The organism is Slackia exigua ATCC 700122, from assembly GCF_000162875.1.
GTDB lineage: Bacteria > Actinomycetota > Coriobacteriia > Coriobacteriales > Eggerthellaceae > Slackia > Slackia exigua.
The window spans coordinates 20657-78327 of the sequence record NZ_GG700630.1 but is presented as its reverse complement, the minus strand read 5'-3'; the positions used below and the strand labels follow the sequence as shown (position 1 = coordinate 78327).

The window sequence follows — 57671 nt, the reverse complement described above, 5'->3', positions numbered from 1 at the left end:
TCAAAGGATCGGTCTCGGGATCCTTGGCCTTCACGAGCATGCGGGTCTCTTCGTCGACCAGAAACGGCAAAGACGTATGCTGCCTCATGAAGTCTTCATCGTAGAGCTTCTTGTCGAGAATGTGGCTGACCATGCCGAGGAACAGCGCAGGGTCGGTACCGGGTTCGATAGGAATCCATTCATCGGACTTGCATGCGGTGGTCGAGTAGTGCGGATCGATGGTCACGATGCGCGCACCCGCTTCTTTCGCTTCGAACAGCAGCCGAGAGGTCGTAAGGCTCGATTCGCAGAAGTTCGTGCCCGTATGGATGACGAGACGAGAGTCGACCCAGTCGCGCGCCTCAGGGTTGGTCATCGCATATCCCCAGCCCATTCCGAGCGCCGGATCGAGTCCGTTGCCGGTGCCGGTATCGATGCCCGCATTGAAGCCCTGTCCGCATGCACCGAGCAGAGGCGCGAGGAATCCCACGTCGGCTTCGGCGCCGTTGGTGACCATGACGGCATCCTTGCCGTGCGCCTCTTGAATATCCTTGATCCGAGCGACGATATCGTCAAGCGCTTCTTCCCATGTCGTCTGCATGAAGTCGTTTTCCCCACGCTCGCCCACGCGTTTCAGAGGCGTTTGGATCCTTCCTGCGCCATAGACGTGCTGGATTTCCGATATACCCTTAAGGCAGATGGTCTGGTAACGCTTTTCCGCCATCTTGTCGTTCGGCTGGATGAGCGCGAGGCGGCCATCGCGCACGGTGCACTTCAAAGAGCACATGCTTCCGCAATGGCTCTGATGGTACGTGCATGCTGTGCGCTCATCGAGGGTTTCGGACGCATCGGCAGGCTTAAGCCACCCGTCGGCCGACGTCATCCCCGTTGCGCCAACAACGCCAACCGCACCTGCGGTCATACCTGCACCCTTGAGAAAGCTTCGACGCGTGAGCCCATGATTCGAGCGATCCGTCATAGACGTTTCTCCTCCTTGCACATGGAGAGGCGTAATGCGATGCGCGCGATATGCGTACCGTCGCGACAAAGTGACGCCTTCTTCCGCTTACACAATGTCGTTAGAATCGGCCGATTCCCCCTGCGCATGAAAGTAACAAATAATCCTATGACAATCAATTGATTGTCATAGGATTATTTACCGATAATTATTCTATTTATAGATAAAGAGTGTGTGCTTCGATGCGCCCTACTTCCCCAAATCCTTTAGAACCGTCTTCGCATCAGGCAGGATATCTCTGAAACCCTCGCTGAACGAACTTGGGAGAACCACAGTCCCTCCGGTTTCGCGCACGCTTTCATACAGCAGATGCATCGCACGCAGGCGCATAGCCTCGTCGTTCCCTGCATACCCCCCACCTGCGTCCTCAAGCATGTCAGCGATATCGCGTTCGGCCTCGGCCAAAATGATGCGCGCTTTCTTGCGCTGCTCGGCCTGCGCTTCGACCGACATGATGTCCTGCAGTTCCTGCGGCAGGATGATGTCGCGCACCTCCACCGAAAGGATGGTGACGCCCCAATCCCCTACCTTTTCCTCGAGCGCGCTCTTGAGTTCGCGGTCGAGCTGTTCACGGCGAATGGCGACCTCGGCCACTCCGCCGCGTCCGATCGCATCGCGCAAGGCGGTCTGCGCCGCCATCTCCACGGCACGCGTGAAATCGCTCACTTCGGTGCATGCCGCCTCGGCGTTCCACACCATCCAGAACAGCACCGCATCCACATGCAGCGGCACCAGATCGGACGTCAAGGTCTCTTCCGCCCCGAATGTGGTCACGCGCACACGCGAATCGATGCGCATCGCACTGCTTTCGATCACAGGAATCGTGAAGAACACCCCGGGCCCCGCAACGCGATTCAGGCGGCCGAGTCGCAGAACGACGACCTTTTCCCACTGCTGCGCGATATGCACGGACATAGTGACTGCGCAAGCGAAGACGAGTGCTGCGACGAAGGCCGCAAGCCCCATGCCGTTTAGGGCGGCATCCAGGCAAAACAACGATGTACCGAAAACCACAGCGAACACCACGACCGAAAACAGGATGACGCCTGCATTCGAAGCACGCTCCCCCATGATTTCGGTTTCCGCCTCGGGAACGACCGCCATGCGGTATCCAGCGGACATTGCGACCTGCGCGCGTTTCCTGTGGCCTCCGAAGTCTTCTTCAACGCCCGCAGCGCGATGTCCGCGCACCTTCATAGTCTTAGACATTCCTTCCACGCCCCTCCTCTTGTTTGAACTGGCGAACCATGCGGATCATACGCAGCTGGATATCATCGAGCGACATGCCCATGGCCCGGCATGCGTTTATGCAATCCTGCATCACCGCGTCCGCCTCGTGCGAAAGCGAGCCGTCCGCATCCGCAGCCGATGCGCGCACGAACGCGCCGCGCCCGCGCGTCGACTCTACGTATCCATCGCTTTTGAGCGCCAGATAGGCCTTGTTCACGGTGTTGTAGTTGATGGAAATGTCCGATGCAAGCGCACGCACGGTCGGCAACTGCTCGCCCGGAACGTAATAGCCCGAATTGATGAGATAGACGATGCGATTGCGCAGCTGCGCCCATAGGGGGATATCGCTCGATTCGTCCATGGAAAACGAAAACGTTTTCGGAGTCGCCGCGGCCATCAGAGAGCTCCCAAGAACGGATGAGCGCCGGCCATGACAAGCGAATAGCGCAGCGCAAAGCCACCGACCAGCACGAATGCACCCGTGACGACAATGCGCGCCTGGCGATTCCCCTGAACGAGCATGCCGCCCGCATCAAGCGCGAGAGGGACAACAACGCCACACAGAACGAATCCTCCAATGAACACAGCAGCATCAGGACCGCCGACCAGGCTCTTCGCTCCCTGGCGTGCAACGTCGTATTCGCTCAGGAACGCACTGGCCAGAAGGGCGGCAGCTGCAAGAGCCTCAAACATGATGACGACGGCGTCGCTGACAAGAAGCCGATGCAACGTCGTCGCGAACACATCGAACACCTCGGCCATGCACGCATGGATGACGAGAAGCGCAAGACCGCAGGAAAGTGAGGAAAGCACGAAGAGCACCGGAAGCCATATCGACGACCAGAGCGGCACTGCTGCGAGGCTTCCAAGCAGAAGCCCCGTGTACAAGGCGATCGAAAGCCCGCAGACGATACCGGCGACGCCGAGCGCACGCACGAGGCGAAAACGCCATAGCGCCGACGAAACGCCCCAGGCGCAAGCGAGCAGGAGTGCCATCAGCGTTCCCGCCGCGAGCGCATATGTTCCGAAATTCAGAAGCGTCAAGCGATGCGAAACGAAAAGCATCGTCGCGAGAACGGGTCGGCCCAGGTCGGTCAAAAGCGCCAACGAACCGATGAACAGACAGGCCAGAGCGATTCCGAACCCACCGCCGAGCAGGAGCCGATAACTTTGAGGGACAAGCATCACCAACGTGACGGTGCGGCCGTTTGGAGCAAGACGTCGAGCGGACACGGCGCTTCGGGGCGTCAGGAGCGAAAGCAAGCTGCAAACGACGAGCGCTCCACCGCCCGTACCGCCGAGGAACAGATATGCGATCGAAAGGTCGGTCAGCACCGAGGCCCTCCTTTCGCGTCCAATTCGTGCATGCCGTACAAGCTAATCATATGACAAGTTGCCACGATTGAAGCGTGAGATAGATTGGTTGTCTAATCAAAGACGAAAGGCCTTCCCGTAGCCCTCGTTAATCTTGAAGGAACCGTTATCGGATTTGTCCGACAGCCCGAGAGAACGGCACCACTTCAAGATTTCCATCCACAAGCTCGCCTAGGAAGACTTGTTTCATCGAGGTATATCCCTGCGTTTTGATCTGCTCCATCACCCACGCCTCATCCTTGCCCGCAAGCTTCAGACCATCCTGCACCAGATGGCCGTCGCTCGCCAACGGCAACAGCAAACCATCGCTTTGCGTGCCGCCCGCGCGGATCGTAAGCCTGCCGTCGGTTTTCATGACGGCCGCTTCCACATCCTTAAGAGCGGAAATGCTGTTCTCGCGCAGGCTTCTGCAAAGCTGCTCGGCCGTAAGGCCGACTTTGGCGCAGCGCGAGACGTCCACCTCTCCATCGCAGACGATAAGCTCAGGACGGCAGGCGACGACCCGCCTGAACGTCTTGCTGCTCCCGAAAAGGAACTTCGCCGCCACAACGACGAGCGACCAGATGAGAAGAACTATCAGGAACCGGAGCACCGTGACCGACGGATTGTAGATCACTCCTCCTATGATGCCGCCCAAAACGTAATTCTGGACTTGAGGGAGCGGAGTATTGAGGGAGAAGTCATGCTTTCCGAGAATGTTGATCTGGAGGATCATCACGAGCATGCCCAGCGAGAACTTGATGGCCGTCAGCGTATAGAAGTCCATGTCGGCGCTCCCCGTTCACGTAGACGTTATGGTCGATGATGTGCGTTCGCTCAAGCGTGTAGGAGTTATTGTCGTCATTGAGATGAACGAGGTAGTCCTCTTCATTGAAGCGCACGATGATGCCGTCTTTCAGAGATGTGGAATTCACCAGCACCTCGTTTTCCGAGACATGTTGGTCCTCAGCGACTCCCTCGACGAATTTCACAAGCAGCTGGAACTGGGATATCCGGTTGCTTGCCTGGCAATATTGCTCGGTTTGCACACCCGCCAGCACCAACAGGAGAACGATGGCGCCCACCCCCGCGTCTCGCCAGCGGGTCCGTATTCTATCGCGTAGGTAGAGCACGGTGAAGACGATGCCCGCCAAGAGCAAGGCGAGCATCATGCCCACGCGCAGGACCGAATCGGCGGATTGGTGCGAGATGATGTAGTCAAGGGCATAGAAGTTCATGCGTCACTCAACCTCGGTTCCGATGCGCCCCGTATCTAACGGCAAGATCCTAGTATCCGTCTGCATCGCGTGCGTTCAAACGATCTCTCTCGAGAGTGCAACCTCCGATGCACCGGCTACGGGGCAGTAAGCGCAGCGAGCGCACCGAATATAACGCCAGGCACATTGGCTACGACAATAGGCCAATCCTTCTTCTCCTGGAAAAACCCGTAGCTGACCCATAAGGTGCAATTGATTGCCGCAACCAGAGGCTGCGGAAAACCGCTCTTATCTCCATGCAGGTTGTGGATGATCTGAGGGAAGTACGCTATGTACATGAGCATGGCCGTGCAGGTCGCTATCCATCCCACGATTCCAAGCGTCTTCTGATTCATGGTTTCATCCCCTCCTCCGCGGTCAGGGGATTCTGCCCGATCGTGCATCATCGCCTGCGGTGGAGCTTCGGCTTCCTGAGCACAGCCGTCGATGCGGATCCTTAGCTGCACGCGCATTATTAGTGCTGTCTTTTCGGCAATGCCTCCGGATACGCCCGAATCTTCGCATTCAATCGAAAGCGGATGCGTATGCTCGATGGGCTTCGCGTATCGGTCTGGCCTTGTTTTGCAAAGCAAATAGGCGGCAGGAAACGATCATATGACCATTCTTTTCTATGAAAGCCTTTCGAGAGGCCCGATGACGATACGGGGATCATTGACGATAAACGGGATGCTTCTTTGCCATTGGATACAATGTCGCGACTGCAGAAAGGAGCCCATTGTGGAAACCATTGATGTTGTTGCGGCCATCATCAGGCACGATGATAAGATATTCGCAACCCAGCGCGGATACGGCGACTTCGCAGGCGGTTGGGAATTCCCCGGAGGCAAAATCGATCCGGGCGAGACGCCCGAAGCGGCGCTCGAGCGCGAGATTCGCGAGGAGCTTGCCACGCGGATCGCCGTGGACTCGCACTTCATGACCGTGGAATACGATTACCCCGCCTTCCACCTGAGCATGCGATGCTATCTATGCCATGTGGTCGAAGGAGATCTGACGTTGCTCGAACACGCCTCCGCACGTTGGCTGGATGCCTCGACCATCGACGAGGCGGCATGGCTTCCTGCCGACGGCTCCATCATCGAGAGAATCAAATCCGAACTATTCCGCTGCTGATCGCGACGGCCTTTACGCATTCCGTTTCATCAGCACCCCGGCATGCGCGCTTCGATCGCCATGGCTTCTGCATGCGTCGTCACGAAATCCACGAAACGGGCCTCATGTTCGGCGAATACGTGGGAAGGTATGTAGGACAAGCCGATCGACCAGTTCAGGTCATCGAGCGGCACGGCACGGACCTCGTCGCTGGCGCAAAACGCCTTCAGAGCCACGAAATGCTGGACGGTCAGCCCGATCGATCGATTCAGCAAAGCGTTCTCGTAGTGCCAATACACCTCGGGCGAATTGAAGAACGTCGGCGCAGAGCCCGCCTCTGCAAGTCTCTTCCTCAAAACCGCGTCGCACTTGATCCCATCCCCGAACGACGAAACGCATGCCCCATCCAGATCGCACATGGTCACGCACTCCTTCTTGGAACGTGGATCCTTCACGTTGATCCATAGATAGAACGGCTCCGTGAACAAAGGAACGTTCGCAAGCCTCCCGTCGAACGGCGCGAGCGTGAAGCCGAGATCGACGCGTCCGAGCGAGATGGCCTCGTCGCAGGCATCGTCGCTGAGCTCGATAAGATCTATGCGCACATCGGGGTTCCGTGCTTCGAAAGCCTCTTTCAACCGCAGGCCGATGAACCCGGATATTCCTAGGCAGGACGCAACGCGCACGCGCTTCTGCCTTCTGGCGCGAATTCGATCGAATTCCCAAACGAGCTGGACACGCTGAAGCTCTGCCTCGTTGACGAAATCCATCATGCGATCGCCGAATTCAGTCGGGACGCGGGCGCCCGACGCATCGGCCTCGAAGAACTCCACATCGAATTCCTGCTCGAGCTTGCGAATGGATTTCGCGAGACCCTGAGGCGACATAGGAACCTGAGAAGCAGCCAAGGCAAAGCTGCGAAGCTTGTAAACCAAGGCGAAGTGCTTGAACTGATCGGTATTCATAGGCGCCTCCCCGCCGAGACCTCGACCACGCGATGCGATATGAACTCACCTTTCGTTTCAATGCAGAACTTACAGTTCATTGATTAGGAACTATACCGCACGTACTTTGTATGTATAGGGAGTTCGAAGGGAACGGAATGGAGAGGAGATCGTCATGACGACGAAGCGCGAGCACGTACGCACGAACCTGAGCCGTAGGAGTTTCCTTGTCGGAACCGGCATCGTCGCCGCAGGTCTGAGCGGAGCGATTGCAGGCTGCGCGCCGAAAGCCTCGACGGGCGCAACCGAATCGGCACCTGCAGAGACCGGCGCGACGAAACCTGCCGCAAACGCCGAGGACAAGGTCTGGGAACTCGAAGCCGTCGGCGAACCCGAAGAAACGCTCACGGCCGACGTCGCAATCATCGGCGGAGGAGGCACCGGACTTGCAGCGGCCATCCAAGCTGTCGACCTCGGCCTTAAGCCTATCATCGTCGAACGCCTCGCGGGTTACGGCGGTTCGTTCATAGGAACCGAAGGCATGACGGCGCTCGAATCGCATTATCTGGTCGATGAACCGCCCACGTTCGCCGGCGCCTATTTCCCCGATCGCGTCTATGATGTGAACAACGCGATGAACACCTGCATGAATTTCCATCACTGGATTCCGCAGCACAGCCTGTACAAGAACTTCTTCGGCCAAACGGCCGAGACCATCGAATGGCTGGAAGGACACGGGCAGAAATTCGCCGAGGTCATCGACATCGGCGCCGGTCCTAAAATATGGCATGTCTACGACAAGGGCGACAGTCCCAGCCCTGGCGGCTATTTCATGAAGACGTTCGGCGAAGAGGCCGATCGCCTGGGAGTCGAGGTCCACTTCGAGACCAATGCCCGCAAGATAATCATCGAAGACGGCAAGGCGGCAGGCATCCTGGCCGTCGACAAGAACGGCAAGGTCATCAAGATCGAAGCGCCCGTTGTCATGATCGGATCCGGCGGATACGCGAACAACTCCGAATTCCTCTATGCCGTATCGGAGACGAAGAACGTCAACATCCAGGCACTCGGCATGGACTGCCGTTCTGGCGACGGCATCAAGATGGCCAAGGACGCCGGCGCGGCCATGGCGGAAGGTCTGGGCACGGTCATGTGGTGCGGACCGGTCACCCTAGGTGCGATCACGGCGACCTGGACCACCGATGCATACACCGCCGGCGTGCAGCCCACCCTCTGGATCAACCAGAACGGCAAGCGCTATTGCAAAGAAGACCTCTGGCGCGACGACTTCGCGGGCGCCGGCATAGCCATGCGCAATCAGGAGAAGACCTACGTCCTGTTCACCGAGGCGGATATGCAGGAATGGGAGCAGAACGGCCCGTACGCGCAATGCTTCTCCTTCGGCATTCCCGGAACGCCGCTTTCCAATGCCCGCGAAGACCTGCAGAAGGCTTCGGGATGCCATGTCGGCGACGACCTCGCCGCGCTTTGCAAGGAGGTCGGCCTCGACGCGGCCGCCGTGCAGGCGACCGTCGACGAATACAACGGATGCTGCGAAGCGGCTTCCGTCCTCGACGGCGACGACACGTCCGCCGATGCGGAATTCGGCAAGCGCGCCATGTACCTTCACGCGGTCGAGTCGGGTCCCTATTGGCTCTGCGAGGTCGCCGATGGCTTCTACACCACCTGCGGCGGCATAAAGGTCAACGAGTTCGCCCAGGCGCTCAACGACGACGGCGACGTGATTCCCGGCCTTTACGCGGGCGGATCCGATGCAGGCGGCCTGTACGGCGACTCCTACGACGTGAAGTTCGCACCGGGTTCCCAGGCTGCCTGGGCCATGAATTCCGGACGTCTCGCCATGAAGAGCGCTGCGGAATACCTCGGTAAATAACGCATTTCGCACCAGAAGCGCGCCCGAACCCCTCCTTGCGGCGCTTCATCGGAAAAGGCTTCCCTGCGGAGGCCTTTTCTTCATTTTTGAAATGAAAACGTTGCTCATTGGTCATTTTTCGGTATGTGTACATTGACCATAGAATATCCTGAAAGTTACCATATTCGCATCAAACGGAAACGCCATCAGGACGTACGTATGAAGCGAGGTGAACCGCATGTCCGTCGACGGACGCGAGGAGACAGCCGCATCCCGCAGCAACGGCTACGACCGCCGGCATCAGATCGTCGAAGTCGCACGCAGCCTCTTCGAAGAACGCGGCCTTGCCCATACCACGGTCAAGGACATCGCGCGCGAATCCGGCGTCGCCCGCGGGCTGTTCTATTACTACTTCGCCGACAAGGACGCCGTCATCGAAGCTGTCCTTGACGCGTATGTGGACGACTTCATCGAGCTCGTCGAACATTGGAACGAATCCCGCACCCGCTACGACGTGCAGAGCGCGCTCCACGATTGCATCACCCTCATGCGACGCGCGATCTTCGACAAAGACGCGTTCCGCCACGCGCTCACCAATAAGGAGAACGCCGCTCTCTATCTTGACTTCCTCTCGCGCACGGCCGAAGCCGTCGCACGCTATGTCACCGAGACCACCGCGATCGAATACGGGCGGTTCCATCATGTCCGCATCGACCATATCTACGACACCTTCTACATGCTCATCGTCGGGATGATCGGCTACATCCGTCACCATCCCGATGCCGATGACGAGGTGCTTGAATGCCTGGTGGCCCAGACGCTTCATCTCGACCTGGACGGAAGCTACATGCTTGAAGGCGCGGCCGAAGCCGGTCAGAAGAACTAAAGCTGAAACCGCCGTCCCGCTCGCAGGGGCGCGGGCGCGAAGGGGAGATGCTCCGAAGCCGAAGGGCCTCGGCGGCATGGAGACGAGGATGCATCCGCTTGGGAGGCGGATGAGAACAGAAGGGAGGACAGCTATGCTGTTCCAAGTGTATGGCGACAACGCCATATTCCAATGGATCGGATGGGCCATCGTGTTCATCGGCCTTATCCTCTTGAATGAATTCGCCCGTCGTTCCAAGACCGGCGGAATCATCATGTTCGTGGCGCTGCCGATCGCGATGACGATTTACTGCATCGCCGTCACGGTGGGAGCAGCGGGCGGAGCCGAATGGGCCGTCAACAACCCGACGGTGCTCTTCCAGAACGGCTGGTTCCACTACGCCAAAGTCTATGCGGCGCTGACCGGCTGCATCGGCTTCATGATCATCAAGTACCATTGGGGGCGCTTGGGCAAAGCGACCTGGTTCAAGGCCTTCCCGTTCGTCATCGTGGCCATCAACATCCTGATCGCCGTCGTGTCCGACTTCGAGAGCGCCGCCCATTACTTCTCCGGCGATTACTTCCTGCTCGACAACGGTTCGGCCGCCTGGGTGACCTCCGAGCATGCCACCCAGCTCTGCGGCTGGCATAACGTCTTCAACGGCGTCGCCGGCCTCATCAACATCTTCTGCATGACCGGCTGGTGGGCCGTCTACACGTCCAAGAAGAAGGATGACATGATCTGGGCCGACATGACGTGGGTCTTCATCATCTCCTACGATTTGTGGAACTTCTGCTACACCTACAACTGCCTGCCCAACCACGCGTGGTACTGCGGCTTGGCGCTGCTGCTCGCCCCTACCGTCGCCAATGCGCTCTGGAACAAGGGCGGCTGGATCCAGAACCGCGCCAACACGCTTGCCATCTGGTGCATGTTCGCCCAGGTGTTCCCGCAGTTCCAGGATTCCTTCCCCGAGCTCGGCTTCGACAGCGTCTTCGCCGTCCAGTCGACGCTCAGCACGTCCACCAACACCACCGTGTCCGTGATCGCCCTGATCGCCAACATCGCGGCCATCGCCTACATCGCCTACCGCGCCAAGAAGCTCGGCGTGAACCCCTACAAGCATGAGGTCTTCACCGGTACCCGCGATCACAACCAGGCCCTCGAGCGCATCGCCGAAGGCGAGCTGCCCGCAGCCTAAGGACTCGCGCGCACGATCGCCGGACCTTCATCCGGAGTCGTGCGCGAAGAACCGCTCCGAGAGGCGCCGCATCGCAGCGGCGCCTCTTTTCATGCGCCCGTGCGAATATGCGCATTCGCATCGCGTCCGACCATCCCCCGTTAAAAATACGTATCAAAGCGCATCGCGTTACGCGGACGTACGCTGTTCGCGTATCATGCGACGGATAGCGACCACACCATGACCAAGGGGGATCATGAGCAGACTCGCAATCTTCGCGCCTACGGACGCCGATCGCGAAAGCCGCGTCATCACCGATTCGGCCATCCGCAGGCTCAACGTCTCAGGCAACGCCAACTGTCCTATAGAGGCCGCCGCAGGCTTCTTCAGCCTCTGCGCATCGCAGAGCTGCGGCAAGTGCACGCCCTGCCGCATCGGGCTCCGCCGGCTGACCGACGATCTGGAAAACATCCTCGAAGGCAAAGGGGGCGAAGGCATCGTCGATCGCCTGATGGACACCTGCCAGGCCCTCTACACGACATCCGACTGCGCGATCGGCTTTCAAGCCGGACGGATCGGTCTCGCCTTCGCCGACCTCATCAAGGAAGATGCCGAATCGCACCTCGAGCGCGGCATCTGCCAGCAGCGTTTCACATCGGTGCCTTGCGTCAAGGGCTGTCCCACGCATATCGACATCCCGGCCTACATCGACCTGGTGCGCGCCGGGCGCTATGCGGATGCCGTGCGCGTCATCCGCAACGACAATCCCTTCCCGAGCGCCTGCGCATTCGTGTGCGAGCATCCGTGCGAAGCCACCTGCCGTCGCGGCATGATCGATGCGCCCATCAACATCCGCGCCATCAAACAGCACGCGGTGTTGACGGCAGGATTCGTGCCCGCTCCGGCGAAGGCGCCTGCCACCGGCAAGCGCGTCGCCATCATCGGCGGCGGCCCGAGCGGCCTTTCGGCAGCATACTACCTGGCGCTCATGGGCCATGACGTCACGGTGTTCGAGCAGAACGACCACTTGGGCGGCATGATGTACTACGGCATCCCGCGCTACCGCCTGCCCGCCGAGAATCTGGACTACGATATCGACGCGATCCTGTCGCTCGGCGTGGAAGTCCGTTACAACACCAAGGTCGGTGTGACCGTCACATGGGAAGAAGTGGAAGGATCGCACGACTGCGTGTTCGTCGCCATCGGCGCGCACCACTTCCGCGACCTCGGTATCGACTACGCCACGCGCGAAGGGGTTTTCTCGGCCGTGCAGTTCCTGCATCGCTCGTCGTCCGGCCGCCCCATAGACATGGCCGGCAAAGACGTCGTCATCGTGGGCGGCGGCAACGTGGCCATGGATGCGACGCGCACGGCCAAGCGTCTGGGCGCCGCCAGCGTGCGCTGCGTCTATCGCCGCCGCAAGAAGGACATGACGGCGCTTCCCGAAGAAGTGAACGCCGCCGTCGAGGAAGGATGCGAGATCGTCGAGCTCATGTCGCCCGTGCGCGTGGACGCCGGCACCGACAAGCCTATCCGCCTCGTCGTCCAACCGCAGATGCCCGGCCTCTATCGGGGCGGACGTCCCGGTGCCAAGCCGACGAGCGCCGAGGAGACCGCATTCGAATGCGACTTTTTGATCGAGGCGATCGGGCAGGTCATCGAATACGAGTACTTCACCTCCAAGGGATTGCCTGCGGAACGCGGCCACTTTCAGGCCGACGAACACGGACGCGCCGTCGGCATGGACAAGGTATTCGTCGGCGGCGACTGCGAAACCGGTCCTTCGACGGTCATCCGCGCCATCGATGCAGGCAAGGCCGTCGCGGCGAATATCGATGCCTTCCTCGGCTTCCACCACGACGTCTACGACGAGGTGGAGATCCCGCCCGTATCATTCGATTCCAAGCTTGCCTGCGGGCGCGTGAACATCCGGGAGCGTTCGGTCTTCGATCGCGCGCACGATTTCGACGGCGTCGAGATACCCCTGCGCGATGAGGAAGCCGAGCAGGAATGCAGCCGCTGTCTGCGCTGCGATCACTACGGCATGGGAACGCTGCGCGGAGGGAGGCCCGTCAAATGGTAAGGCTCACGATCGACGGCACGCCCGTCAGCGTCCCCGAAGGAACCACCATCTTGAACGCCGCGCGAGAAGCCGGCATCACCATCCCGACGCTCTGCGAGCTCAAGGGATTGAACGAAATAGGCGCCTGCCGCGTCTGCGTCGTGAAAGTCGAAGGAGAAGACCGCTTCCCTGCCTCGTGCACCACCCCGGTCGCCGAAGGCATGGAGGTACGCACGAACACGCCCGAAGTCGTCACCGCGCGCCGCAGCAATGTGAAGATGATCCTGTCCGAGCATCGCAGCGAATGCACGAGCTGCCTGCGCGCCGACACCTGCGCGCTGCAGCAGATATCGCGCGATTTGGGAGCGTGGAACCTCCCCTTCCCTTCGAACCAGACGAAGGCCGGCGACTGGGACCACGATTTCCCGCTGCGCCGCGATTCGTCCAAGTGCATCAAATGCATGCGTTGCGTGTCCGTCTGCGAAAAGAACCAGCATTGCGCCGTATGGGATTTCACGGGCACAGGCCCGCATATGAAGGTCACGGTGCGCGAGGGCCTTCCTATCGCAGATGCCGGCTGCTCGCTGTGCGGCCAGTGCATCACGCACTGCCCCACCGGAGCGCTCACGGCGCGCGCCGACATCCACCGCGTCATGGAAGCGCTCATGGACCCGACCGTCGAAACGGTGGTGCAAATCGCGCCTGCCGTACGCACGAGCTGGGGAGAAGGCGTCGGGCTTGATCGCACGCTCGCGACGCAGGGCCGCATGGCGGCCGCCGCGCGCCGCCTCGGATTCGACCGCGTCTTCGACACCGACTTCGGCGCCGACCTCACCATCATGGAAGAGGCGAGCGAATTCGTCGAATACGTGAAGGCGGGCAAGAAGCGCCCGATGTTCACATCGTGCTGCCCAGGCTGGGTGCGCTTCGCCCTCCAGCACTATCCCGACTTCGCCCCGCAGCTGTCCACGTCGAAATCGCCTCATCAGATGCTGGGCGCCACGATCAAGAACACGCTTCGCGAGCAGGCGGAAGCCGAAGGGCGGAAGCTGTTCACCATCTCCATCATGCCGTGCGTCGCCAAGAAGTACGAGGCCGGCGTGCCGCAGCTTTCGACCGAGGGCGGAACCGACGTGGATGCCGTCCTGACCGTGCGCGAATTCGACCGCATGCTGCGCATGTTCAGCATCGACTGCGCGTCGCTGCCCGAAGAGGGGTTCGACCATCCTCTCGGCACGTCGACGGGCGCGGGCACGATCTTCGGGCGCACGGGCGGCGTGATGGAGGCGGCGTTGCGCACGGCGGCCTACCTGATAACGGGAACGACATTGCCGATCGAAGCGACCGACTGCACCGCAGCGACGCCCGAGGAGCCTTGGACATCCAAGACGCTCGATGTCGGCGGCATGGAGGTGCGCATCGCGATCGCAAGCGGGCTCGAAAACGCCTCGAAGCTGCTCGACGCTTTGGCGGCCGACGAGGTCGAGTTCGACTTCGTCGAGGTCATGGCCTGCCCGGGCGGCTGCGTCGGAGGCGGCGGGCAACCGATCGCCTTCAATCAGGAACTCGCGAAGGAACGCGCTGCAGTCCTGAACGCGCTGGACGGAGCGGATGTGCTGCGCATGTCGCACGAGAACCCGGATGTGCAGAAGCTCTACGCCGACTGGATCGGCGAGCCCCTTTCGCCGACGGCTGAGGCATGGCTGCACACCGACCAGCTCGCATGGGATATATAAGGGTACCGTGGCCGAGGATCGGTCGATACCGCCGACATGCCTGCCGGCCTCGCATCTGCACGGGAATGGAGGCTTTACGCCAAAGGTCCCTACGATTAGCGACGTGCGGACCTGCGAGCCGGCTCGAAGCTCGACTTGTGCTGGTTTTGAAAATCGGTCTTGAGCCGTACGACTCGAAACGGTAGAATGCTTCCTTGCGTCAAGCAGACGCACGAATTGCATATCGGGTGATGGCGCAGCTTGGTAGCGCACTTGACTGGGGGTCAAGGGGTCGCAGGTTCGAATCCTGTTCACCCGACCATGAAACTGCAGACGGGAGACCTAAGCGTCTCCCGTCTTTGATATACGGAACCATTCCGCGATTCCATTCGAAACGCTTCGGTGCATGACTTCTGAAGCCAGAGCCCGACGAAATCGGAGCATCCTCTCGGCGCATAGCGGACGGCGTCAGTCGCCGCGCACGGCGGTTTCGGGATCGATGGCCATCGTCTGGAAGCGATGCTCCATGAAGGCATTGTCGAAGCGATCGTCGCAGAACCGCTCGATCTCGGTATTCGTCTGAATGCCGGCAAGCCGGTTGAACCAGCTGTCGAGCGCGACGAGCGTCAGGCCGCAATCGACGATCATGACCGCCGCGCAAAGCGACGTTGCCGCGTACCGCCAGTTCCAGGGGATGCGGTTGATGAGCCTGAGGATTCGCGGCAGGGCGAGCTTCACCCACGCCAAGCCGAGCAGCCCCCACATGGTCATGTAGAACCCGTTCGTACGTCCGCCGATCGAAAGGAAGGTTCCCGTGTAATCCCAAGACGTGATGCCGAACGCCATCTGCATAAGCCAACTGACGGAAAACTCGAATGCGCCGCCGATCACGGCTGCGACCAGAAAGATGATCAAGGGGTTTTTCCTATAGAAGCGGTTGAGGGCGATCGTGATGAGCACGGCGCCCACGCCGTATATGATGGAAAACGGCCCGAACACCGTCGCCGCGCGATCCTGCCATTCTCCATACAGCGCCAGATGGTAGACCGTCTCAAGCCCGAGCCCCACGACGCTGCAGATCGTGAATATCCAGAACAGGTTGATGAAATTGAGCGCGATGTAGCCGCGTCCCGTTTCGTCGCGTCCGATCGTCCCCTCTTCCGCCTGCGAACGCGCATCCATGTCGCGCAGACGGCGTTGAAGCTCTCGCTCCTGCGCCAAAGAAGGATCCATATAGCTTGACAGCGTGACGAGGAAAAGCGCGACGCCGACCAAGAAAAGCGCGATCCAGTCCATGCCGAGAAGCATGACGTAGCTTGCGGCAACCACGAAATCGACGCCGATCATCGCATAGGCAAGCTCAGCCGCCAGACGTCGCTTGCTGCGCAGAAGCCTCACTCCCAGCAGCACGAACATCCCGATAAGCACCGCCGCCGACACCAGGTTCACGATGACCACGACCAAGGTGACCGTCGACCAGGTCTCGAAACGGCCCAGGGCGAACCTCACGAAGGCGCGCAGGATGAAGAAGACGAGAGGGATGACGACCGCGGTTCCCACGACGATGCTGAGTATGCCGAAAACGCGCAGGGCAAGCGGCGTCCGCCCTGCCTGCGAGGAAGGCACATCGCGCGCGCCCGCGATCTCGGACAGGATGAAGTCGGGCGCTTCTCCCAGACGCATGCGTTCCCGCACGCTGCGAAAGCCTTTGCGACCGGACCGCGCGTCGTCGGCATGCTCGGAGAGTCCATGCGGACGTCCAGCCTCGGTCGACCTCGTCCGTGCATCCCCTGCCATGCATCTTCCCTTCGTTCCCGCGCGACGGCGCGCACATTCCCGATCCCTATGGGCATGCCGGGCTTCATCGTGCTCGGCATCTGCGTTCCCCTTATTCTATCGCCTGCCACACGCGCATTCCGGCATAGGGCATGCAATGCACACACCGTCCGTCCACGCGTCCTGCACGGCTCGACGCTAGAATGGATGACGACACGGACATGAAAGGAGCTCCATGACGCCTACCGAAGCCGCCGCCAAAACGCGCGAGCACGAAGCCGAAGGCATCACCCTGCTCGGCAACCAGCGCGCATCGTACCCGAACGATTACGACCCTTCGGTGCTGGAGACGTTCGAGAACGCGCATCAGGACCGCGACTATATGGTCACCTTTCGCTGCCCCGAGTTCACGACGCTCTGCCCCATCACCGGCCAGCCTGACTTCGCCACGCTCTATATCAACTACATCCCCAGCGTGCGCATGGTCGAGAGCAAGTCGCTCAAGCTCTATCTGTTCAGCTTCCGCAACCATGGCGACTTCCACGAGGATGTCACCAACATCATCATGAACGATCTGGCAAAGCTCATGGATCCGAAGTACATCGAGGTCCGCGGCATGTTCTATCCGCGCGGAGGGATCTCCATCTATCCGTTTGCGAACTGGGCGAATCCGAAGTTCGGCTACCAGGACGTCGCGGCGTCGCGCATGTTCGCGCAGCTGTCCGACCTCGACCGCGGCGACGATGCCCGCGCATGAGCAGGCAATCCAAGACGACGGAAAACGTCCCGGTCGCAGCTTCGCCGCCCGCATCCGGCGGGATGCGGGCCTCGTCGCCCACGTGCCCGACCCGCGCGCTCGTGCTGTCGAGCGGAGGCATCGATTCCACCACCTGCCTGGCGCTTGCCGTCGAGCGCTTCAGCACGGCGAACGTATCCACCGTTTCCTTCTTCTACGGGCAGCGCCACCGTAAGGAACTCGACGCCGCACAGGCCGTCGCCGAACGCTACGGCGTCGCGCATTACGTGCTCGACATCGCGAGCGTGCTTCGCTATTCCGACAACGCGCTCATGGCGGGCAGCACGCAGGATGTCGCACGCGGCACCTACGCCGACCAGAAGGATGCGGCCGGACGTCCGAACACTTACGTGCCCTTCCGCAACGGACTCATGCTTTCCGCCGCAGCCGCTCTGGCCGCATCGCTCTATCCCGACGAGGCCTGCGCCGTCTATCTGGGCGCGCATGCCGACGATGCGGCAGGCGACGCCTACCCCGACTGCTCGCCCGCCTTCACGGACGCCATGTCCGACGCCATGCGCATCGGCACCTACGGCAACGTGACGCTTGAGGCGCCCTTCGTGAACGACACCAAAGCAGGCGTCGTTGCCTGCGGTCTTGAGCGGGGAGTTCCCTACGAGCTCACATGGTCATGCTATGAGGGCGGCGATGTCGCCTGCGGCACGTGCGGAACATGCCTCGACCGCATCGCGGCGTTTCATGCGAACGGCGCGGAAGACCCGATTCGCTATTCCTCCGCACCGGACGGCGCATCTGCGCTATAATCCGGCATCGCGCCCCTTCGCGGACGCAATGGAAAAGCCCGATCCCGGCGGTACCGGGAGGTTGTTCGAAACCATCCAACCTAAAAAAACTAAGGAACCCTTCATGAAGAGAACCAATGAGAACCTGCTGCTCTGCGCGATGGTCTTCGTCGTCGCCCTCGTCATCTCCAACGTCGTGACAGGCAAGACCATCCAGACGGGCATCCCCCTGTTCGGAAGCACCATCGTGCTTCCCGGCGCCGCGCTCTGCTACGCGATCACCTTCCTTATGACCGACGTCATCGGCGAGGTCTGGGGGCGCAAGGAAGCCCAGACGATCGTGTACTGGGGATTCGCCGGTCAGCTTCTGGCAACGCTGCTCATCGTGTTCACGCAGCAGCTTCCCGCAGCCGACCCCGCCATGCAGACGGCCTACGATTCGCTGCTCGGGCAGAACGTCGTGTTCGTCATCGGCAGCATGGCCGCCTATCTCATGTCGCAGTCGTGGGACGTCTGGATCTTCCATAAGATTCGCAACCGCGTGCTCGACGCCACCGCTAACCCGCGCTGGCGCTGGATATGGAACAATGCATCCACGATGACGTCGCAGATCATCGATACCGTCGTGTTCGTCGGCATCGCGTTCGGCATCGGGTTCGGCTGGCTCTTCGACTCGGCCATGCTTCCGCAGCTCGGCGCGATGATGGTCGGCCAGTACCTGATCAAGTTCATCCTCGCCGCACTCGACACGCCGTTCTTCTACCTGCTCACACGTCGCACGCATGCAGCCGCCGAAGGTTCGCTCCGAATCGAGGCGCAGACGCGCGCCGCGGCGGCAGAAGCGTAGCATCCGTTTCCTCCGCATCGTATAGGTGCGGATCGAAAGACCGGTTCGATTCTGCAATCCATCCGCCTGCTATGCGCATGCCGACAGTGCGTGCGCATGGGATCCCATCGGTCGGCCGGATCTTCATCCAGCCGACCGATCCTCTTATCGAAGCGGCCGCATGAAGCCGATGAACGCTTCGCGATCGACCTCAGCCAGCATCTCGGTCGCACGTGCGATCTCCGCATATGCGGGTGCCTCGAACAGGTCGCATTCAAGTGCCATCTGATGCAGGTAGCCTAGGTGGTCGACCAGGAAATTCATGGCGACCCCCGCGAAACGCATCGCTCCTCGCGCATCGCCGGCCGCGCGCACGTCTTCGCACGCGTTCAGCACGAACGCAAGGAATCGCAGTTCGTTCGCTATATGGCAAAACGGGAAGCTCGCGTTCGAACCAGTGAATCCCATGCTGTCGAACGTGCGCTTGATCGCGCTTTCCACCGAAAGAGGGTCGCCGACGTATCGGGATTCCTGAAGCAGATACGTCCCTTCGTCCTCAAGCGCATAGACGACGTCGAACTGCGCGGCCAGCGCATCGAGCGAAAGGATTGGAAAGGCCGATGCGTCCAGGCCCGCCGCTTCGAAGGCCGTTCGAAAACCCTTCAGCGCATCGGCGGCCGGTGTGGCATCGAGCAGGTCGGCCGCGCGTTCCTGAGCCAGCGCAAGCGCGCGGATGCGCGCCGAGACGGCTTCCGCATTCCTTTCATCGGTCATGATGCAATCTCCCATCGGCACCTCCGTGACGGAGCGTGCGAGCGTCTGTCTCTCGTGGAGCCGCAATTATAGGAGAGGAACGAACGCACTTCGACCGATCCCGCGCAACCCTGGAAGACACGTCGGCCGACGGCCCGATCGACATCCCGTAAACCGTATCGGATCCCGACAGAACCCGTCTTTCGCCTTGTTAGGAAGACGTCTTTTCGGTCTCAAGCGGCACGTCGTCTTCGTGAAGCTCTTGGGCGGTGGCGGGCTCAAGATGCACGAGCACTTCGCGGATCTGGGGAATTCTCTCTTTGATGAGCGCCTCGGCGGCATTTCCGATCGCATGCGCGCGGCTGATGCTCATATCCGGATCGACCAGGATATGCAGATCCGCGAACACCTCGCCTTCGGGGCCGCGCGTACGGATGTTATGGCACGCCGCAACGCCTTCGATAGAGAGCACATACGACCTGATGCGCTCCGGATTCACACGAGCCTCGTCCGAAAGCGTCTCGGTCACGTCTTTCAGCACCGACAACGCCGTCGAGAAGATGGCGATGGTCACGACGAGCGCCGCTACGGCATCTGCCTCGGGAAATCCGAGTTTCACAAGCACGAGTCCCGCAATGACGCCTATGGAGACGAGCGCATCCGACAGCGTGTGCTTCGCGTCGGCATCGAGCACGGCGCTGCCGAGCGCCCTGCCCTGCCTTCGTTCATATGTTGTGACACCCAGATTGATGACGAGCGTGACCACCATCACGGCGAATGCGACAGGAGATGCCACGACATGGGACTCGCCGCTCATGAGCGACTGCACGGCGTTCCATCCTACCTCGTAGGCCGCGAACACGAGCAGCATCCCGATGAACAAGCTCGCGAACGTCTCGTACTTGGCATGGCCGTACGGATGGTCGCGATCGGCCGGACGGGCGGCGATGACGATGCCCGCCAGACCTACGACGTTTCCCGCCGAATCGAAGAGGGAATGGATGCCGTCGGCGCGCACGGATTCGGACGAAAACGCGCTGCCGCAGATGATCTTCGCCAAGGCGACGCCCAGGTTCAGAAGCAGGATCACGAGCAGCACGTGACGGATGCGCGCGCCTCTCTCAGCCGTCTCCATACGGACCTCCCCTTCTCCTGCCTTCGCACGTCGGCCCCCTTCGATCGCCTTCATGCGCCGCTCCCCCTTCGCCATGCCTCTGCATCGTCTCGACAGAACGCGAACCGCTCCTGCGCCCACTATAGTAAGATAGCAGCGCGCTTCAAGCGCAAGAAGACGCGCATGGCATTGAGATCACCTGAAAAAGGACCTGATGCACGATACATGAGCGTGTATACGCCGAAACGCGCACGGCGGTTCGCATGCCGTCGCGCCGCGCGTGCGGCGCACCCGACCCGAAAGGACGCACGATGGAGCGGTACAAGCAGGAATTCATCGAGTTCATGGTCGAAAGCGACGTCCTTAAGTTCGGCGAATTCACGCTCAAGAGCGGGCGCACCTCCCCGTTCTTCATGAACGCGGGCGCCTACGTCACGGGAGATCAACTGCACCGCCTGGGAATCTACTATGCGCGCGCCATCCATGACGCCTTCGGGCTGGACTTCGACGTCGTCTTCGGACCGGCCTACAAAGGCATTCCCCTGAGCGTCGTGACCACGATGGCCCTGCATGAGCTCTACGGCAAGGAAGCGCGCTACTGCTCCAACCGAAAAGAGGCCAAGGACCATGGCGATGCCGGCATCCTTCTCGGATCGCCCTTGAAAGACGGCGATCGCGTCATCATGGTCGAAGACGTGACCACCTCGGGCAAGTCCATCGAAGAAACCTATCCGATCATCACATCCCAGGCGGACATCGAGGTCAAAGGGCTTATGGTGTCGCTCAATCGCATGGAAGTCGGACGTGGCGGCACGATGGCCGCGCTCGACGAGGTGCGCGAGCGCTACGGTTTTCCCACCGCCGCCATCGTCGACATGGAAGAAGTCACCGCGCATCTGCACGGCCGTAAGGTCCGCGGGCGCGTCGTCATCGACGACGGCATCAAGGCCGCGCTCGATGCCTACTACGAACGCTACGGCGCCGTGAAGGAGGCATAGGCATCATGCTGTTCATCGAATACCCTAAGTGCTCCACCTGCAAGAAAGCGAAGAAGTGGCTCGACGATGCGGGCTTCGGCTATACCGACCGCCACATCGTGGAGGACAACCCGACAGCCGCCGAGCTTTCCGCATGGCATCGGATGAGCGGGCTTCCCATCAAGCGGTTCGTGAACACGAGCGGCATGCTCTACCGTGAAATGAAGCTCAAGGACCGTTTCGCGCACGCCGACGATGCCGAGATCATCGAGGTGCTGGCAACAAACGGCATGCTGGTCAAACGCCCTATCCTCATCAATGGCGACATCGTCTTGACCGGTTTCAAGGAACAGGTGTGGGCGGAGGCCCTGAAGGCATAGGATCCAAGGGCGCGCGAAAAAGCCCGCGCGCCCTCTTTCGACAGCACTCCGCATGCGACCCCCCTCGTCAACCGCGCGGCGCACGATCCGCGACGTCCATCGCACTGCGCGCGCGACGGCTATCTCAAGTAATACAGGAAGGAGCGGAGGCGTTCCTCGTTTCCTTGGTCGAGAGTGCCGTCGAAGGCGAGGCTGAGCATGGGCGCCTCGCACGCGATCCTGCGTTCTGCGAGCTTCAGCACGAGATCGACGTTCTCGTACATGGACGCGACGAGGATGACGGCATCGGCATCCCTCGACGCATCGCGCGCCTTGGCGGCCCGATATCTGCCGTTGCCGGCCATCAGGGGGCCGACGATCTCATCCGCATGATCGAAGAGCGCCGGGAAATCCTTCGCGAAGGGGCTCGACGGCCCGAGCGCTTCGGATACGCGTGCCATAAGCCCCCCGAAGCCGCGCATGATCGCACGCTTCTCCTCTGTCGAAGGCTCCTCGAGCGCGAGGTCGTCGTCGCGCCTATGCGCACGAAGCCGGTTCTCGAGCTCGGGAGCCACGGGCGAAACGCGGGTGCCGGCTTCCGACGTCCTATCGAGAACGTGATCCATGAAAAACGGGGTGCGCGGTCGCACCCGTTCATCTTCGTGCGCCATGTCGATCCAGGCGAAGAGCAGGTATTCGGACAACGGCATGCGCCTGACGACGAAGCCGTCGTCTTCGAGCCTCGACCACGTCCCATCGACGAGCGCATCGTCGTAGACGAACGGCCATTCCCCGCACGCGAAGAGCACCTTCGAAGACGCATGCGCATGCCGCCGTGCTTCTGCGGCCGCTTCGAGAAGGACGTCCTCATCGATCGCGCCGGCCATGAAGCGCTCAAGAAGCCTCCCCCGCAGCGCAGGAGGCGCCGCAAGCAGAATATCGCCTGCAAGGACTGCGCGGAAGACATCCTGCGCCACGTCTGACCCCACACGCCAGGGCAGCCGTTCGAGCATCACCGACGCGACGCGCGCATGCGTGAGCCCGCGGCGGTCGAGGACGGCGCGAAGAACCCGTCCGTACAGGCCGTCTGCTTCGGCAGAAGCGGACACCGGCATGACCAGCCGCACGTCGGATGCCGAATCATGCGCACGCTCAGCCTGTTCGATACCCATGCCTAAAAGCCACGAGAAACTGAAGTACTCCTTGCTCGACAGCTCGCGGGCGGCACGTTCGCGCGAATGCTCGGAGAAACCCATCAACCGGATATCGGCGCCGCGCCGCCGCATCACGCTCGCAATGATGTCGCCATACGGGCCGACGGACGGAATGAACGTCCGCACGCCGTCGTCAAGCGATGCATACCCCTCGTCATCGACCACGTGCGCCAAGGCCCGCGTCGGCGCCCCTTCCTCCTTCCAATGCGCGATCGCGTTCAGGAAGGCTTCGATGCGCGTGATGACGCCCACTTTGGAAAAGTGTTCGTCCACCTCTATCTGCAGATAGGGTTTATCGCCCATCTCCTCTGCAACGAGATGCGACAGCATGGCGTCGGGCCCGCAGCCGTGATTGGTGAGGTATACCGCGAACAGGCGCGGATCGCGTCGGATAAGCTTCATGCCCGCAAGAATATGCTGGCCGAACGGCCAGACGACGCCCGGATAGTCGATGCTGACGTCGATGTCGTGCGCCCTGAGATTCGAAAGGGCGATGACCTTCTGGCCTCGATCGATGAGCAGGTTCGGGATATCCATATTGAGCACGGGGTCGTTGATGCCGTACTGGCGCGTCACGATCACGAGGGCGCGATCGTCGGGTCCGAGCCCTGCCAGAAGCTCTTGGCCGATCGCTTCGGTCCTCGCATCAAGCTTCTGCACCGCGAATCCGCCTGCCATCATCGCCTTCGCCGTGCTCCGCGCATCGAACCCGAGCCGCTCTCCGACGCCGAGCATCGCGGATGCCAGCGATTCTTGACCGAAATCCATGTCGAGCATGGGAGAGAGCAGCTCGATGCCGCGCTCCTCGAATCCTAGGGATTCCGCGACCAGCTTCGGAGCCGATTGCATATAGGCGCACCCGTAGTTATGCCTCACGCGGCTCGTCACATGCCGAATAGTATGCACCGTCGGCATGAACACGTAATCGACGCCGGCATCGGCGAGCTGGGCCATATGCCCGTACATGAGCTTGATCGGATAGCAGGTCTCCCCTGCGGCATGCTCCTGAGCTGCACGCACCGTCTCCTCATCGGTGGTGTCGGAGAGGAGCACGTTGAAGCCGAGCTGGGTGAAAAACGCATTCGCCAAAGGGAAGAATTTGTACATGAGCAGGCTGCGCGGTATGCCGACGGTCTTCTTCGACGCATCGCGCGACGGGACGTATCCATCGAGCATGAGACTCTGCGTCTCCTTGAACAGGATACGGTTGGTCTCTCGCTCCTGCGCATCGGCCTCATCACGCGTCCCGACCGCCCTCGAAAGGTCGAAGCCGCGAAAGACGCTTCCCTCCTTGCGAAGAGGCGAATCGGAGCAGCGAAGCTCATCGAGCGCGAGCAAGGCTGCGCCGAAAGCTCCCGAGATGGCGAAATGCGGAGAGACGCGCAATGCGTCGCCGAGATGCTGTCGGAAAGCCTCGACGATGCCGGGATTGTAGGCGACGCCGCCTTGCAGGACCACATGCCGCCCTACGGGACGCGAACCGACGACGCGATGCAGGAAGTTGCGCACGACGGACTGGCACAGCCCGGCGGCGACGTCCTCCAGGCGCGCTCCCTTGGCGAGCGCGGCGTGTATGGCGGTCTCCACGAACACGGTGCAGCGTTCCCCCAGATCGACGGGCGCCGTGCTCGAAAGCGCGAGGGCACCGAATCCATCCAGCGGGATTCCCAGGCGTGCAGCCTGCTCCTCCACGAACGAACCGGTGCCGGCAGCGCAAATCTTGTTCATCTGGAATTCGACGACCTGCCCGGACGCCATCGAAACGTACTTCGAATCCTGGCCGCCTATCTCGAACACCGTATCCGTGCGCGCATCGACCTCGGCTGCCGCACGCGCCTGCGCCGTGATCTCGTCGCGCACCAGATCGGCACCGATGAGCTCGGCCAGACGAGAACGCCCCGATCCCGTCGTGACGACAGCCCTGACGTCCAGCTCGTCGCCGAGGCGCTTGCCGAGGGCGGCAAGCCCGTCGCGCGCAGCGCAGAACGCATCCCCGCGCGTGCGCAGGTACTGGGCATCGAGAAGGCGCCCTTCAAGATCCGCGACCGCGATGTTCGTGCTTGTGGATCCGGCATCGACTCCTATGACGCAGGAGACGCGCCCATCAGGCCCTGCGCGCCAAGGCCGAGGACGGCAGACGTACCCTTCCCCCGGCTCGTATCCATGGTCCACGAGAGGCGCGCAGCGCGGAAGCGCGTCGTCGAGGGACTTCGCCTCGAGCAGCCCTGCGAGCCGTTCGAGCGCATCCTCGTCGATGCCGTTCGTTGCGGAAAGGGGGGAACGCGACGTTCCGTCTCGCGTTCCATTACGCGTCCCATCCGCATCATCACGCCCGGCGAATCCATCCCGAGCATGCAACGCCGCCCCCACGGCCTGGGCAAACTCAAGCTCTTCTCCTACCAGCAGCTCGTCGTCCCCAAGCTCGAACGATTCGCGCACGGCGCGCACGACTCCAGCGTTTCGCCAAGTGCCGCCCGTCAGCGCGACGGGAGCCTTGACGGGCATGCGCCGAACGATCGTCGCCTTGTAGCTTTTGACCGTCGCGAAGCATAGGCCGAGCAGGATGCCTTCGACGGGAACGCCTTCCTGCTGACGATGGATTATGTCGGTTTTCGCGAAAACCGAGCATCGCCCCGAGAGGCGTGGAACGCTTCGCGCATTCGCCACCAGGCGCGAATAGTCTTCGATGCGCAGGCCGAGACGCTCCATCTGATCCTCGAAGAACGAACCGGTGCCTGCGGCGCAGCCTTCGTTCATGGCGAACCGAGGCGCGGACCCGTCTTCGGACAGGGCTATGAAGCATGCGCTCTGCCCGCCGATCTGGACAACGCTGCGCGCATGGGGGGCAATGGCGGAAAGGCCTCGGGTTATGGCCGGAACATCCTCGAGCACACGGACGGAGCGATCGAAATCGCGCAGCAGCGAACAGCCTGAGCCGCTTGCCGCATATGCGGTGCAGACCTCGCCTTCGATCTCGTCCGAAAGATGCGCGAGCATGCGTTTCAGGCACGCGACGGCTGCGCCCTTATGGCTTTCGCGCAGCATGCGGACGATCGCGCCCGAGCCGTCCACGACAGCGAGCCGGATCGTCGAAGCGCCGATGTCTATGCCCAGAAAGAGCATGGTCTCCCCCTTGGTTCTTCCCGATCCCGCAGCGGCCCTAGGCGCGCTGGGCTTTGTACGCTTCGAATTCCGCGAGGAACCCGTCTTTGTCGAGCTCCCTCATCTGCGCGACGTCGTCGAAGCTCACGATCTCGGTTATGGGATTGTCGATCGAGAAGGGAAATCCTTTGGACTGCAGGAAGCCCTCGAACAGAGGCTCGTCCTCGCAGATCTCGCGCATGGTTTTCGCGGTGTCTCCGATCATGTCGGTGCCTTTCTCTCTATACAGGCCGTCCCGAAAAAACGCAGGACGCGCCCGGGCCGCAAAGCGGTCTGGTTTCCGGATGCTCGATATGAAACCCTCAGCGGCGAAGGATGCGGAACCGTCGGTCTTCGACCCAGAGGACGCCCTCCTCCTGCATTCGCTTGATCTCGCGCAGCAGCGCCTTGTCGTTGACGCCCAGGTATTCGGCCATGTCCTTGCGCGAGAAATAGACCCGTATGCTCCCGTCCTCCTCCTTGTCCTGGTCTTCCAGGAACAGCAGGATGCGTTTACGCAAGCGCGGCTCATTGAGCAGGGCTATCTTCTTGGAAAGCCAGGTGATGCGCCGCGCCATCATCTGCATGAGGTTCGCCTGCACGATCGAGGCGGACGGATGGGCGCAGTGCTTCAAGCCCTGGGCCGGAATCTGCAGGAGCACGGTGTCGCACAGGGCGCGTATATTGACCGGACAGACGCCCGGGCCGCCCGGCACCGCTTCGGCGAAGGATTCCCCGGGAAGGAACCGGGCGATGATCTGCTCGCTTTCGCCGCGCGGCATGGCCGATTGGACCTCTCCTTCGAGGATGACCGGATAGAAATCGAGCTCATCCCCGGCGTGCCTGATCACCGTATCCTTCGCGTAAGCGCGCGTATACGCATGCAGCTGATCGACCAAGGCTTCCATGTCCTCCTCCGCAACGCCGGCGAAGGGACTTGAGGCCTTGATGCGCGCCATGGTCTTATCGTCTATCGACATCGCAGGCTCCTCTCGACGTTTACGCGATCGGATGGCCGCCGATCGCGCCCCTGCAGATCGGAAAGCATGAGCTTCTGCGCACCGAGCAGGGCGGCGTCCTCTTCTCCATGCGTGGAGACGAGCAGCGTGCGCCGTCCTCTATGCGCGAGCACGAACTCGATCGTCTGGCGACGGGTCTTCGCATCGAGTCCCGTGAACGGCTCGTCCATGATGATGGCGGCGCCCGGATACGCAACCGCCCGCACGAGCGACACACGGCGGCGCTGGCCGCCCGAAAGGCTCGTCACGGGACGGTCGAGGCATTCAGGCGGAAGGAGCTCTTCAAGAAGCTCTTTGACGCTTCGACGGCTCGTCCGACGGCCGAGCACGAGCGCCACGTTGTCGATCGAGGTCAGCGATTCGCACAGCCGGTCTTCCTGGAACATGGCCGACGCCTCGCCGCGGGCAAGGCCCGTCACGGTTCCCGAGTCAAGCGTTTCGAGCCCAAGAAGGATGCGCAAAAACGTGGTCTTCCCTGCGCCCGATGGACCCATCAGGCAATAGATGCCGCCGTCCTGCATGGTCAGGTTCAGATCCGACAGCACGCGCGTCGCGCCGAAGGACTTGCAGGCGCCTGAGACCTCTATGCTCATCGCACCTTCGCCTCCTTTTCGTCACGAACCCCGAGCAGCGAACCGAGCGGACGCCCCAATGCGTCGAGCAGAGCCATGAACGCCTTTTCGAAACCCCAGCTCAATATCATGACCACAACCGTCCATGCGAAGAGGTCGGGCGTGGCGAGGAACGTGCGCGCCTGGGCCATCTCCTTGCCGATCGACGGCTTGGGCGTGGCCAGGACTTCGGCCATGATGCCGGCCTTCCAGCTCATGCCGAGCGAAAGCCTGCAGCTGCTCTTGAGGAAGGGCATGAACGCCGGACGGTACACGTACATGAACGTGCGCCACCATCCCAAGCGATAGCATCGCGCCATCTCCAGCATTCGCGGATCGACGTTTTCGAGCCCTGCGAGCATGTTGGTGTAGATGATGGGAAGCACGATGAGAAACGACAGATACACAGTGAGCATCTGGTTGCCGACCCAGATGAGCAGCATGATGATGATGCTCACGACGGGAATGGTGCGCAGAAGGGAGATGACGGGTTCCACGAAGTCGCGCACGATGCGCGCATGATGCGAAAGGAGCGCAAGGGATATGCCCACGAAGAACGAAAGCAGGAATCCCGCCGCGATGCGCGCGAACGATGCCGAGCAGCTCAGCCAGAACCCCGGCTCGACGATGCCTTCGGCAAGCGCCTGCATGACACGGATGGGGCCGGCGAGCACGAGCCTGTTGTTCATCGCGAGGTCAAGCCCCTGCCACACGAGAATCCAGAACGCGATCACAAGAGCCTTGCGCAGACGCTCGCGCCGCTTCCGCCGTCGTTCTTCGGCGAGGCGCTCGGTCTGCAAGCGCTCGTCCTCGTCGATATAGCGGCTCGCCTCTTCGTCGGACAAGATGCCTTGGGCACGCATGAGCTCGGCCACGCGGGCCCTGGATGCGCCCATGCCTGTCAGCATCTGCATGATGAGCTCAGGGTCCAAGCCCTTGGACGATGCCATCTGCATCATAGGGGCGATCTGCGCTTCGTCAAGCCCGTTCTTGCGCACCTGGGCGACCATCATCGCGACGCGCTCTTCAGGCAGGCCGAGCGCCTCGGCCACGACGTCGAGGCGCGGAAGCGTGCCCGCGCTCCCGTCGGACGCGTCGTGCGCACGCATCCGAGAAAGCGCATCCCCGATACGACCCATCCGCGCGATCACTCCTCGCCCAGATAGCCGCGGGGCGGCAGGTAATAGAAATCGTCGCCGGGAATGGCCCCGCCGACGGAGTCGGGGTTGGCATCGTAGAGCTCCTTGACGTAGCCCGACATGGCCGTGCGCATCTCGGTGCCGGTCAGGGCGACGAGCGAGATCTGGGTCATGGCATCGAGCGCGACGTCGTTGTTGAGGAAGGTGCCGAGGCTTTCCTGCAGCGCTGCGGCGCTGGCGGGATTCTCGAGCGTCCAGGCGACCGATGACTTCATGAGCTGAAGGTATTCGATGACCGCCTGCTCGTGCTCCTCGAGAAAGCGACGGTTGACGATCGTCGTGGTGGTGACCGCCTGGCTTCCCGTGTCGGCGAACGCCTTATCCCATTCGTCGGTGATGTCCACCGGCACGTAGAGGGGGTCCACCATGATCTTCGAAAGCGATACGAAGGGCTGCGGCAGGATGGCCACGCAGTTCTCCTCCTGCTGCAGCAGATTCAGGATCTCGAAAGGCGTGCTCTTGAATTCGAGGTTGAACGAATCGGCCATGCCCATCTTCTTCAGCAGCGCCTCGATGGTGTATTCGGGCGTGCCGCCCTCGCCGTAGCTGTAGACCGTGCGCCCGACGAGGTCGGACATGCCCGAAATGCTCGGATCGGTCGTCATGACGTAGAGGACGCCCAGGTTGTTGATGCTTATGATCTCGTATTCGTTCTGGAGATCGTGGTTGTTGTAGAGGATGGGACCTATGTTGGAAGGAAGCGTGCAGATATCGTAGTCGCCTTCGTTGAATGCGGCCGAAAGGCCGATATAGTCGACGCCGTTCACGGTGAACTCGAAGGAGTTCTCCGTCACGCCCTCGTTCGCCGCGGTGATGAGCTGGGAGAGCCCCATGGAAGGAGGCCCCATGATGAGCCCGATGCGCGCCGTGCAGGGATCGGGGCTTCCCATGAGCGCGCGGCTCTCGGGCTGCGCCATGGATGAGGGGGCGGCGCCGGCATCGGAAGCGACCGTCTTATCCGAAGATGCGCAGCCGGCAAGACCTGTGACGGCTAACGACGCGACCGCCAAACTCGAGCCGAGAATGAACCTTCTGCGGGAGAGCATCGTCTACTCCCCTCCTTCCACTGCGCGCATGCCCTGCATGCGGCGCCTGATCAAAACGTATGAGGCTCCGCCGATCGCGGCAAGCGCGCACAGGCCTGCGACGGCGGCGGCTACGGGATTGCGCGCGGCGGCGTCGGCGATGTCGGACACGGCGGAGGCGACGGCGCCGCCGGATGCCGATGCAGCAGACGTCCCTGCGGCATCGCGTGCGGCGCGCGCCTCTTCGGCAGCCTTCGCGGCTGCATCGGACACATCGTCCTTCGCGGCCTTGACCGCCCCGCTCGACTGGGCCGACGTCTCGCCGTTCATCGCGGCGAGCGCGGCGGCGGGAATGGTGCCGCCGCCGGAATTAGGCACGCCGCTGAAATTCACCTGGAAGAAGCATGACCAATTGCGGTTCACCTCTCCGCCGATGATGGTGCGCGCAAGCGAGCCGAGCTCGATGGATGCCGAACAGTTCTTCCTGATCACCTTGTCGCTCGCATCAAGGACGCCCAGATCGACCGTGATGCTCGTAAGCCCGCCGCCCGAGCTCGACGAATCGACGATGTTCAAGCCTCCGATGCTCTTCACGTGCATGATGCGGTCCTGGATGACGATGGGGACCGTCACGTAGGCATGGCCGTCGGATTCGACCTTCAAAGTCGCGTTGTCGGAAACCGGATCCTTCGGCGGGAACGACGGATTCGTGAAGTGAGGCTGAAGCGGAAGGCCTGCGGTCGACTTATCGACCCAGATGTTCGCGGACACCGTGTACGTGCCGGCGGCAAGCGTGCCGGACTCGCCGGAAGGCTTATCCGTCGCCGCAGGGTCGTTCGAAGACGGGTCGTCGCCCGGATTCGAGCCGCCGCCCGGATTCGAGGGATCGAATCCGGGATTCGGCGTATCGGGGGTTGGCCCTGGATCTATGCCGGGATCGGAAGGACTCTCTCCCGGTCGCGCGAAGGCGGGAACATCCGTGCTGTCCGAAACCTTCTTCATGCTGCCGTAATCGACCGTCAGCTGCAGCGATACATCCCCCGAAGGCGCAAGCGTCAGATCGAGCGGGACGGCGTACAGGACGCTGCCCTTGAAATCGTAGGTGCCGATGCCCGAAGACGCATCTGCAGGAAGCGTGGCCGACATCATATGGATGCGGTCCTTCATGCGCCCGTAGGTGCCGCTGAAGCTCCCTCCGCCCGCGGTCGGCTTCACGCGTTCGGTACGAATGTCGGAAAGGGTCGCGCAGGTGCCGAGGGACTGCGTGGTGAAGATGGGGTTGCGCACAGGCAAGACCAGGGTCTTCTTTCCGTCTTTCGACACGACGATGCGCGCGTTCGCTTTCATGGGCGCGCTCGGCACGGCCTCCTTGACCGTGACGTCCGAGTTCTCGTCGATCGTCGGGCCGAACGGGTTGTCGGGGCTGTTCGCATACACCGTGAGTCCCTTGATGGCCGGGTTGTACTGTCCGGGCATGGCGAGATTGGCCGTCACTTCGTAGGTGCCGGGGGAAAGCGTATCGCTCGGCGGCTCTTCAGGAGAGACGGACCCTGCAGACGCCACAACGAGATACCCTATCTCGGAAGAGGAGGAAAGCGGACCTTGCGCGGTCCCGTCGAAGTTCGCCGCCGCATTGAAGAGCGGTACGGCAGCCGCGCTCATGCCCGTCGATTCCTTCGTGAGCGAGACGATGCCGTAGCCGCCGTCGACGGTCGCCGAAAGCTTCTTGACCTTCGTCAGGCCCGATCCGACCGTGCCCGTGACAAGGTAGACCGAGGAATCGGGTGAGACCATGGGAATGGCCATGCTCGTCGGATTGCACGCATCCGACAGAGTGATTCCTCCGCCAAGCAGATTGGCGGGAACCCCCATGAGGGCTTCCATGGACATTCCGGCCGCGTAGATGCCGGAAAGCTCGGGGTTCGCAAGCGACCCTTCTTGCTTGATGAGGGCAAGCGCGGATTTCCTGGTCGCCTCGTCGGCCTTGTTGACGGCAGGAAGGGAAAGGTACTCGGAATACCACTCGAGCATCTGGCACGACTCTTCAGGAGTGCTGGCGATAAGGGGCGTCTCGGGCGTGCCGTCGGTCGCATAGGACATGGAGACGCCGGTGGCCGGATCTTTCAGGGTCCGGGACCACTTCCTTTTCTCGCAATCTTCGGAGGATGCAAGCACGAAGGTGCCGAGCGCGCCCGGCGCGGCCGAGATGCGGCCGTTTTCGATCGTGCCGGCAAGATCTGTCAGCATGCCGTTCGCATACGAGTCCAGGCTCGATCCGGAGGATGCCGGCATGCTCAGATGCGTTGCCGTCTTCCCGTCGAGGGCGACAGGATCACCATCGGCGATGAGCTGCACATCGTAAAGGGCGAAATCGGGAACGCTCACGTAGCGTTGGGAAAGAAGGGCGGACACGGCGGCGCGCGTCGACGCATCGTCGATCTTCCGCACGCGCAAGGACGCCTTGTCAAGGGATCCGATCGAAGACGATCCCGCATCCGCACGCACATCGAGGCTCACGCCCGTTGCGTCGTCTTCGAACGACCACGTGCGGTCGCCTTCGACCTTCTTGACGGCCGTCTTCAGATCGACGCTCACATCAAGAGACGAGATGGCGGGATACGCGGCGTTCGGGAAGAAGGTGTTAAGCGTCGTCGCATACACCGACCAGCCGCCGAAACGGTACAGCCCGCTCCAATCGTTCAGGCCGAGCGTGAGACGCGAGATGCGCTGGGTGACGCCGGCCTGCGCGACCCGCTGGTTGTAGTCCTCGTCGTCGGCCTTCTGCTCGATAGGAACGTAGACGGCATCGAGGACGGACAGGTTCGCGCCGTTCTGCGCCCTCTGGACCGTGAAGACCGGATTCACCAGGTCGACGGTCAGGGTGCGCGAGCCGTCGGCGCCGACGACGAGCGTGGCGTTCTGGCTCACGGGCATATCGGGAATGCCTGCTTTGCCGCCGATGCCCTCAGGGTTGGTGGGATTGGTCGTATACCCGGGGATTCCGAGCGGCGTCATCATGGATATATTGGCTGAAACGGTATAGGTTCCGGGTGCGAGCTCGGCGCTGCTGTATGGCAGTCCGCCGCCCTCGAATGCAAATGCGCTGTGCAGGATGGCGCTCCCGTTCGCGACGGACGCACCCGCATTGGAGCCTTCGCCTGCATCCGTGCCGTCGGATGCAGGCGGCGTCTGCTGGAAGGCATGTCCGTCGTCGGAGGATTCCTCGACGACCGCATCGTCGGAGGCCGCATCTGCATCGGCCGCCCCGTGATCTTCTTCGGCGGCAGGAGGCGCCACGACGAAGCAACCCATGCCGTTCGTCCTCACCTTGAGCGCATCGGCGTCGCGAGATGCTGAAAGCCTCTTCGCCTTGCCGTCGCTGAGGCGAACGACAGACGATCCCTCCGTGCCGGGAAGCCATGCATCGACCGCATCGGCATCGGCAAAGGAGTATTCCTTCCCATCCTTGGCGAAGCTCAGCGCGAAGGCGGCGACGCCCGAGGCATCGTCGATGCCGGCACGCGACAGGGCATCGACGCGTTGCGGCCCGGAAAGCTCTTTGACAGAGAAGGCGTATCCTTCGGGATCGTCGTTTTCAGAAGGGTTCTTGATGGAGACGTGCGCCCGGATGCCGGTCTTTCCGTCTTTGAAATCCTTGTCGAAGGACGCAGGCGCGGAGGGCTCGCCCGCATCGTCCGCTTCGGTCGGAACAGCATTTTCGGATGCTGCTTCGTGCGTCGCGCTCTCCTCGTCATCCTCAGGCGAAACGGGTGGCGCAAAAGCGACCTGGACGTCAGGTGCTTCGGCTGCGGAATCGGCATTCTCCGGCGCCGAAACGGTCTGGCCTTCCTGCGATTCGGCAGGCTCTTCGGGTCCGGCCGCCGCAGCGGTCGGCACCATCGAGAACGCAAGCACGAACGCAAGGAGAACGGCCGTTACCCCGCGTTTCGAGCTCTTCGCCCGCCTTGCATGAATGCGATACGCTTTCACCATTTCTCGAACTCCCATCGTCGGGCGCTGCGGCTCCTGATGCATCGTTCGAAATCGCCGTTCGGCCCATAGTGCATCCGTGCCGAAGCGCGGATGCACGACCGGATCGCGGCCTTTCGGCCTTCAATCGCGCGATTCCCTGCAGCGCACACTGTGTCCACGCTCGATTATGAGCGGTGCGCGACCCGCGCGAGGTTGCCATAGTAACCTTTAGGTAACTTTTTACAGAAAATTCGAGTTGCTCAGTAAGGCGACGAGACGTTTTGGATAGATCGGTATCAGAACTCCGGCTTCTGCGGACGATCCAGAAGATCCTGGGCGGCCGCGACCGCATCGTAGCCTTCCCAGACGATCGCACGGACGGTACGCGCCAGAGGAAGGTCCACGTCGTGCGCGAGCGCCAGATCGTGCAACGTGCGGCACGCAAGCGCTCCTTCGACCACCATGTGCGTCCGCGCGCGGTACGCATCGAGTGTGACGCCCTGGGCAAGCTCGTAGCCGAACGTGCGGTTGCGCGAGTGCGGGCTCATGCACGTGACCTCAAGGTCGCCCATGCCGGCAAGGCCCATGCAGGTCATCGCATTGCCCCCGCAAGCCGCGACCAGACGGCTCATTTCGGCCAGGCCGCGCGTCATCAGAAGCGCCGCCGTGTTATCGCCCATGCCGAGACCGTAGGACGCGCCCACGGCGATGGCGATGACGTTCTTGTACGCGGCGCACACCTCGGCGCCCACGACATCGTTGCCCACATAGATGCGGAAGGATTCCGTGGACAGCAGGCTCTGGAAGAATCGCGCCGTACGCGGCACGTACGACGAGACGACCGTGCCCGACGGCACGCCCCGCACGACCTCTTCGGCATGGTTGGGTCCGGTCAGCGCCGCAAACCGTCCGAGGCCGCCCAGCACCTCGTCGAATACCTCGACCGGCAGCATGCCCGTCTCGGCCTCGACGCCCTTGGCCGCAAGGGCGACAGGCGTTTTCGCGCCGACGTGCGCAGCGATCGCGCGGGCTGTCTCGCGCATGACCGACGAAGGCGTCACGATGACGACGGCATCGGCGCCGCCGACCACGCGCACGATATCGGTCGAGGCCTCGATGCGTTCGCTCAGGCGTGCATCGGCCAGATAGCGAGGGTTAACGTGATCGGCGTTGATACCGTGTGCGACTTCTTCCTTACGCGCCCATAGGCGCACATCGTTTCCCGCCGTGGCGGCAAGCTGCGCCAAAGCCGTTCCCCACGACCCCGCGCCTACGATCGCGACCTGCGCGTCCATCATGCAGTCCCCTTCTTCGATCCGATTCTCGATTCGGTTCCGGATGCAAGCCGCGCGATATTCGAGCGGTGCGCCCACACGACCGTCGCGCCCACGAGCGCATAGACGGCAATGGCAGGCCAGTCGCCCCAGAACAGCACCGCCGCGACGAACGGGCACGCGACGGCGGCGGCGATCGATCCAACCGAAACGTAGCGCGTGAGAATGACGAGCAGCGCGAAAACGGCAAAAAGCTCGATGCAGGCGCCGATCCAGCCGAACGTGACGAAGAGAGCCCCGATCGCGACGGCGATGCCCTTGCCGCCCTTGAAAGAGAGCCAAGGACTGAAGATATGGCCGTATACGCAACCCCAGGCGGCGACCGCGCCCATGAGCGCAGGCGTCAGGATCGCGGCATCGGGCGGCGCCGTGTGCGCGCAGCCCCAGGCGATGGCGCCCGAAGCGAGCCCCTTGGAGAAATCGAGCAGAAACACCGCCGCTCCTCCGGCCTTGCCCATCGTGCGCATCGCGTTCGTCGTCCCGATATTGCCCGAGCCATGTTCGCGGATATCGGTATGGTAGATCGTCTTAGACACGATGACGCCCCACGGGATGGACCCGAGAAGGAATGTGACCGCGAAGATTCCGAACGCGATGCCCAACGACATGGAATGCCGACCTCGATTCCGTAACGTACCTGCAAGTCCTTGATGAAACGAACAGGCGCCGGACATCCTCCGGCGCCTGCGATACCTTGGTCAGTCGCGCTTCTTGAACTTGAACACGATCGGCGTGCCCGGAAGCTCGAACGTCTGACGGAAGCGGTTCTCCAGATAGCGCTCGAAATTGTCGTTGACCAGATCGGGCATGTTGCAGAAGACCGTGAACTGCGGCGGGCACGTGCGCGTCTGGGTGACGTACTTGAGCTTGAGCCTCCGCTTCCCCTTGCTGACCGTGAAGCCGAACTCGCGAATGGTCTGGAGCCACGCATTGAGCTTGCCGGTGGTGATATGCGCCGAATAGCTGGCGAAGACATCGTCGATCATGTTCCAGATGCGATCGACGCTCTTGCCCGTCAGCGCCGAGATGCTCAAGACCGGCGCGTACTTCACGAAGTTCATGCGCTCCTCGATATCTTCGCGCAACGCGTTCAAGGTATCGCCCGATTCGACCGCGTCGCGCTTGTTCAAGAGGATCGCAAGCGCGCAGCCTCGCTCATGCGCATAGCCGGCGACGCGCTGATCCTGATCGGTCAGGCCGAGGGTCGCATCCACGACGAGCAGCGCCACGTCGGCGCGATCGATCGCACGCATGGCGCGCACGAACCCGTAATACTCGACATCTTGGTCGATCTGGGCCTTGCGGCGCAGGCCGGCCGTGTCGACGATCGTGTAGAAGGTGCCTTCATGCTCGATCGTCGTATCGATCGCGTCGCGCGTCGTGCCCGCGACGTCGCTCACGATGGAGCGTTCTTTGCCGATCAGACGATTCGTAAGCGAGCTCTTCCCCGCATTAGGACGGCCGATGATGGCCACGTTGACGATGTTCTCGCGCTCCTCGGGCTCGCGCTCGGGAATGTCGCGGATGACGTCGATCACGGCATCCAGCAGATCGCCCGTACCGTGCCCGTGCTCGGATGAGATGGGCCACGGATCGCCCAGGCCGAGCTGGTAGAATTCCCACATCGCCGATTCGTCGGCAGGATTGTCCATCTTGTTGACGGTCAAGAACACCGGTTTGGACGTCTTGCGCAGGATGCGGGCGACCGCATCGTCATCGGCTGCGATGCCCGTCTTGCCGTCGACGATGAAGACGATCGCATCGGCCTCTTCGGCGCCCACGAACGCCTGTTCGCGAATGGAGCCCTGGAAGACGTCGTCGTCGCCCATCTCGATACCGCCGGTATCGACGAGGGTGAAATGAACGCCGCTCCATTCGGCCTCGTGATACGAGCGGTCGCGCGTGACGCCGCGCATCTCATGCACGATGGCGTCGTTGCCGTGCGTGATGCGGTTCACGAACGTCGATTTGCCGACATTGGGGCGCCCTACGACGGCGACGATTGGCAATGCCATGATCACAATCCTCTTACTAGCTCTTCGATCTGATGCACGTATTCTTTGGGGTCACAGGATACCACGGTGACCGGCATGCCCGCCGCATCCCGGATATCGTCGACGGTCATGTCGTCGAGCGTCATCATGTCGGCGTTGAACATCACGCGCGGCAGCACCACGTAATCGCGCGCCGATACGCCGCGCAAGGCACGGGCGACGTCTGTCCCGGTCAGAAGCCCGGTAACGTTGACGTTGCCGCCGAAATACTCGTTTTCCACATAGAGCGGCATGAGGCGCCCGGCAAGCGGGCTCGATTCAACGATCGGCGTGAACGCGGGTTTCTGAGCGCAGCCGAGCACGTAATATACATGGGCGTCCTCCTCTTCGAGGGCCCGTGCAAGCGCATCGATGCCCTCCCCCGCCTCTTCCCATTCGTTCACCGTGGCGCGGATGATGCCGATTCCATCCTCGAACATATCGAAGTCGCCGTAATGGCTGCTCGGAGGAAGATGATCCAGCAGATCGTCAGGATAGGCGTTGCAATAGAATTCATCGGCGAGATACGCGAACGCGCAGCCGCGCTCCGCCTGGGCATGGGCTTGGAAGCGCGAGACGATATCGATGACTTCGCGCGCTTGATCGGGTTCCGTGAAGCTGCGCTCGAAACGCGTCTGGTGCTTGGTGAAGCCGATCGGAACGATGCCGACGTTCGCGATGCCTTCGTGCGTATAGGCCCACGTGAGCGTCTTCATGAGCTCGCGCCCGTCGTTGATGCCGGGTACGAGCACGATCTGCATGTACATCTCGATGCCGCCGGCGAGCAGCTTCTCCATCATCTCGACGCCGTGCGGCGCATGGCGGCCGATCATCGTGCGCCTCACTTCGGGCGTGATGCAATGCAGCGACACGCGCAGAGGCGATACGTGCCGCTCGATGATCTCGTCGGCCTCTTCGTCGGTCAGCGCCGTGAGCGAGGTGAAGTTGCCTTGGAGAAAGCTCAGGCGCCAGTCGTCGTCGCGCAGCATGAGCGAATCGCGCGCATCTGCGGGAAGCTGGCGCATGAAGCAGAACACGCAGGCGTTACGGCAGGTCTTGATATCGTCGAAGATGGCGCCGTCGAAGGTGATGCCCCAGCTTTCGCCGTCTTCGCGCTCGAGCGTGACCTCGCCCGAATCGCCCTCGGTATCCACGTAGGACAGCGTGACCTCGAAGCCGTCGGAATACCATTGCCAATCGATCATGTCGCGCAGAGGATGCCCGTTGACGGCCGTGATGACGCACCCCGGCGTGAAGCCGGCATCGTCGGCGGGAGAAAGCTCCTCGACGGCGAGGATGCGGGCTTCGGGACGCTTGGGATCGCCGGGATAGTCGTGATGGAGCGAGAAGTCGGGCACGGGCGGCACCTCTCCGAGAGAAGAAGAAGCGGCCCGATTGCGCGGACCGCTTCGTCAGAGCATGATGACGGATGGGCTTACCAGCTGAAGTATTGCTGGGGGTCGACGGCGGTTCCGTAGATGCCGTCGGGCGAGTTGACGTTGATCTGGAAATGCAGGTGCGGGCCGGTGGAATGGCCGGTGTTGCCGGTGATCATCACCTGCTGGCCGGCGGAAACCGACGATCCGGAGCTCACAAGCGCCTCGGAACCGTGCAGATACCAGGAAACGGTGCCGCCGCCGTGATTGATGGCGACCGACAGGCCGCTCGTCGACGCGAGCCAGCCCGTGAACGACACCGTGCCGTCGCCGATGGCGTAGCAAGGTTCGTACGAGCAGCTCAGATCGACGCCCTGGTGGAAGGTGCCCGTGGAGGCACGCCAGCCGAAGGGGCTCGTGACGTGCTTGCCCGGAGCCGGATTCACCCAGCCGTCGACGGAGATGGACGGAGACGTGGACCTGGATGCGGACGAATAGCTGGCGGACGAGCGGGCCGTGGACTTCTGTTTGGCAAGAGCCTCGGCAGCGGCCTTCGCGGCGGCTTCTTCCTTCTCGCGCGCGGCGTCGGCGTCCATGCGCGTGGCTTCGATCTCCTGCTGAAGGTCGATGATGTCCTGATCCATCTTGTCGACCTGCTTCTGCAGGGTTTCCTGGGCGGCTTCGAGATCGTCCTTGGCCTTGGTCGCCTTCTGAAGCTCTTCGGCGGCCTTGGCTTCCTGCTCGGTGTATTCCTTATGGGCGGCTTCGGCCTCGGCCTTGGCATCCTTGGACTGCTGGACGAGATCGGCGTCCTGCGCGCTGATGCGGGACATGGCATCCCAGCTGGTCACGAACTCCTCGAACGACGAAGAGTCGAAGAGCACGTCGAAGATGCCCGGCTCGCCTTGGCGATAGATGTTGGTCACGCGGTCGGACAGCTGAGTCTGGATGTCGGCCAGGGCGGCTTCCGCGTTATCGACGCGCACTTGGGCGTCTTCGACCGCCTGAACGGCGGCCTCATGGGCGGCAGTGGCCTTGTCGTAGGCGACGAGCGCATCGTTGACTTGCTGCTTCAGAACATCGAGCTTGGCGGAAAGCTCGTCGTACTGAGCCTGCTGATCGGCAAGATTGCCTTCGAGAGCCTTCGCCTTGGCATCGAGATCGTCGGACTCCGCGCCGTACGCGAGGCGCGGGAACGTCATGCCCAGCGCGGCGAGGCCGGCGAGCTTGACGAAATTTCGGCGGGAGAAATCCCGGATCGAGCGTACAGAGCTTGGTTCGGTCATGGTGGTAATGCTCCTGTATCGTTTCGTCGCGTCAGTTATTCGACTCGGGAGGCATCGGCGACACGCATGCACGAACTCCTCCGTCCCCTAAAAGACCAACCTATGATAGCAGCAATGTCGCGCAATGCGCAATTTCGACATGAACGGAGGATGCTCTTCCTGAAACCTTACAGGGATTCGATGCGGGCGACCACGGCCTCGATCTGCTCGTCGGGAGTTGAATTAAGCGTTGTTCTCGGTAGACGACGATACATACGCTACGGTCGACGGAACTGCTACGTCATCAAGAACGCCGCCTTGCATCCACGCAAAGCGGCGTTCTCTCGTCAGAATGCAAAACAGCTATTCGTCAGGGATCGCACCATCGTCAGACACGCGCGGAAGCTTCTTGCCCAATGCGTTGGCAAGAAGGACGCAACCGCAGATAGCGACACACACAACGATGCAGAACACGAACACCATCTGAAACGAACCAGTGACCTCGTATAGCCTAGTGATCACGAATCCTCCGACCGACCCGGCGGCGAAACCTATCATCGATATGTATGCAAAAATCTTGCCGTAATCCTTCGTCCCGAACACATGGGAAACGACCGATGCAATACCGACGCCCAAAAGGACGTAGAGCGCATCGCCCAAGCCGGCGCCAAGATACGCAAGAAGCGGTTGACCGGCGCTGAACATCAGAATGACCATGGCAACGACCGAAACCGCCATCCACGAAACGAAACCGCGTATCGCTCCTATCTTGTCGATAGTGGCTCCTACAGTAGCGTTGAGCACGATGTCGAAGATGAGGGCCACCGAAATCATCAGCGCACCTACCGTCGGAGCGAAACCAACGCTTTCGGCATACACCGGAAAATATGCGTTGATGACTGAAACGATTTGAGTAAGAGCAAGCGCCAATGCAACCAGGACGAAAGACATGGACTTCAACGCATGCTTCGCTGGCACGCCGACGAGCGGCTCGGTTTCACCCTCAGCACCCGCGACCTGCTCGTAACCGTAAGATTTCATGCCTTTACGATCAGGACTGTACGAAACCATGAACAAGGCGGCGGGAATAGCCAATGCGGCCCCAATGGCAGCGAAGACGATCATGGCCGACCGCCAGCCAATGGCGTCCATAAGCGTGACGGAAAGCGGACTCATAATGGCCGAAACGATGCTTGCAAGACCCCACGCTGCACCGATGGCAAAACCGGTTTTCTTGGTGAACCAATTCGTCAAGACGGTGGAAATGAACACAATGCTCGTGAAAGACATGCCGACACCGATGAAGAAGCCGCCTATCCACCAGAAGACTATGCCGTCGCTGAAAGCAAGAAGTGCAACGATGGCAGATTGCAGAGCCGCAAAACCTGCGATACCTGCCGGAGGTATCTTATGAAGCAGATTGCCTACGAAAGGTAACCCACATGCAATTCCCAGATACACGACGGTCGTGTACAGAGAGATGCTTGAATAGTCGACCTCGAGATCGGCCGCTGCAGGAACGAAAAAGTTACCTATGACAACGGTATAGAACGTCACGGACCCAGCGATGAGCATGCCGCATCCCAGCATGACGAGCCAGGCACGATGAAGCCCCTTGGTCTTTTCCATGGAAATCACCTCGCATGCAGGTCGCCTGAACCTAGACTCACGCGACCTGCGTCAGATTCGATTAGTCAGCTAGCAACCGATGCATGCCGTGAGCACGGCCTTGATGGTGTGCTGACGATTGCCTGCTTCGCGAAAAATCTCATGAGCGTGCTTCTCGAACAGCTCATCGGAAATTTCAAGACCGGAAACTATAAGATTCCTGGCCTCCTGGGTTGGAGCTTGCTCGACGAGCTGCCGGCCCAAGGAGTGGTCAGCGTTATGCAGGGAAGGCAGCATATGAAGAACGATGCAATCAGGGTTGTCTACAATTTCCATGAGTTCGCTGGTCAAGCGATAAGGAATCAATTCTTTGGCATAGTGCATCCAGGAGTCGTAACCGTGGTCGTCGCCGGTTGAGGAATTGGTATACTCCCATTCTTCGGTAGTAAGAACATCCACACCCTCCAACAGGCTGAGGTCGTCGGAGATGATCAACTTGTTATGGGGAGCGTGCTTGGCGAAGGTCTCCTCAAGCTCCTGAACATATTCGGGAAGCATCTTGTGGTCGTACAGATCAGGACCGATGACATACAGGTCCATACCCATATATGCGCACATGCGGCCATACCATAGAGGCTCGATAGCCGCAGCTCCGAGATAGGCCATCTTCTTACCCTTGCAGGAACCGGCACCGCCCCACAACTCCTCGAGCGTCATGGCGTCGGCAAGCATCTGCGTAGGATGGTCCTCGGTAGTCAAGGCATTGATAACGGGGATGTCGGCATATTCGGCGATTTCGTACATGAACCTCTCGGGACCCTGCGAACGCCAAACGATAGCGTCATACATCTCGGAAAACACACGGATGGTATCCTTTACCGTCTCTTGCACTCCAACATGGGAGTTAGACAAGTACGTAAAACCGATTCCCAGATCGTTGCACGAGGTCTCGAACGCGCAGCGGGTACGCGTTGAGCTCCATTCGAACTGAGCCATGACGTTCTTCCCCACGAAACGACGCTGATCGACGCCGGCGCGCTTCTCGGCCTTCAGGGTATGCGCCAGATCAAGCAGATAGCGGAACTGGTCGGGCGTAAGGTCACGCAAGTTGATGAAATCCTGGCCACGAAGAGTATTGCGCATGATCGTTCCTTTCATAGAAATGTGACGGCTCGATACGTTGGGAGGTTCGCTACTGCGCATTCGCGGGAACGAAGACGTTCTTGGTCCAGCAATGCACGCCGCCACCTGCCATGTTCAAGGCAAGGCTGTTGATCATGACGACCTTGCGATCGGGGAAGCATCGGTTGAGCACCGCTTCGGCTTGCTCGTCTTTTTCCTTGACAGCCCGGTCCATCCCTTCGCGCCAATAGCGCTGGCCCAAAACCACACCGTTGCAGACTAGGAAATTGCAGTAACTCGTTGCGGCGAACAGATGCAGGTCGCGTCCTTCCGGCCAGGGAGTGCCATCCATGAAGGCGTCGCCGACAAGCTCGTGATAGTAGTCGTACAGATCATCTCCGGGACTCTGGATATACTCAATGTGAGCCGAGGTTGGAATGCGGATGATTTCGAACGGGTTTCCCTCGAGATCGGTTTCATTGCGCAGAATCTCATAGCATGCATCAAGACGACGCTTGTTCTCCTTCGAAACCGGGCTGGACGCAGCCTCTTCCTCGGTGACTTCGGCGAGCAAGATTTTATTTCTGCCGATAAAGCGACACATTTCGTCGCTATGGGCGGCGAAGCTCGATCCAACGACGGGAGTTCCGTCCGCCTTGTAGTCAAGTGGGGCAATGCGGAAATCATCGTCATCAACCATAGGTTGAGGCAACCAGATGATCTTCCCGACGTTCCAGAGCTTCTTGTATGCTTCCTCGATTTGCTCTTTGCTGTATTCAGGATTGCGCTTGCGAACTTCAGTGTCTTCAATGGCGATCAAAACACCGGCGCCGTTGAACTCGCGATCGCCTCCTTCAGAAACCATGTCAGAGCTCACGATATCGTAGCAACCCAGCTCAATAGCGGCTTGCACGCCAATTTTACGAGAGCAATCGCGCAAGCCCTCGTTCTTCTCGTAGCGTCCGTAGAAGCTCCAGCTAGGATTCACCACCAACGTCTCGCCTTCGTCGTTGACCATGACGTTGGGACCGTTGTCTCGGAAGTAGAACGAGTTCGGATCCTCGTTGAATGCCGTGAAATCGATTCGATCCACGTCGATTCCGGCGGTTTCAAGCGCCTTGACGCACGATTCCTTGAGACCTTCCACATATGGACAGCAATTGATGTGGATTTTCACCTCGTCGAGCAGGTTACGCACGACTTCGACGGCAGGCTCGAGCGCATCGTAGCCTTTGATCGGCTCGGCGTACGGAAGCCACTCGACGAAAACATCGGTCTGCGGTTCAAATTCTCCTGGATACCTGAATGCGCTTGACATGTCCATCTCCTTTCGAAAATGCCAGCTTCTACGGCAAGCGTGGCTCAATGCCTCGGAAGATAGGCGCAGCTTGTAGGCGCACATAGATGGAATGTGGTTGATTTCCCAGATAAACTTGCCTAATAATGCGGCGACGCGGCAGATAAACTCGGATAAACCTGATTAGAGGCACCGCTCGACCGAATCCGTTAATAGCGAATCGCTGCGCTTGGCTTACGATCCAAGTGTCTCTATAGGTTCGCGTTCTGCATGAGCGAAGGATTCTTCTGCCCTTGGATGATGAATCCCCCGATTTTCTGCAAGCGCACTGTTTTCATGCACTGCACCGTCGATGCACGGACAGGAGGATTCCATGGCGACGCTTGAATTCTCGATCACCGCATCCCTTATCGTCGTAGCGAGCATAGCAAGCGCTTTCAGCATTTCCTCGTATATCGTCTCGAGAAAGAGGATGGCGGCGTTCCTCTCTATCCTGACATTCGGGTATGCCATAGAGCAAATCGTGATTCTATACCGGGAATTCTTGAATCAAAACATACCTTTTCGAGCTGAAATATTCTCGAGCATGGAAGATCCGCTTCTGCGAATCGCAATTGGTGCGGTTATGTGCGAATCCCTTATGATCGCCGTCATCGAATACTACGATTCTGAAAACAGGATTCTCAGATGGATTCCCATCGCCATATTCCTTGTCGCCTGCGTCACCGTATGCCTCGTTCCCGACATCGACGATCGACTCAAAAAATGGTTCATCTATTCGATGCGTCAGATCTTTCTCATGGCAATTGTCTTATTCTGCCTCGCAAACTACATGAAAGCCCCGGACGGCCCTACGAAGAAACGATACGAGAGAAGACGCCTGCAATTCACCATAGTCACGCTCTTCATTCTGCTCACGTTGGTTGAAGATACTCTTGTCATGCTGACGTTGAGCGTCGATGCGGCGAATCTTCCTTTCGCCGAGGTCCTTTATCGTCGAAACATCTCCGAATCCTTGCTTGCCGCGACAGGGGCCGGCTTCCTCATGTACGCCTCGATCAAGACCTTAAGAGCGTTTTCAATGGGTCGATTCCAGAAAAATACCGAAGCTATCGACGAAGACGAGACGCTCAGTTTCTTTTCTGAAAAATACGGCCTTACACAGAGAGAAGAGGAGATCATGCGGCTGGTGGTGGAAAGTCGCGATAACCAGAACATCGCAAATGAACTCCAGCTCGCATTGGGAACGGTCAAGACGCATATCCATAACATATTCAAGAAGACCGACTGCACGAGCAGAGGAGAACTCATCAATAAGTTCTGGATGAACTCATGAAACACGATAAGGAAAGGCGACGCATCTTCGGACATTCCAAAAGGACATGATCCCTCAAGCCTTCGTCTGAAACCTTACAGGGATTCGATGCGAGCGACCACGGCCTCGATCTGCTCGTCGGGAGTGGAGGCCCCCGCCGTCACACCGACGGCCTCCACACCGTCGAACCAGGTCGGATCGATCTCGTCCTCCGTTTCGATGTGGTAGGAACGCGAACAGTGCGCGCGGCAGATCTCGAAGAGATGCGTCGTATTCGACGAGTTCTTTCCTCCGATGACCACGAGCGCATCGACCTTGTCCGCCAAATCGGCGGCGGCATCCTGGCGCTTGCGCGTAGCGGAGCAGATCGTGTTCTTCACCACAGGTTCGATACCCCGCCCGCGCAGGTCGGCGACCACCTCGTCGAGCTTCGACTTGTTCTCGGTCGTCTGCACGACGATGCCGACCGGACCCGCGATGTCCGCAGGAATCTCGGAGGCGTCGGCCACGACGACGGCCGAACCCGCGGCATGCGCGCATATGCCCCTGACCTCGGGATGCGACGCACGCCCGATGACGAGCACGGTCATTCCCTGCGCGGCGAAATCGGCGGCGGCCTTCTGGGCGCGCGACACATGAGGGCAGGTGGCATCGATGCTCGACAGGCCGCGCTCGTCCAGCTCCTCCACGACGCTCGGCTCGACGCCGTGCGTACGCAAGACCACGATGCCGTGATCCACGTCGGCGGGACCTTCGATGGATTCCACACCGTGATCCTTCAGCTGCGCCACGACACGGGGATTATGGATGAGCGGACCGATCGTGAAGACGTCCTCGTCGCCGTCCATGGCATCACGCACCATATCAAGCGCGCGTTCGACGCCATAGCAGACGCCGGCATGTTCGGCTCTGACCACCTTCATACCCGATTCCCTTTCGATTCGTGGGCGCCTGCAACCATATCGAGGCGCGCGATGCGCGGCTGAGATGCCCCGCATCCGTGAAATCTCGTCCTTCACGACCTATGCGACGCGGCGGGCCATGTCGCGACCGGCGAACTCTGCGGAATAATCCTTGGATGCCGGGAACAGCGCATGCATATCCACCGATTCACGATCGACGTCGGCTTTGAGCGCATGGCATTCCCGCATCACGTACCACGATACGGCATCGAGACGCTCGTCTTTGGGAATGAAGTCGAAGTCCTCAAGATGGACAGGTGCGCCATACACGACCGTCACCTTGGGAAAATGCGGGAGCTTCGAGCCCTTGGGCGAGATGAGATCGACATTGCGAACGGCAGCCGGCACGAGGGGCGCCTTGCCCATGCGTGCGATGAACGCGGCTCCGTTGTGCAGGGAGATCCGAGCCGACCCCTTGCCGCCGCGCCGCGTCCCCTCGGGAAAGATGCCGACGATCTCGCCGCGTTTGAGCATGGCGGCCGCACGCTTGATGGCCACGCGATCGGCCGCGTCGCGTTTGACGGGAAAGCCTGCTGCACGCGAGACGACCTGGCCGGCCAAGCCATGGGCATTGCCGAATATCGTGTCGCGCGCCATGAATCGAATCCATTGCTTCGGCCGCGCCGTGATCCAGAGGAACGCCGGATCCAGGTACGAGAAATGCGCGCACGCGACGACGGCCCCGCTCACACCGTGCAGACGGCGCAGATTCCCAAGGCCGACCGTCGAATAGCGAAACGCGATCTTGAAGACGAACGCGATGATCGCATAGCAGATATGGGCCGCCCAATGCGTGACCGTGCGCGGCCGGCCTTCGGATGCATCGCCCTCTCTCGCAGCGACATCGGCCAACGGAAGGGAGAAGGGCATATCCCACATGTCCTGGCTTGACAGCATGGCCCCGCCTTACGCCTTGGAGCCGCGTTCGGCGGCAAGCGCGCAGATGCGATCGATGACCTCGTCGACGAAGATATCGCTCGAATCGACGGCAACGGCGTCGTCGGCTTGGACGAGAGGCGCCGCAGCGCGGCTCTCGTCGGCCTCGTCGCGCATGCGGATATCGACGAGCACCTCGGCAAGGTCGGTCGAACCGATGCCGCGGGCTTCGTTTTGGGCTGCACGGCGCCGGGCGCGCGCTTCATCGCTCGCGGTAAGGAAAACCTTGACATCGGCATTCGGAAAGACGACGGTACCGATGTCGCGGCCCTCGATGACGTAGTCCCCTTCGGAAGCGATGCGACGCTGCTGATCGAGAAGCGCCGCGCGCACACTCGGATGCGCTGATACAGCCGAAACGGACCGATCGATGCGCGCCGTGCGAATGGCGCTCGTAACGTCCATGCCATCCATCAAGACCTGAGCCGGAGACGGATCGCCCGGCTCGTGCGTGAACGATACGGGATGCGTCCGGGCGATGGCCCCGAGCGCTTCAGCGTCGTCGAGCGAAGCGCCGTCCTCGAGCGCCTGCCACGCGACCGCGCGAAACATTGCACCCGTATCCAGGCAGTTGAAGCCAAGGCGCTTGGCCACGGCCTTCGCGACCGTGGACTTCCCCGCCCCTGAAGGGCCGTCGATGGCGATGATCATGCCTATCCTTCCTTGGCGGCGCAGGCCGCATCCGTGCGCGTCTAGCGCGCAAGCATTCGAATATCGTCGAGGAATCCCGGATAACTGACGGAAACCGCGTCGAATCCCTGGATCTCGATAGGGTTCGCTCCGCAAAGACCGGCGACCGCCCACGTCATGGCAAGACGATGATCGCCCTTCGCGTCGAAGCGCAGGCCGGCGGAGGTCGAGAACATCGGATCTCCTTCGATGAACAGATCGCTTCCGTCCATCCATGCATCGATGCCCATGAGCGCAAGGCCCTCGATGACGGCAGCAGCGCGATCGGTCTCCTTCACACGCAGCTCATCGGCTCCCCGAAAGACCGTGACGCCTTTCGCATGCGCCGCGACCAGAGCGAGGATCGGGACCTCGTCGATGACCGTCGCGATCTTCTCGGCCGGAACCTCGCATCCGTGGAGGCGATCGCAGTATTCGACCGACAGGATGCCGGAAAGCTCCTTGCCTTTTGCGCCGTCGGACCGACGCGACGCGTTGACGCCCATATGCTCGAGCGTGCGCAGGAATCCGATGCGCGCGGGATTGAGCGAAACGCCCTCGACCTGAATGGCGCTGCCTGGGCAAAGAGCGGCCGCGCAGAGGAGGAAGGCCGCGGAGGACGGATCTCCCGGAACGACGACGTCGGTCGCACGCAGCGTGACCGGACCCTTGACGCTCGCCACGCGCGTGGCGGCCGTGGTTTCAGCGCCGAATGCAGGGAGCATGAGCTCGGTATGGTTGCGCGAAGGCGCGGGCTCGATGACGCGCGTCTCACCGTCGGCGGAAAGCCCTGCAAGAAGAACGGCGGTCTTCAGCTGGGCGGAAGCAACCGGCGATTCGTACGTGATGGGATCGAGGCGCCCGGTTCCCCGCTCGGTGATGGGCAGCGTCTGCGCATCCTGAGGGGAAAAGCGCGCACCCATGCGTGAAAGCGGCGTCATGACGCGCTGCATAGGACGTCGCGCGAGCGATTCGTCGCCGGTCAGTTCGGCCTCGATGCCCCATGGGGCCAGGATGCCCATGAGAAGACGCGCCGTCGTGCCGGAATTCCCGCAGTCAAGCGGACCGTCGGGCTGGCTCGGCCCCTTCGCCCCCCATCCGGTGATGGCGCCCTCCAGGCTTCCGTCGGGCATAATCTGCAGATTCACCTGCGCTCCGAGCTGTTGGACCACGCGGATGGACGATCGCACGTCGTCGGAATCGAGCACGCCGCGAATCTGGGAGGTTCCTTCGGCCATGGCCGAAAGGAGCACGGCCCGATGCGAGATGCTCTTGTCGCCCGGCACGCGGATGCTTCCCCTGAGAGGCTTTTCAAGAGGTCGTATGACAACGGATTCGCTCATATCGCATGCATCTCCTTCGGACGCGCCGTGCATCGTCAACGATTCTACCCCATACGGCCGGCCGAGCCGGACTCAGGCACGCCCGCCGTCACGTCCTCGCGGCGGCGTGCAGAGCCGCGACTTCGGAACCGCTGAGCATGCGCCAGGAGCCTTCGGGAAGATCGCCTAGGACCAACGGGCCGAACCGCGACCTATGCAGCGTCACGACCGGATGTCCGACCGTAGCGCACATGCGCCTGACCTGACGCTTCCTGCCTTCATGGATCGTGATGTCCAAGCGGCTTTCGTCCTCGGATACGCAGGTCAGGCGCGCTTCGGCCGGCGCGGTCATGCCGTCTTCGAGTTCCACGCCCGAACGCAGGCGTTCGAGCTCTTCTTCGGAGACGCTGCCCTCCACGAGAGCCTGATAGGTCTTATCCACATGCTTACGCGGATGCAAAAGCCCGTTTCCCAGCTCGCCGTCGGTCGAAAAAAGCAGGATGCCCGTGGTGTCGGCATCGAGGCGGCCGATCGGGAAGAGCCCGGGATACGCGTCGATGGGCACGAGTTCGGCGACGCAGGCCCGCCCGAAGGGATCGGACATCGTCGTGATATAGCCGGCGGGCTTATTGAGCATGAGCGTCGTCGAACCGTCGGACAGATGCACGACATGCCCGTCCACGCGCACGACATCGCACCTCGGATCGACCCTGCTGCCAAGCTCCGTCACGACGCGCCCGTTGACGCTCACGCGTCCGGTCGTCATCAGGTTCTCGCTGCCGCGCCGGCTCGCAACGCCGGCGCGCGCCAGGAACTTCTGCACGCGCATGGGAACGATGCGCGGCGCGTTCGACGCATCGTCACGCTGATCATCGCCCATCGCGTTCGTCTCCTTCGATGCCGCGGCGCAGATCGAGGATGTCGTCGGCAAGATCGAGCTCGAGATCGCCATCGTCGAAGGCTTCGACGGCATCGACGGCCTCGGAGCGCGTGAGGCCCAGGCGCTCGCGGATGAGCGCGCGGCTTTCCTCGTCGGGAGCGAACGATTCAAGATCGGGAAGATCGGCCAAGGTGCGCAGGCCGAAATGCTCGAGGAATCGTTTCGTGGTGGCGTAGAGGATAGGCTGGCCGGGGCTGTCTTCACGCCCCGCCTCGCGCACAAGCCCCTTTTCGAGAAGGGAGCTGATAGCGCTGTCCGAGTTCACGCCGCGAACGCCGGCGACCGCCGCGCGCGTGACGGGCTGATTGTAGGCGACGACCGAAAGCGTCTCCAAGGCGGCCTGTGACAGGCGACGCGTATCCCAGGAGATGACGTAGCGTTCGATCAGATCGTGATAGCGGGGATGCGTGAACAGGCGCCAACCTCCCGCGGCCTCGCGAAGCTGGATGCCGGCGTCGCGCGCCTCCAGGCGTCGGCGCAGCTCGTCGAGCGCGGCCTGGACGCGCGCAGGCGCGATGCCGAGCATCTCCGAAATGGACAGCGCGCTTAGCGCCTCGTCGGTCACGAAGAGCATGGCCTCGCAGGCGCCGATCACGTCTTCCGCGCTCATCTCGTATTCCGTCATGCCCTCTCCCCTTCTTCTTCATCCAGGCCGTCCAGCACGAGCGCGCCGGAATCCTCGACGAAGTCGACAGCGATGTCGCCGAGCGGCTCGTCCTGCATCAGCCTGACCATGTTCTGCTTATAGAGCTCGAGGATGGCCAGGAAGCTTACCACGCGCACCGGCAGCGACGGCGCATCGGCGATGAGATCCGAGAATCGAAGGTGCTTCTCAAGGCTCATGCGGCGATGGAAGGCGCGGATGCGCGGCTCCAGAGGCACCGGGCGGGCGGCGATGTGCTCGCTTTCGAGCAGCACGATCTCCCGACGCGCCATGCTCGTCGCGCAGAGCACCGCGAGCTCGTCGAGCCCCACATCGCGCAGGAAGTCGGGCATGAGCCCGAGGAATTCGGGATCGGGACCCGCCGTGCGCGGATGGATGCGTCCCTGCGCCTCGAACCGGCGGGACAGCGCGACGGATGCGTTCTTGTACGTCTTGTACGAAATGAGACGTTCGATCAGAAGATCGCGCGCCTCGCTCGGGGACAGATCCTCCAAATCGTCGTCCATGCCGTCGCGGCCTTCGTCCGAAGGCAGCAAGGAAGCCGCCTTGATGTTCAGAAGCGTGGATGCGACCAGCAGAAAATCGCTTGCGACCTCGAGGTCGAGCTCCTCGAGGCGCTCGACGTAGGCGAGGTACTGGTCGACGATCTCCGACACCGAGATGGATGCGATGTCGACGCGTTGCGACGATACGAGATACAGCAGCAGGTCGAAAGGACCTTCGAAGCTATCCAGGCGAACGCGGTACGACATGGAAGGCCCCTTATGCGACCGCGAACGGAAACAGCAGGTTGGCAAGGCCCACGGCCGTGAAATTCAGGTAGATGCCGATCGGGTTGACGTGCAGGAAATACGGAAGACCGATGAGCAGGATCATGAGCCCCGGCAGCGCATACTGCTGCACGCGATAATAGGCCGGCAGCGCTTTGGCGGGGAGGAAAAGCGCGATCACGCTCGCGCCGTCGAGAGGCGGCACGGGGATGAGGTTGAAGAACATCAGGTAGAGATTCACAAGCGCGAACAGCGGCAGGAAGCTCAGGTAGAAATATGCGAAGACGACGTTCGACATCACGAGGCCGTTCGCGAAAGGCCAGAGAATCCATGCGATGAGCGCGGCAACGAGCGCGAGCAGAAGGTTGGCCGTCGGACCTGCCAATCCGACCAAGGCCTCGCCGGCGCGGATATTCTTGAAGTGGCGCGGATTGTACGGAACGGGCTTCGCATAGCCGAAAACCGGCATCCCCGAGAGTGCCAGGATAAGCGGCAGCACGACGGTGCCGAACGGATCGATGTGCTTGACGGGGTTGAGGGTCAGGCGACCCGAATTCTTCGCGGTCGGGTCGCCGAGAAGCGAGGCCACGAAGCCATGGGCGCATTCGTGCAGGATGATGGCCGGCACGAAGCAGAGTATGCTGATGACGATATAGGCGATCTGGTTCAAGCTCTTGCTCCTATCGGCGGCGAAGGTCGCAACGCCGCTATTCTCTCATGAGTTCATGCGGATGGGCGGAAAAGACGCGGGATGGACAAGGGACGGCACCCCTCCCATCCGCGCTCGGCGCATCATGCGCCGGCCTGACGGGCCATCTCCTCCTCAAGCTCCGCCGTGAGCGTCAGCCATTCCTCCTCGTTGGCGGCCATGCGTTTCTTGATGGACGCATGCTCGGCGATGGCGTCGCTCGACTCGTCTTCGTTGATGTAGAAATCGGGATCGGCCATGAGCGCGAGCAGCTGGCTCAGGCGCGCATCGTCGGCAGCCATCTGCTCATCGAGCTCGGCGATGCGACGCCGATGATGCTTGAGCGCGGCATAGGCTCGATTGCGGGCCTCGGCTTCGCGACGCTTCTGCTCCTTGGTCTTGGGAGCGCTCGCGCGCGGAGCCGTGAGCTGCACGGAATTCGCCTGCGCCTTGGAACCTGCGACGGCCGGCCCCTTCGACGAAGCTTCTTTCTCGGCCGATGCCTTCTTGGAAGCGTCCGCGCTTGACGACGGGGGAAACGCCCCCGAGGCCGGCATCTTCCCGCCGACGCCCGATGCTGCGGGCGCCTTCGCATCCACGTCGTCTTCGGTCTGGCCGGTTTTGTAGAGATAGTAGTCGTAGTCGCCGTCGAACACGGTGACCTTGCCCGGCGTGACTTCGACGATGCGGTTCGCGACGCTTCGGATGAGATGACGGTCGTGCGTGATGAGCGCAATCGTGCCCTCGAACGACGTGAGCGCCTGCTCGAGGATGTCGGTGCTCGCGATATCCAGGTGATTGGTGGGTTCGTCCAAGCACAGCAGAGGACGCGGCGCCACGAGCATCTTCGCCAGGGCAAGACGGCTTTTCTCGCCGCCCGACAGCACGCTCACGCGCTTGTCCACGTCGTCGCCGATGAAGAGGAACGAGCCGAGCAGCGTGCGGACCTGGCTCATCGTCCAACCGGGCGCGACCTTGTCGAGTTCCTGGAACACGGTGTTGCCCGGATGCAGCTCTTCGAGCTGATGCTGCGCGTAATAGGTCATGGAGACGTTCGTGCCGTACGACACGCGGCCTGCATCGGGCGACAGCACACCGGCGATCATCTTGAGCAACGTGGACTTGCCGGCGCCGTTCGGACCGACGAATGCGACCTTTTCGCCGCGATAGAACGCCAGATCGAGCCCGTCGTAAACACGTTTCTCGCCGAAGTGCTTGGTCACATCTTCAAGGCGTACGACCATGTCGCCCGTGCGAGGCGGCTGGACGAAATTGAAATGCACCGCTTTCTTCTTCTGCGGCACTGCGATCCGCGGCATCTTCTCGAGCTTGCGTATGCGCTCTTGCACCTGACGCGCCTTGGTGGGCTTGTAGCGGAAGCGTTCGATGAAGGCCTCCATCTTGGCGCGTTCTTCGGCCTGCGCGGCGGCCTCCTGCTCGAGCCGCACGAGCCATTCTTCACGCTGACGCAGATAGGAACTGTAATTGCCGCGATACAGGCGCAGCTGGCCCGCATCGATTTCCGCCACGCGGTCGACCATATTGTCCATGAAGACGCGGTCGTGCGACACCACGATGACGGCGCCGTCGTAGACGCGCAGGAATTTCTCGAGCCATTTGACGCTCTCAAGGTCGAGGTGATTGGTCGGCTCGTCCAACAGCAGCACTTCAGGCTTACGCACGAGCAGCTTCGCCAGCGCGATGCGCATCTGCCAGCCGCCGGAGAACTCCGTCGTGAGGCGCTGCAGGTCGTCTTCTTTGAAACCCAGGCCGAACATGACGCTGCGCACGGTTGAGCGGAACGAATAGCCGCCGAGAGCCTCGTAGCGCTCGCGCGCCCGGCCGGCGGCGTCGAGCTGCGCCTGCGTAGGCGCGTCTCCGAGCGCCGATTCCAGCTCATGCACGCGGCGCTCGGCATCCAGAAGCTCCTTCTGGCTGGATACGACCTCATCGAAGATAGGCGCCTCCCCCATCTCGATGGCTTCCTGACGCAGATAGCCGATGCGTGCACCGTGTGCAAGCACGACCTGGCCTTCATCCGGCTCTTCGGTGCCGATGACGATGTTGAGCATCGTGGTCTTGCCTGCGCCGTTGGGTCCGACCAGGGCAAGGCGATCATGCGCCTCCACGCCGAACGACGCATCGGAAAACAGCGTGCGTCCCCCGAAGCTCTTGGTGATGCGTTCGATCTGCAGGATCATTCAGGAATGCACCACCACGGCATCGCCCACCTTGAGGATACCGAAAAGGTCTTTCGCCTTGTCAGGCGGTAGATTGATGCAGCCGTGGCTTCCGGTGTAGGTATACCCCGCCGGATCGGCGAAGGCCGCAGAGGACTGCCAGGGGGCGTCATGGAAGCCGACGGCGTTGCCGATGAACGGCATCCAGTAGTCGACCGGGGTCTCGTATTCGGGCTTCTTCGTCTCAGGATCGGGCTTGCCGATGAGCGTCTGGTGGCGCTGCAGCGCCTTGAGATAATAGATGCCGGTCGGCGTGGAATGCTTGGGGCTTCCCGAGATGAAGTCGGATTCCCACTGCAGATCGCCCTTCGCGTCGTAATAGCGCGCATGCTGCTCGGTCAGGTCGACGTCCACATAGGCGCCCCAATCCTGATTCGCCGAGACATAGCCGTTCCCCGACTGCGTCGCGTCAAGCGTGAGCTGCCCGCGCGACTTATCCAGAATGAATTCCTCGATGGCTTCGGCCGCGGCATCGGAGCTGACCGCCCATCCGTAATCGCCGCCCGACGCCGTGACGCTCTCGCCGTCGCCGCGCGTGAACGTGCGCGTCGTGCCCACGGTGGAAAGCGAGCTCGCGAAATCGGAGACCCATGCGGAGACCGCATCGTTGTCGATGGACGCGGTGCCGTCGCTTCCGAAGACCACGAACTGGGACACGATGTCGGCATCGATGGTGGCGACCTTCACGCCGGTGGTGCCGAACACGATGTCTCCCTCGGCACCTAGAAGATCGTTCGCACTCTTGGCGGACGCGGCCAAGCCTTTGTCGTCGGAACGCACCTCGGGCTTGATCAGGTCGTCGTCGTCCAGCTTGACTTCGCCTTCGAACGACCCGATGGCAGAGGCCGCCTTGGCGATGACGGCGTCGGATGACATCTGCGTGCCGTAGGTTTCGGGCATGACGGCGAATGACTTCTTGCTGGAATCGTAGGCCACGTACGCGTCGGCGGAAGGCGTCTGCGAGGCGTTGTAGGCATCCACCTTGGATTCGATGAAATCGCCCAGCTTGCCGCCGTCGACGGTGGCCACGAGCGCATCGGTCACATCATGGCTGCGGAGAATCGCGATCGGCCACAGAAGGGCGCGTTCCTGCGCGAGCGCATTGGACACGACATCGGCGGGATCGACCCCCATGCCGCCGTCGGACGGCGTCATGCTGAAGGAAAGCCCCATGCCGCTCACAGAGAGCGTATAGGTCTTTTCGGCATCTTCGACGACCTGCTGCGCTTCGATTTGCGACATGCCGGACACGTCGAGCGAGCCCATGGTGGTGCGCGGGAAGAAATGCGTCGAGAAATAGAAGGCGCCTATGACATAGGCGATCAGGATGATCGCGAAGGCGACGATGGCCGCGACGACCGCAGGCTTCAGTCCGCGGCGCTCCTGCGCCGTGGACTGAGGAACGAAGCTCGATGCCCGATCGGTTAAGAAGTCGGCATCGGGCGCGGCATGGGCGCCGCGCGAAGGACGCGGGGCGACGGATTCCATGGCGGCGGTAGGACCGTCGTATGAAGGGGCCGCGTGCGCCCCGCGATGATGATGCGGCATGATCGAGCGTCCTTATGCGTTTGAAATGCGTTCGACGTTTTATTCGTGCCTGCCATAATGCCACATCCGCATGCGCTTTCAACAGCGCATCGGCAAGGTCAAGGAATTCGCAGACGATTGTTGCGGACGCGACGCATACGCTTCGCTGCTCCAAGGCTGCGAAGCGTATGCGTCGAGCGGGATCTACCGCTCGAACGCATCCCCCTCGATTTCCGATCGCTACCTGCTTTCCGCCCGCGGAGGCGAATGTGTTGTCGTGCGGGCAAGAGGCCCGGTGCCCGTCATAGGACGCAGATCGGGCCATTCGTAGCGGCATGCGCAATAGCTTGCAAGCGCTCGCACGACGGCGTATTCGTTGGATTGGAGAGAATGATGCCGAACGAAAAAAGTACTTGTACCGCATAGGCCGGATTGCTACAATCTCTTATCGCGCCTTGCGAAACCCCATTGGGCGTGAACGTGGGCGTTTGGCTCAGGGGGAGAGCGCTTCCTTCACACGGAAGAGGTCACAAGTTCAAATCTTGTAACGCCCACCATATTCCTCGGTAGCTCAACGGCAGAGCACTCGGCTGTTAACCGATAGGTTGTAGGTTCGAATCCTACCCGAGGAGCCATTCGAATCCAAACCCGCTTCGGCGGGTTTTTCTTTATCTCCTCCCTTTCCCTGGTCTTCGTCGGAGGGCGGCCATCGTGCATATGGTCACGATCGAGCTGCACCTCCTGGATACCATCCGCTCTTCATCGCGATCGATTCGTGCGCGGCGCAAAACCTCCCCCTGACAACCTGACAGACGCATATGCGCAAAGCGAAGAGCTCGAAGGAAACGTTATGGGTATCGCAGAAATGCGGATCATCGCTTTGATGATGCTGATGCCTCTATCGTAAATGCCGCGCCACTGACAAAATATCGACGCTTAGGGGGATTTTCCAAGCACGTTCGCGCGGATTTCGACTTGATCGACATCGGTCGCTCTTCTGCTCGTTGCGTTTCCCCAGATCGAGCATGTTTCATGAAATACCGTATTTCACGCGTCTCGGAGCGATACCCCCTAACCTCAGAAATTCTGGCAGTGCGGGAGGTTTCGACTTGCAAAATCCCCCTAAGGGGGATGCGGACGATTTCTTGGACCGCCTACACGGCGTATCCGAGCTTCCTCCGATACTCGTCCGGGCTCAGCCACCCAAGCGATTCCCTGATCCTGTCCCTCCGGTAGTACTCGAGGTAGGACTCCAGCCTCGCGACGAATCCGTCGACGCTCACGCCGCGCCAGTCGCGGTAGTAGAAGAACTCGTTCTTCAGCCTGCCGAAGAACCCCTCCATCGCGGCGTTGTCGGGCGTGCACCCCTTGCGCGACATGGAGCGCGCCAGCCCGTGCCGCTCGCAGATAGAGACCCATCCCGGCCAGCGGTAGTGGCCGCCGCGATCGGAATGGACGGTCGTCCGCGCGCCCGGGCGCCTCTGGGCGAG

The 57671-nt window shown here is 61.3% G+C and carries 49 protein-coding genes and 3 tRNA genes (1 of these 52 cut by a window edge); 15 read left to right on the top strand and 37 right to left on the bottom strand.

The window, feature by feature from the left end; all coding sequences use genetic code 11:
• The 7 genes from HMPREF0762_RS00350 to HMPREF0762_RS00320 all read right to left on the bottom strand — a co-directional run.
• Positions 1-958: the start of a molybdopterin-dependent oxidoreductase gene (locus tag HMPREF0762_RS00350; RefSeq protein WP_040618727.1), read on the bottom strand. The gene continues 1451 nt to the left of window position 1, outside the view; only the first 958 of its 2409 coding nucleotides appear in the window; it begins with the start codon at positions 956-958; its stop codon lies beyond the left edge, outside the window.
• 228 nt (positions 959-1186) lie between these two features.
• Positions 1187-2206, bottom strand: coding sequence for a slipin family protein (locus tag HMPREF0762_RS00345; RefSeq protein ID WP_006361325.1), 1020 nt, complete (start codon positions 2204-2206; stop codon positions 1187-1189).
• Positions 2199-2624 carry a GntR family transcriptional regulator gene (locus HMPREF0762_RS00340; protein ID WP_006361324.1) on the bottom strand — a complete coding sequence of 142 codons (426 nt, stop codon included), beginning with the start codon at positions 2622-2624 and terminating at the stop codon, positions 2199-2201. The genes HMPREF0762_RS00345 and HMPREF0762_RS00340 overlap by 8 nt, the downstream gene beginning before the upstream one ends.
• Positions 2624-3562, bottom strand: coding sequence for an NrfD/PsrC family molybdoenzyme membrane anchor subunit (gene nrfD / locus HMPREF0762_RS00335; protein ID WP_040618722.1), 939 nt, complete (start codon positions 3560-3562; stop codon positions 2624-2626). The genes HMPREF0762_RS00340 and nrfD overlap by 1 nt, the downstream gene beginning before the upstream one ends.
• Before the next feature lie 145 nt (positions 3563-3707).
• Complete coding sequence (locus HMPREF0762_RS00330) at positions 3708-4367, bottom strand: DUF421 domain-containing protein (protein WP_006361322.1); 660 nt, start codon at positions 4365-4367, stop codon at positions 3708-3710.
• Entirely contained in the window at positions 4282-4818 is a 537-nt protein-coding gene (locus HMPREF0762_RS09025) for a DUF3290 domain-containing protein (RefSeq protein ID WP_006361321.1), read from the bottom strand. The genes HMPREF0762_RS00330 and HMPREF0762_RS09025 overlap by 86 nt, the downstream gene beginning before the upstream one ends.
• 116 nt (positions 4819-4934) lie before the next feature.
• A complete protein-coding gene (locus HMPREF0762_RS00320) occupies positions 4935-5192 on the bottom strand; it encodes a SemiSWEET family transporter (protein ID WP_040619115.1) in 258 nt (85 codons plus the stop codon).
• Positions 5193-5574: 382 nt separating this feature from the next.
• Here HMPREF0762_RS00320 and mutT point away from each other — a divergent pair, with 382 nt between their 5' ends.
• Positions 5575-5970 carry an 8-oxo-dGTP diphosphatase MutT gene (mutT, locus tag HMPREF0762_RS00315; protein ID WP_040618720.1) on the top strand — a complete coding sequence of 132 codons (396 nt, stop codon included), beginning with the start codon at positions 5575-5577 and terminating at the stop codon, positions 5968-5970.
• A gap of 29 nt (positions 5971-5999) precedes the next feature.
• Here the strand turns inward: mutT and HMPREF0762_RS00310 are convergent, their stop codons facing one another.
• The gene (locus HMPREF0762_RS00310; protein WP_006361317.1) at positions 6000-6914 is read right to left on the bottom strand and encodes a LysR family transcriptional regulator; all 915 of its coding nucleotides are present in this window, start codon (positions 6912-6914) and stop codon (positions 6000-6002) included.
• Positions 6915-7068: 154 nt separating this feature from the next.
• On the opposite strand from HMPREF0762_RS00310, the gene HMPREF0762_RS00305 reads away from it, so the two are divergent.
• The 6 genes from HMPREF0762_RS00305 to HMPREF0762_RS00280 all read left to right on the top strand — a co-directional run bounded on the left by HMPREF0762_RS00305 (position 7069) and on the right by HMPREF0762_RS00280 (position 14910).
• Entirely contained in the window at positions 7069-8787 is a 1719-nt protein-coding gene (locus tag HMPREF0762_RS00305; protein ID WP_006361315.1) for an FAD-dependent oxidoreductase, read from the top strand.
• Positions 8788-9004: 217 nt separating this feature from the next.
• Positions 9005-9652 carry a TetR/AcrR family transcriptional regulator gene (locus HMPREF0762_RS00300; protein ID WP_006361313.1) on the top strand — a complete coding sequence of 216 codons (648 nt, stop codon included), beginning with the start codon at positions 9005-9007 and terminating at the stop codon, positions 9650-9652.
• A gap of 133 nt (positions 9653-9785) precedes the next feature.
• Positions 9786-10832, top strand: a complete 1047-nt coding sequence (locus HMPREF0762_RS00295; RefSeq protein WP_009078438.1) for a DUF5692 family protein — start codon at positions 9786-9788, stop codon at positions 10830-10832.
• A 235-nt stretch (positions 10833-11067) separates the two neighbouring features.
• A complete protein-coding gene (locus HMPREF0762_RS00290) occupies positions 11068-12894 on the top strand; it encodes an NAD(P)-binding protein (protein WP_006361311.1) in 1827 nt (608 codons plus the stop codon).
• The gene (locus HMPREF0762_RS00285) at positions 12888-14609 is read left to right on the top strand and encodes a [FeFe] hydrogenase, group A (RefSeq protein ID WP_006361310.1); all 1722 of its coding nucleotides are present in this window, start codon (positions 12888-12890) and stop codon (positions 14607-14609) included. The genes HMPREF0762_RS00290 and HMPREF0762_RS00285 overlap by 7 nt, the downstream gene beginning before the upstream one ends.
• A 224-nt stretch (positions 14610-14833) precedes the next feature.
• Positions 14834-14910: transfer RNA gene (locus HMPREF0762_RS00280), tRNA-Pro, on the top strand.
• 146 nt (positions 14911-15056) lie between these two features.
• Here HMPREF0762_RS00280 and HMPREF0762_RS00275 read toward each other — a convergent pair.
• Positions 15057-16385, bottom strand: a complete 1329-nt coding sequence (locus HMPREF0762_RS00275; RefSeq protein WP_115314176.1) for a putative ABC transporter permease — start codon at positions 16383-16385, stop codon at positions 15057-15059.
• Positions 16386-16599: 214 nt separating this feature from the next.
• On the opposite strand from HMPREF0762_RS00275, the gene queF reads away from it, so the two are divergent.
• The 3 genes from queF to HMPREF0762_RS00260 all read left to right on the top strand — a co-directional run bounded on the left by queF (position 16600) and on the right by HMPREF0762_RS00260 (position 18750).
• A complete protein-coding gene (gene queF / locus HMPREF0762_RS00270; protein WP_006361307.1) occupies positions 16600-17121 on the top strand; it encodes a preQ(1) synthase in 522 nt (173 codons plus the stop codon).
• Positions 17118-17924, top strand: a complete 807-nt coding sequence (gene queC / locus HMPREF0762_RS00265; RefSeq protein WP_006361306.1) for a 7-cyano-7-deazaguanine synthase QueC — start codon at positions 17118-17120, stop codon at positions 17922-17924. Before queF ends, queC begins: the two co-directional genes overlap by 4 nt.
• A gap of 103 nt (positions 17925-18027) precedes the next feature.
• Positions 18028-18750 carry a queuosine precursor transporter gene (locus HMPREF0762_RS00260; protein ID WP_040618716.1) on the top strand — a complete coding sequence of 241 codons (723 nt, stop codon included), beginning with the start codon at positions 18028-18030 and terminating at the stop codon, positions 18748-18750.
• 144 nt (positions 18751-18894) lie between these two features.
• Here the strand turns inward: HMPREF0762_RS00260 and HMPREF0762_RS00255 are convergent, their stop codons facing one another.
• Positions 18895-19518 carry a hypothetical protein gene (locus tag HMPREF0762_RS00255; RefSeq protein ID WP_006361304.1) on the bottom strand — a complete coding sequence of 208 codons (624 nt, stop codon included), beginning with the start codon at positions 19516-19518 and terminating at the stop codon, positions 18895-18897.
• A gap of 175 nt (positions 19519-19693) precedes the next feature.
• A complete protein-coding gene (locus HMPREF0762_RS00250) occupies positions 19694-20617 on the bottom strand; it encodes a cation diffusion facilitator family transporter (RefSeq protein WP_050759681.1) in 924 nt (307 codons plus the stop codon).
• 290 nt (positions 20618-20907) lie between these two features.
• Between HMPREF0762_RS00250 and pyrE the strand changes: the two genes are divergently transcribed.
• Entirely contained in the window at positions 20908-21594 is a 687-nt protein-coding gene (pyrE, locus tag HMPREF0762_RS00245) for an orotate phosphoribosyltransferase (protein ID WP_006361302.1), read from the top strand.
• A gap of 5 nt (positions 21595-21599) precedes the next feature.
• A complete protein-coding gene (locus HMPREF0762_RS00240; RefSeq protein ID WP_006361301.1) occupies positions 21600-21953 on the top strand; it encodes an arsenate reductase family protein in 354 nt (117 codons plus the stop codon).
• A gap of 119 nt (positions 21954-22072) precedes the next feature.
• Here HMPREF0762_RS00240 and HMPREF0762_RS00235 read toward each other — a convergent pair whose 3' ends face one another.
• The 15 genes from HMPREF0762_RS00235 to HMPREF0762_RS00165 form a co-directional block, all read right to left on the bottom strand.
• Complete coding sequence (locus tag HMPREF0762_RS00235; RefSeq protein WP_006361300.1) at positions 22073-26269, bottom strand: acyl-CoA dehydratase activase; 4197 nt, start codon at positions 26267-26269, stop codon at positions 22073-22075.
• Positions 26270-26306: 37 nt separating this feature from the next.
• Entirely contained in the window at positions 26307-26513 is a 207-nt protein-coding gene (locus tag HMPREF0762_RS00230; RefSeq protein ID WP_006361299.1) for a hypothetical protein, read from the bottom strand.
• A 97-nt stretch (positions 26514-26610) separates the two neighbouring features.
• Complete coding sequence (locus HMPREF0762_RS00225) at positions 26611-27267, bottom strand: Crp/Fnr family transcriptional regulator (protein ID WP_006361298.1); 657 nt, start codon at positions 27265-27267, stop codon at positions 26611-26613.
• Positions 27258-27899 carry an ATP-binding cassette domain-containing protein gene (locus HMPREF0762_RS00220; protein ID WP_006361297.1) on the bottom strand — a complete coding sequence of 214 codons (642 nt, stop codon included), beginning with the start codon at positions 27897-27899 and terminating at the stop codon, positions 27258-27260. Before HMPREF0762_RS00220 ends, HMPREF0762_RS00225 begins: the two co-directional genes overlap by 10 nt.
• Entirely contained in the window at positions 27896-29056 is a 1161-nt protein-coding gene (locus HMPREF0762_RS08935; protein ID WP_050759665.1) for an ABC transporter permease, read from the bottom strand. The genes HMPREF0762_RS00220 and HMPREF0762_RS08935 overlap by 4 nt, the downstream gene beginning before the upstream one ends.
• 8 nt (positions 29057-29064) lie before the next feature.
• Positions 29065-30162: a substrate-binding domain-containing protein gene (locus tag HMPREF0762_RS00210; RefSeq protein ID WP_006361295.1), complete on the bottom strand. Its 1098-nt coding sequence runs from the start codon at positions 30160-30162 to the stop codon at positions 29065-29067.
• Between the two features lie 3 nt (positions 30163-30165).
• A complete protein-coding gene (locus tag HMPREF0762_RS00205; RefSeq protein WP_040618714.1) occupies positions 30166-34134 on the bottom strand; it encodes a hypothetical protein in 3969 nt (1322 codons plus the stop codon).
• A gap of 275 nt (positions 34135-34409) precedes the next feature.
• The gene (locus tag HMPREF0762_RS00200; protein WP_006361293.1) at positions 34410-35411 is read right to left on the bottom strand and encodes an NAD(P)H-dependent glycerol-3-phosphate dehydrogenase; all 1002 of its coding nucleotides are present in this window, start codon (positions 35409-35411) and stop codon (positions 34410-34412) included.
• Positions 35408-36055, bottom strand: coding sequence for a glycerol-3-phosphate 1-O-acyltransferase PlsY (plsY, locus tag HMPREF0762_RS00195; RefSeq protein ID WP_006361292.1), 648 nt, complete (start codon positions 36053-36055; stop codon positions 35408-35410). Before plsY ends, HMPREF0762_RS00200 begins: the two co-directional genes overlap by 4 nt.
• Positions 36056-36145: 90 nt before the next feature.
• Complete coding sequence (gene der / locus HMPREF0762_RS00190; RefSeq protein ID WP_040618712.1) at positions 36146-37462, bottom strand: ribosome biogenesis GTPase Der; 1317 nt, start codon at positions 37460-37462, stop codon at positions 36146-36148.
• Between the two features lie 2 nt (positions 37463-37464).
• Entirely contained in the window at positions 37465-38838 is a 1374-nt protein-coding gene (locus HMPREF0762_RS00185; RefSeq protein ID WP_006361290.1) for a DUF512 domain-containing protein, read from the bottom strand.
• 77 nt (positions 38839-38915) lie between these two features.
• On the bottom strand, positions 38916-40142 hold the full coding sequence (locus HMPREF0762_RS00180) for a murein hydrolase activator EnvC family protein (protein ID WP_006361289.1): 1227 nt from the start codon (positions 40140-40142) through the stop codon (positions 38916-38918).
• Positions 40143-40484: 342 nt separating this feature from the next.
• Positions 40485-41750: an MFS transporter gene (locus HMPREF0762_RS00175; RefSeq protein ID WP_006361288.1), complete on the bottom strand. Its 1266-nt coding sequence runs from the start codon at positions 41748-41750 to the stop codon at positions 40485-40487.
• A 69-nt stretch (positions 41751-41819) separates the two neighbouring features.
• Complete coding sequence (locus tag HMPREF0762_RS00170) at positions 41820-42872, bottom strand: Rossmann-fold NAD(P)-binding domain-containing protein (RefSeq protein ID WP_040618710.1); 1053 nt, start codon at positions 42870-42872, stop codon at positions 41820-41822.
• Positions 42873-42921: 49 nt separating this feature from the next.
• Positions 42922-44169 carry an agmatine deiminase family protein gene (locus HMPREF0762_RS00165; RefSeq protein WP_040618709.1) on the bottom strand — a complete coding sequence of 416 codons (1248 nt, stop codon included), beginning with the start codon at positions 44167-44169 and terminating at the stop codon, positions 42922-42924.
• A gap of 352 nt (positions 44170-44521) precedes the next feature.
• Here HMPREF0762_RS00165 and HMPREF0762_RS00160 point away from each other — a divergent pair, with 352 nt between their 5' ends.
• Positions 44522-45484 (top strand): helix-turn-helix transcriptional regulator, encoded by a 963-nt coding sequence (locus HMPREF0762_RS00160; protein WP_115314175.1) that lies wholly within the window; start codon positions 44522-44524, stop codon positions 45482-45484.
• Positions 45485-45558: 74 nt separating this feature from the next.
• Here HMPREF0762_RS00160 and ispH read toward each other — a convergent pair whose 3' ends face one another.
• The 10 genes from ispH to HMPREF0762_RS00110 all read right to left on the bottom strand — a co-directional run bounded on the left by ispH (position 45559) and on the right by HMPREF0762_RS00110 (position 56202).
• Positions 45559-46386, bottom strand: a complete 828-nt coding sequence (gene ispH / locus HMPREF0762_RS00155; protein ID WP_006361282.1) for a 4-hydroxy-3-methylbut-2-enyl diphosphate reductase — start codon at positions 46384-46386, stop codon at positions 45559-45561.
• Positions 46387-46485: 99 nt separating this feature from the next.
• Entirely contained in the window at positions 46486-47322 is an 837-nt protein-coding gene (locus tag HMPREF0762_RS00150) for a lysophospholipid acyltransferase family protein (RefSeq protein WP_006361281.1), read from the bottom strand.
• 9 nt (positions 47323-47331) lie between these two features.
• On the bottom strand, positions 47332-48012 hold the full coding sequence (gene cmk, locus HMPREF0762_RS00145) for a (d)CMP kinase (protein WP_006361280.1): 681 nt from the start codon (positions 48010-48012) through the stop codon (positions 47332-47334).
• 41 nt (positions 48013-48053) lie between these two features.
• A complete protein-coding gene (gene aroA / locus HMPREF0762_RS00140; RefSeq protein WP_006361279.1) occupies positions 48054-49373 on the bottom strand; it encodes a 3-phosphoshikimate 1-carboxyvinyltransferase in 1320 nt (439 codons plus the stop codon).
• 88 nt (positions 49374-49461) lie between these two features.
• A complete protein-coding gene (locus HMPREF0762_RS00135; protein WP_006361278.1) occupies positions 49462-50232 on the bottom strand; it encodes a pseudouridine synthase in 771 nt (256 codons plus the stop codon).
• Positions 50222-50917 (bottom strand): SMC-Scp complex subunit ScpB, encoded by a 696-nt coding sequence (gene scpB / locus HMPREF0762_RS00130; RefSeq protein ID WP_006361277.1) that lies wholly within the window; start codon positions 50915-50917, stop codon positions 50222-50224. The genes HMPREF0762_RS00135 and scpB overlap by 11 nt, the downstream gene beginning before the upstream one ends.
• On the bottom strand, positions 50914-51708 hold the full coding sequence (locus HMPREF0762_RS00125; RefSeq protein ID WP_006361276.1) for a segregation and condensation protein A: 795 nt from the start codon (positions 51706-51708) through the stop codon (positions 50914-50916). The genes scpB and HMPREF0762_RS00125 overlap by 4 nt, the downstream gene beginning before the upstream one ends.
• A 10-nt stretch (positions 51709-51718) precedes the next feature.
• Positions 51719-52396 carry a site-2 protease family protein gene (locus tag HMPREF0762_RS00120; protein ID WP_006361275.1) on the bottom strand — a complete coding sequence of 226 codons (678 nt, stop codon included), beginning with the start codon at positions 52394-52396 and terminating at the stop codon, positions 51719-51721.
• 122 nt (positions 52397-52518) lie between these two features.
• The gene (locus HMPREF0762_RS00115; RefSeq protein ID WP_006361274.1) at positions 52519-54615 is read right to left on the bottom strand and encodes an ABC-F family ATP-binding cassette domain-containing protein; all 2097 of its coding nucleotides are present in this window, start codon (positions 54613-54615) and stop codon (positions 52519-52521) included.
• A complete protein-coding gene (locus HMPREF0762_RS00110; protein ID WP_040618708.1) occupies positions 54616-56202 on the bottom strand; it encodes a L,D-transpeptidase family protein in 1587 nt (528 codons plus the stop codon).
• 461 nt (positions 56203-56663) lie between these two features.
• Here HMPREF0762_RS00110 and HMPREF0762_RS00100 point away from each other — a divergent pair.
• Both HMPREF0762_RS00100 and HMPREF0762_RS00095 read left to right on the top strand, forming a co-directional pair.
• Positions 56664-56738: transfer RNA gene (locus HMPREF0762_RS00100), tRNA-Val, on the top strand.
• A 3-nt stretch (positions 56739-56741) separates the two neighbouring features.
• Positions 56742-56816, top strand: a tRNA-Asn gene (locus HMPREF0762_RS00095).
• Between the two features lie 519 nt (positions 56817-57335).
• On the opposite strand, the gene HMPREF0762_RS00090 is transcribed toward HMPREF0762_RS00095, so the two are convergent.
• Positions 57336-57671 (bottom strand): IS3 family transposase (locus tag HMPREF0762_RS00090; RefSeq protein WP_006361269.1); only part of this gene is annotated, 336 nt, incomplete at its 5' end.

Coding starts and splice junctions, on each gene's coding strand:
- HMPREF0762_RS00290 (WP_006361311.1), top strand. CDS start 11,068: ATGAGCAGACTCGCAATCTTCGCGCCTACGGACGCCGATCGCGAAAGC.
- HMPREF0762_RS00255 (WP_006361304.1), bottom strand. CDS start 19,518: ATGGGAGATTGCATCATGACCGATGAAAGGAATGCGGAAGCCGTCTCG.
- HMPREF0762_RS08935 (WP_050759665.1), bottom strand. CDS start 29,056: ATGGGTCGTATCGGGGATGCGCTTTCTCGGATGCGTGCGCACGACGCG.
- HMPREF0762_RS00330 (WP_006361322.1), bottom strand. CDS start 4,367: ATGGACTTCTATACGCTGACGGCCATCAAGTTCTCGCTGGGCATGCTC.
- HMPREF0762_RS00150 (WP_006361281.1), bottom strand. CDS start 47,322: ATGCTGTCAAGCCAGGACATGTGGGATATGCCCTTCTCCCTTCCGTTG.
- ispH (WP_006361282.1), bottom strand. CDS start 46,386: ATGAAGGTGGTCAGAGCCGAACATGCCGGCGTCTGCTATGGCGTCGAA.
- HMPREF0762_RS00295 (WP_009078438.1), top strand. CDS start 9,786: ATGCTGTTCCAAGTGTATGGCGACAACGCCATATTCCAATGGATCGGA.
- HMPREF0762_RS00235 (WP_006361300.1), bottom strand. CDS start 26,269: ATGCTCTTTCTGGGCATAGACATCGGCGCTTCGACGATCCGGCTCGCT.
- der (WP_040618712.1), bottom strand. CDS start 37,462: ATGGCATTGCCAATCGTCGCCGTCGTAGGGCGCCCCAATGTCGGCAAA.
- HMPREF0762_RS00305 (WP_006361315.1), top strand. CDS start 7,069: ATGACGACGAAGCGCGAGCACGTACGCACGAACCTGAGCCGTAGGAGT.
- aroA (WP_006361279.1), bottom strand. CDS start 49,373: ATGAGCGAATCCGTTGTCATACGACCTCTTGAAAAGCCTCTCAGGGGA.
- HMPREF0762_RS00160 (WP_115314175.1), top strand. CDS start 44,522: ATGGCGACGCTTGAATTCTCGATCACCGCATCCCTTATCGTCGTAGCG.
- HMPREF0762_RS00300 (WP_006361313.1), top strand. CDS start 9,005: ATGTCCGTCGACGGACGCGAGGAGACAGCCGCATCCCGCAGCAACGGC.
- HMPREF0762_RS00205 (WP_040618714.1), bottom strand. CDS start 34,134: ATGGTGAAAGCGTATCGCATTCATGCAAGGCGGGCGAAGAGCTCGAAA.
- HMPREF0762_RS00125 (WP_006361276.1), bottom strand. CDS start 51,708: ATGTCGTACCGCGTTCGCCTGGATAGCTTCGAAGGTCCTTTCGACCTG.
- cmk (WP_006361280.1), bottom strand. CDS start 48,012: ATGATCATCGCCATCGACGGCCCTTCAGGGGCGGGGAAGTCCACGGTC.
- HMPREF0762_RS00220 (WP_006361297.1), bottom strand. CDS start 27,899: ATGAGCATAGAGGTCTCAGGCGCCTGCAAGTCCTTCGGCGCGACGCGC.
- HMPREF0762_RS00250 (WP_050759681.1), bottom strand. CDS start 20,617: ATGGAGACGGCTGAGAGAGGCGCGCGCATCCGTCACGTGCTGCTCGTG.
- queF (WP_006361307.1), top strand. CDS start 16,600: ATGACGCCTACCGAAGCCGCCGCCAAAACGCGCGAGCACGAAGCCGAA.
- HMPREF0762_RS00170 (WP_040618710.1), bottom strand. CDS start 42,872: ATGCGCAATACTCTTCGTGGCCAGGATTTCATCAACTTGCGTGACCTT.
- HMPREF0762_RS00175 (WP_006361288.1), bottom strand. CDS start 41,750: ATGGAAAAGACCAAGGGGCTTCATCGTGCCTGGCTCGTCATGCTGGGA.
- HMPREF0762_RS00165 (WP_040618709.1), bottom strand. CDS start 44,169: ATGTCAAGCGCATTCAGGTATCCAGGAGAATTTGAACCGCAGACCGAT.
- HMPREF0762_RS09025 (WP_006361321.1), bottom strand. CDS start 4,818: ATGAACTTCTATGCCCTTGACTACATCATCTCGCACCAATCCGCCGAT.
- HMPREF0762_RS00230 (WP_006361299.1), bottom strand. CDS start 26,513: ATGATCGGAGACACCGCGAAAACCATGCGCGAGATCTGCGAGGACGAG.
- queC (WP_006361306.1), top strand. CDS start 17,118: ATGAGCAGGCAATCCAAGACGACGGAAAACGTCCCGGTCGCAGCTTCG.
- HMPREF0762_RS00310 (WP_006361317.1), bottom strand. CDS start 6,914: ATGAATACCGATCAGTTCAAGCACTTCGCCTTGGTTTACAAGCTTCGC.
- HMPREF0762_RS00135 (WP_006361278.1), bottom strand. CDS start 50,232: ATGGGCGATGATCAGCGTGACGATGCGTCGAACGCGCCGCGCATCGTT.
- pyrE (WP_006361302.1), top strand. CDS start 20,908: ATGGAGCGGTACAAGCAGGAATTCATCGAGTTCATGGTCGAAAGCGAC.
- scpB (WP_006361277.1), bottom strand. CDS start 50,917: ATGACGGAATACGAGATGAGCGCGGAAGACGTGATCGGCGCCTGCGAG.
- HMPREF0762_RS00285 (WP_006361310.1), top strand. CDS start 12,888: ATGGTAAGGCTCACGATCGACGGCACGCCCGTCAGCGTCCCCGAAGGA.
- HMPREF0762_RS00200 (WP_006361293.1), bottom strand. CDS start 35,411: ATGATGGACGCGCAGGTCGCGATCGTAGGCGCGGGGTCGTGGGGAACG.
- HMPREF0762_RS00180 (WP_006361289.1), bottom strand. CDS start 40,142: ATGACCGAACCAAGCTCTGTACGCTCGATCCGGGATTTCTCCCGCCGA.
- HMPREF0762_RS00210 (WP_006361295.1), bottom strand. CDS start 30,162: ATGCTCTCCCGCAGAAGGTTCATTCTCGGCTCGAGTTTGGCGGTCGCG.
- HMPREF0762_RS00345 (WP_006361325.1), bottom strand. CDS start 2,206: ATGTCTAAGACTATGAAGGTGCGCGGACATCGCGCTGCGGGCGTTGAA.
- HMPREF0762_RS00275 (WP_115314176.1), bottom strand. CDS start 16,385: ATGGCAGGGGATGCACGGACGAGGTCGACCGAGGCTGGACGTCCGCAT.
- HMPREF0762_RS00320 (WP_040619115.1), bottom strand. CDS start 5,192: ATGAATCAGAAGACGCTTGGAATCGTGGGATGGATAGCGACCTGCACG.
- HMPREF0762_RS00340 (WP_006361324.1), bottom strand. CDS start 2,624: ATGGCCGCGGCGACTCCGAAAACGTTTTCGTTTTCCATGGACGAATCG.
- HMPREF0762_RS00240 (WP_006361301.1), top strand. CDS start 21,600: ATGCTGTTCATCGAATACCCTAAGTGCTCCACCTGCAAGAAAGCGAAG.
- HMPREF0762_RS00115 (WP_006361274.1), bottom strand. CDS start 54,615: ATGATCCTGCAGATCGAACGCATCACCAAGAGCTTCGGGGGACGCACG.
- plsY (WP_006361292.1), bottom strand. CDS start 36,055: ATGTCGTTGGGCATCGCGTTCGGAATCTTCGCGGTCACATTCCTTCTC.
- HMPREF0762_RS00110 (WP_040618708.1), bottom strand. CDS start 56,202: ATGCCGCATCATCATCGCGGGGCGCACGCGGCCCCTTCATACGACGGT.
- HMPREF0762_RS00260 (WP_040618716.1), top strand. CDS start 18,028: ATGAAGAGAACCAATGAGAACCTGCTGCTCTGCGCGATGGTCTTCGTC.
- HMPREF0762_RS00225 (WP_006361298.1), bottom strand. CDS start 27,267: ATGTCGATAGACGATAAGACCATGGCGCGCATCAAGGCCTCAAGTCCC.